Source organism: Helicobacter sp. T3_23-1056, from assembly GCF_053654535.1.
On record NZ_JBSIUU010000011.1, the window covers coordinates 1 to 57,671 of the forward strand.

Below are 57,671 nucleotides of genomic sequence, written 5' to 3' on the forward strand. Positions count from 1 at the left end.
GGACTTTGCACGCGATATTGCTTAAAAGCAAGATTACCACGATATTTATGCTCGCCATTAACCCCATAAAAATATCTGCCAAATCCCACGCCAAAGCCAGATTTAACTGCGCCCCGATAAACACCATCACCACAGCAAAAAACCTAAAGATTTGCAAAGCGATTTTATGCTCTGTGATAAATTTAAAATTTGCCTCCGCATAAAAATAATTCCCAATAAGCGAAGTAAAGGCAAAAAGCACGATTGCCACGCTCACAAAGATAAGCCCAAAATCCCCAAAATGCCCCTTCATCACGGCTTGCATCACTGCCATTCCGCTTAACCCACTTGTATCCACGGTAGAGCAAAGCACCATAAACGCGCTTGCCGAGCAGATAACCAAAGTGTCGATAAAGACTGATAGCGTTTGCACCATTCCTTGCTTAGCGGGGTGGCTAGTGTGCGCGCTTGCAGCGGCATTTGGCGCAGAGCCCATACCCGCTTCGTTTGAGTAAAGCCCGCGCTTAATCCCTATGACTATCGCGCTCCCTGCAAACCCCCCAAATATCGAGCGAAAGTCAAATGCCTCTTGCAAAATATTAGCAAAGATGAGCGGGATTTTATCCACATTTAGCCCGATGACTACAAGCGCGACTGCGAAGTAGCCAAACGCCATTATCGGCACGAGGATTGAGGAAATGAGCGCGGATTTTTTATCATCGCCAAAGAAAAAGAAGCTCACCAAAATCGCTAAAATTAGCCCCACAAAAATCGTAAGCGGGGAGTTTTCAAACACTTCTTTGCCCACAAAAATCTCAAATGACGAAGTCAGCGTGAAAGCCTGCAGGGCATTAAACCCAAGCGCAAAGCAAAAAATCAGCGAAATCGCAAAGATAATGCCAAGTTTTCTAGAATTTAGCGCGGATTCTATGTAGTAGGCAGGACCGCCTTTGTAGCGGTGAGTGCCGACTTTGCGTTTATACACTTGTGCGAGGGTGGATTCTACAAACGCGCTTGCCCCGCCCACAATCGCGCTAACCCACATCCAAAATAGCGCGCCACTCCCACCGCTAGCGATAGCCACGCTCACGCCCACGATATTGCCTATACCCACGCGTGAAGCAGTCGAAATCATCAGCGCACCAAATGGCGAAATATGCTCCCTCTCGCTCTTTTCTTTTAGCACGGCAAACACATCGCGCATAAGTCGCAACTGAATAAAGCGCGTGCGAATGGTGAGATACGCCCCACAAAGCAATAGCGCAAACACTAGCCAATAAGTGTATAAAAACCCGCTAAAACTGCTTACAAAATCCATAAACAAATCACCAATATACTCCATAATAACCTCCTAATAAAATATGCCACCCCAAAAATACCACAAAAACGCGTAAAAACACGCAAAACAGATTTTTCTAAACCCAAAACACTATGATAGCCCATTTTATGCCGTTATTATCCATTACTTTTTGGCAAATCAACTCATTGCAACATTGCATATCATAAATCTAGCCACGCCATATCGCTTGTGTGGATTTTTATGCTATGGGTGCGGTAGGTGGCGTAGATATTGGCGACTTCGGGGGTGAAATTATCCTGCCTTGCGTGATTTGTGCCATTTGAAATATGCGTAAAAAGCGGGGGAAGCACCTTTAGCACCGCTTTAGAATCTAGCCTTGCAAAAATAAGTGCCAAAGTAGCCTCTCTCTCTTTGAGCGGATACACAAGACGCAACACTTCAGGGGTAAAGCCACTACTTTTTAGCACGGCAAACACGCGAGATAGCTCACTAGGGTGGTAGCAAAAAATAAGCCCGCCTCTTTGGGCTAAAATCCGCCTTGCTTGAGGTATCCACTGCTCTAGGGGCATAGAGGTGGCATAGCGGGATTCTACCAAAAGCGGGTTGCTAGAGCGGAGCGCGCCATCGGGGTAAAATGGGGGATTGCTAATGCAAAAATCTGCTTTTTTTGCGACACTTTTTGTGGAATTTATGGCATTTTTTACGCTATTTGTGGCATTTGTGGTGTTTGTGGTGTTTGTGGATTTTGTGGATTTTGCAAGGCTTGAAGCGTTTGATAAATTTTTTGTGTGGGTTTTTGTTTGTGGATTTTGCGGATTTTGCATATTTTGCGGTGTTTGATAGTAGCTTTGAGATAGACTTTTTGTCAAAATATCTGGCAAATTAAAATCTAAAAAATCAATATGATACACACGAGCCAAAGGGGGTTTATCAGCATTTTTTAGACAAAAAGTTGGATTTTGGGATTTTGCGTATGTTTCAAAAGATTTTGCAAAATCCGTTTTAAAATGCTTTTCAAAAGAGGCTTCAAAATCTGTTTTAAATGGGGCTTCAAACCCACTTCCAAAATCCCCCTTAAAATCGCCTGCAAACCCATTTCCAAACTTAGCAACTAGATTTTGCGCAAAAACTTGTGCCAAATCAAACGCAAAATCTTGCGCAAAATCTTGTGTCAAATCCTGCCCTAGATTGTTAAGCGGTTTTTGCGCGAGCGGTTTTTTTGCAAGCGGTTGCCCCAAATATACGCCATTTTCTAGCAAACAATCGCTATTTGTCCTAGCGTTGATATACGCAAGCGTAGCCATATATTTGTTGATTTCTATGAGATGAGAGCGCACGCCAAAATGTTTGGCACAAAGTAGCCCGATGATGCCACAGCCCGCGCCAATATCGACTAGATTTATCGTTTTTGATTTTTGCTTCTTGTGGAGGGGGTGAGTGCTAGGCAGGGTATGAGGGGCTAAAAACGCCCTCGCAAAATCAATCAGCAACAAACTATCGCTATTATACAAATAGCCATCGCGTGGCTGATATAGCCTCAAAAAACTATGTTTGTCCATATTTTGCCTACGAAAAGCCTTAGAAATTTATGGGTTTTAGCCACAAAAGCAAATCTTGCGTCTCTTGCGTCTCTTGATTCTTATGTAGATTTTGGGCTACATTTTCACACAAAAAATCTTTCCTAGAATCCGTTTTTGAAGTTTTTAGATTTTGCTTTACGCTTTTTTGGGCTTTATGGCTAGATTTTGGTATAAAAAGTTCATTTGATAGATTTTGCAAACTATCATCTAGCATATCACTACGCAAAATCCTAAAATGGCACAATATCTTTGAAATATCGCCCTGCATTTGTTTAGGATTTTGGGTATTTTTAGCGTTTTTTGCATTTTTAGTATGTTTAGAATCTACATTTTGCCCCAAACGCGATAAATCGCCTAGCCACACACTAGGAGAAATATGCAAAAGTAGCATATCGATTTTGTCCTTCAACGCCCATAAAAGCGGGAATCCCCCCTCAATCACATTAAACCCGCTAGATAGACTTAGCTCATTTGGCGAAGTCTTGATAGCCACGCTACGATTTGGCAGGCTAAAAAGCGGGATTGTGTTTGAGTGCCTTAGCAAAGATTCTTTATTGCGCGTCAAAATCTCTACATTTGGCAATATGCGCGAATGTGGCATTTGTGGCGCAAATCGCTGTGTAGATTGTGTAGATTGTGGCATTTGTGGCATATCTTGCCTAAGAGAATCTAGCGTTTTAAAATCATTTTGTCTAAAATCCAAATCTAGCGCGTAAAAACTATCCGCATAGCGCGTATCAAGGCTAGGTTTATCATTCAAAGCGGTGCGCCCTGAAATGATTAGTCTTTGTGCGATACACCGCTGATTGTGCGTGAAAATGCGCGAGCCAACGCCTGAAATCTGTCCATCTTTATACTCCCCATCTAGTCGCAATGCTAGCTTAAAAAGATTAAACTTCCCCCGCTCTTTTAAGCACAAAAATGGATAAAGCAAATCTAGCATTTGCCCATAAACACTATCGTGGCTAAAATCCCCCTGTGGCGAAGCATTCTGTGGCAAAATTTCCACTTCCACCCCCGCTTTTTGTAGCGTCTTTGTGCCATTGCTAGATTCCCCCCATTTATCGCAAAATCCTATGATGACTTTGGCAGGTTTTAGCGCAGCGATAAGCTCTGCACAAGGCGGGGTTTTGCCATAGTGATTGCAAGGCTCAAGGGTGCTTAGCAAGATTTTGTCCCTAAAAAGTCCGTTATGATTTTTTTTCAAAAAGTCGTGGATTTCTTGCGAATCACTCCATTTATCTAGCCCGCTTTTTTCCCCGCTTAGCAACTCATAGCCATATAGCAGGGCTAGCACTTCTGCGTGCGCCTTGCTAGCTTTTAGGTGGATTGCTTGGGATATGATTTCATAGTTATGGTTTAGCAACATCGCGCCTACGGGGGGATTTGGAAGCGTGAGTGTCTGCGCACTCCACGCCAAATCTATGCAATGTCGCATAAAAAGAATGTCCCTACTCGTGTGAAAAAACATATTTTGCCTTAATGATTTTTGATTAGTTTGGGCTTAAAAGCCAAAATTATAAACGCGCATTATAGCGTATTTGGGGATTTTAAATATGCTATAATCGTGCGCAAAATTTTTTATCACACTCATCAAACAAGCAAAATCTAAAAACACATTCCAAAGAGAAAATACAAAATGAATAACAAAATACACGCAATACACATTGGCGATATTGATAGCTTATGGCTACTAGAGCGACTAAAAAAGCTAGATTTGCTACGCAGATTTTGCGCGTGGTGGTGGGAGGGCGCGCCTAGCTTTGAGGTGGTTTGCGGGGCATTGCTCGTGCAAAATAGCAGGTGGGAGGGTGTGCAAGCCTCGATAAAAAACCTAAAAAACGCTAGGATTTTAAGCGACAATAATGACGAAGAAAGCCTATACAACCTCGCAAAATGCACAAACATAGAATCCCTCATAACGCCAAGCGGACTTTTTAGACAAAAATCCGCCCGACTTATCGCCATAGCAAATGCCATCATCACAGATTTTGGTGATTTTAGCAATTTTAGAGATGAGGTAAGCCGTGAGTGGCTACTCTCCCAAAAAGGCATAGGCAAAGAGAGTGCCGATAGTATCCTAAACTACGCGTGCGGGCGCGAAATAATGGTGGTGGATAGATATAGCTACAAGCTACTATGTGCGCTAGGCATAGAGATAGAGGACTATGAGGAATTGCAGGGGTGGTTTATGGATTTGGACTTGGGCGGTGTGTTTGAGCTGTATGAGGGATTTTGTGAGGATTTTGGTGGCGTTTGTGGTGCTTTTGCCACAGGTGGTGGCACAGGCGCAAATAGTAGCGTGGGCGGTGGCACAAATAGCGATAAAAAGGGGGCAAATCCTCAAATCAGCCTAGCCCAAATCTACGCTCGCTATCACGGCAAAATCGTAGAATTTTCTAAACGAAAAATGGATATAAACACGCTAATTGCGCAATAGATTTTACAAAAAGTGGCAAAATGAAAAATAGCGAAGCTAAACAAACTTTATCCAACAAAACATTCTCAAACAATCTACAAAATCCTCTGCCAACCCCCACACATTCCCAAAAACCTACCCCAAACACCAAAATCAAATCTAAAATACAATCTAAAAACCAAAAACCTACCAAATCCTGCGCTACGCTTACTCCATTGCAGATTTTTGAAAAACTTTGTGAGATTCCTCATCGCTCATACCACACACAGAAAATGTTTGAATATCTTTGCACTTTTTGTAAAAATCTAGGGCTAGAAGTCCGCACTGATAGGGCTAAAAATATTTATATTTGTCAAAAACCTCAAAAAATACACGCAAAAAATTGCGTTTCCAAAAGCCATTTGCAAAAAAGCCACCTCTCCAAAAACCACCTTTACAAAAACTGCTTGCCCAAAATCTATTCACCAAAAATCTGCTTGCAAGCACATTATGATATGGTAGGCGTTGGCAAAGCACAAAAAGGCGAGGCGATAGAGCCCTATATCGATGGGCAGTTTTTGCGCGCCAGAGAATCCTCACTTGGCGCGGATAATGGCGCGGGGCTAGCTAGCATTTTGTGGCTTTTTATGCAGGAAAAATACGCCCCGCATATCGAAGCGATTTTCACAAATAATGAGGAAGTGGGGCTATGTGGGGCAAATGAGCTAGAACTGCCCATAAAATCGCGCTTTTTGCTAAATGTGGATAGTGAGTTTTTTGGCGAGATTATCACGGGCTGTGCGGGGGGATTTGATATAGAGTTTGATTTTGGTGCTTTTGAGATAAAGCAAACGAGCGAGACAGGGCAAAATCTATTTTTTCACCCCTATGAAATAAAAGCATTTGGCTTTGAAGGCGGGCATAGCGGGGTAGATATTCATAGAAATATTCGCTCTAGCATAGTGGAGTTTGCGCGTCTGCTACAAACGCTATGCGACATACAAAAGAGCGATTCTAGCTTCTTTTGCGAGCTATACAGCCTAAATGCAGGCGAGAAGTCAAACTCCATACCTGTGGGATTAAGCGCGTTTATGGGCTTTAGTAGTGATATAAAGACGCTACAAAACACGCTAAAAAGCGCAGGACTATGCGTAATCAAAGAGAATCTATATAGCTTGCGTGTGGGATTGCCACCAAAAGATATGACAAAATCTACACAAAATCTAAAAACGGGGTTTTTTATAAAGTATCATCGTAATATAGGGGATTATCAGCATATTTTGGAGCAAAAACCTCAAAAATGTTATGATAAGAAGTTGCTATCAACGCTGATTTTGGAGCTAAAGCACGGAGTGTGGGAGAGAAAAGAAAATGGGGAAGTGCTAAGCTCACTAAATATCGCTATGATAGAGGACAATTCATCTTTTTGTGATGATAATTTGTCTTTGGATAGTCATTGCGCGGATTTTGTCGCAAATAATGATAATCCGTCATTACAAGCAAGCGATAGCGAGCGTGGCAATCCAAAATCCCCTTCCCCAAACTATCAAAATTTGGCGGAGGTGGCTACAAATGATAAAAATAATCCCCCCTCCCTTGCGGAGGGGGTTAGGGGGAGGGTAAAATCTAGCGATAATCCGTCATTGCGAACAAGCGATAGCGAGCGTGGCACAAGCCCACAGCTACAAAGTGGCGATTTAACAGAGTCCAAGTGGGTGCAGTTGCGCAAGCAAAATCCACAAATAAAAATTTGTCATACTGAGGGAGCGCAAGCGACCGAAGTATCTCAATCACAGCTTAAAAATAGAGATATTTCGGGCTTAAGCCCTCAATATGACAAGAAAATCATTGACAAAACAATAGATTGCCACGAATTTGCAACTTTTGACAAAGTCGCAAATTCTCGCAATGACGAAATAGATTCCACCTCACAAAACTATCAAAATGTGGCGGAGGGGGCTACAAATGATAAAAAAAATCCCCCCTCCCTTGCGGAGGGGGCTAGGGGGTGGGTAAAATCCACATTAGAATCTGTCCCAAAATCTAGCCTAGATTCTAACGCCAAATCATCATTGCAAGCAGATTTGCAAAATCCGCGTGGCAAAACAAGGCAAAACCGAAGTTTGTTTAGTAATCCACAAAATAGCCCGCAAAATAGCAAAATAGATTGCCACGATTCTAGGCTTTTTCACAAAAGCCTAGAATCTCGCAATGACAATACTACTTCTAAGACTAAAAACTTTACGCCCGAAATATCCAAAAATCCAAAACAAAAAAGAGATACTTCTATCTTTCAAGCAAAAACCCAGCAAACAAAACCTCACTATGACAAAAATAACATAACTTGCCACGCAAATGCAAACGCATTCGCTATCAATGACAACATAAACCCCACCCTGCATTTCACGCTAAAAGCGCGGGCAAATACCAATCCCCTGCTAGCAAAAATCAAAAAGCAAACCACACAAACCATAACAAATGTGCTAGCAAATCCGCCCTACACACCCAGCCTAAATATCAGCAACGAATATAGCGCGTGGGCAGATTCTAACGAACAAAAAACGCTCAAAGCAAAACACATTCACCCCATTTTACAAATGATTATCGATGCGTATAAATGGCGACATTGTGCGGTGGGGAGTATCCACGCAGGGCTAGAATGCGGGATTTTGCAAGAGCGTTTTCATAAAATGGGGCTAAAAAATATCGCTATGGCGTCCATAGGACCTACGATTTTGTCCCCGCATTCTCTGCAAGAGAGGCTTGATATTGATAGTTTTTATGAGTTTGTAGAAGTGCTAGAATCCCTGATAGCAAGCATCTGTGCTAGCGAAATAAACAAATAAAACAAAATCTAAACACCCTACAAATCAACCCTATTTCTCCGCATATACACCACCTCATCATCGCTTAGCACAAGCACGCTATAAGGCAAAACCACTAAAATCTTTTGCCTAAATCCACTAGATTTTTTACCCTGCTTTTGCAACGCTTTGCTATCTAGCATATTTGATATATCCCTATCACTCCCCACAAACACAAAATCCACCGCCACTTTTTGCGGATAATACCCCTTGCCCCTATCATACTCCACGCGCTTATCTCCGCGCTTCATATCTAGCATATCTAACGCCCCCGCATCACTATCCCAAGATTTTGCCACCTTTATCGCCTCTTTTAGCGAGGCTACGCGCCTAGCATTGCCCACCGCTTCATTGCCTAGCTTTAAAATCCACTCACTATCATCAATTTTTACCCTGCTAATTTTTGTAGTCATTTTTGCCCTAATCGCCTCTGCCTTCGCATAATCAGGGCTAGATGCAATGTCATATTGCCCACACGGCAAAAGCGCGGATTTGCTTATGCGCACATTTCTATCGATTATCTCGCCTCTCATATTACGGATATTTACTATAAAATAATCGCCCCTGCCTGCATTATTGAGTGTATTATCTAGCCCCAAAATCTTTTCTATGCTTAAATTCTCACTTTTAAAACGCAACTTATCTAATGTGCCAACAAACTGCCATTTTTCATCATACATCGGCACAAATGCGCGTTTGGCTAGCTCTTCCCCAATGCAAAGCAATTCCTCTTTGTTGGAGTTTTGCAAATCGTTATTTGTCGATTCTGCTAAATCCCCTTGTTTTTGGGCATCGCTTTGTTTTTGGGCATCACTTGCAAATCTAAAATCCACCGCACTATGCGTATCATTTGCCTTATGTAGCGTAGTCATCGGCAAATCCCCTTTTTTCAAATCCACTTCTAATTCAATCTCTAATTCCCGCTCCCCTTTACTTTTTGCCATTTCTAAGGCTTTTTTAGTCATCTTTTTATCCAAATGCAAGCTAAGCGCACCGCTAATGGGTAGCTGATAATAGCTAGCAAATCCGCTAGAATCTCTACTGATTTTCTCACTAGATTTTGCCTTGCTAGATTTCGTATCCGTTTTTGTATCAGTTTTTGTATCGACAAGGGGCTTTCTAGCATACTCCACGCGTTGTGCCTCAAACGCCACTACAGCTTTGACTCGCGCAGGATATTCCACTTTAGCAAAGTCTCGCAATTCCTCTAGCGAAATCTGACGAGGCATTTTCTCGTGTGGGATAAAGCCATAAGCCTTTTTCGCTTCATCTATACTATCCCCACGCGAACTAGCATAAAAACCCAAAATCTCATCTGCCACCGCCTTGCTACCCAAATCAATATAACCCCAAAAATACACGCTATCCCCGCGAATCACAAGCACTTGCGCGATTTTGTCAAACTTTGCAGAGCCAAGCCCTAGCACGAAAACCTTATCAAGCAATGGCGCACTTAAATGCACCCCCTCTTTTGCAAGAGCCTCCCTGCCTAAAGTCGCGCGTTTGGCATTGTGATAAATGCCCTCCAAAATCACTTCGCCACTTTTTATGCGATTTTGCCCCACGCTTTTGTTTGCATTACTTGCGCTAGATTTTGCCCCTTTGTCCTCGTTTGAGTTATTTTTTCCCGCATTGAGCGCGTTAGATTTTGCCCCATTTTTATCCACGCTAGAATCTAGCCTAGATTTTAGCACCGCTTCAGGTGTGGCATAAAGCACGATATTTGAGGCAAATCGCAAGCCAAGATACGCGCTAGGCAGTAGCATAGGATTAAATTTTGGAGTCCCGCTAACCTGCTTTATCGCAGGCTGTGTATTTGCCAGCATAGATTCGCGTGTCAAATACCCGCCATAGCCATTTTTCCCAGCCCTTTTTGGAAAATCACTTTTATGTCCCAAAATCTCATCTTCCCCCTCAAATCCGTGCGTTTCAAACGCGTTTAATGGCAAAGGCACTATTCTTACCTCATAATCGCTCTTTGCTTCTTGCCACCCAGCATAGCCAAAGATTTTATAGATAATGCCTAGCGTGTGCGAAGTCGCGCTTTTATTTGGGCTAGATTTTTCCGTGTTTGGTTTTTTTGGCACGGTCGCGTCTTTGTCAGCATTTGGGCTAGATTTTGCCCCGCTTTTGAAATCCAAATCCCCGCCACTATCTAGCAGCTCTATCGCAGCAAACTCATTTCTATCAGCCAAGTAAAAATGCCCTACAACACGATTCATTATGCAGGGCTTTTCATTGCAATCATAAATTGCAAGTTTTGTATCGATGATATTTAGCACTTGATTTGGCAACATAGCGCGTTTATCCCTATCATTCCACCTATCCGCGATAATGTCATTTGCAAGGAAATACGATTGCTTTATCCAATCACACGCTTCATAGCCCATATACAGCAATGGCGCGTCCTTTGGGATTCCCATTTCGCGCAGTTCTTTTTCACTAATGCGTGGCGTATCCACGCGACAATTCACCGCTTCACTCTCTCCGCCGTAGAAATAAAATCCATCTACAAAAATACCCTCTTTAGAATCAAGTGCCTTTGGGAGCGTTGTGGCATAGAGCGTATTTGACACAAATGCTATGCACAAAAAAAGCACGCCAAACGCGCCAAGCCTAGAGACACCAAACACAGCGGACACAAATCCCAAAATCCATCTACGCATTTTTATTCCTTTTTGTTGTTTATGATAAAAATATCGCCATTGTGAGAAAGCCACCAAATCAGTTGTATTTCTCGCAGGGCAAATCGCCTAAAAAGTCGAACCACGCGAAGCAGTAGTGCAAGCGCGACTTTTTAGGCGAGCATTTGCCCTTTTTGCGAACGAAAAGGCTACGCCTTGAGAGAGCAAAAACTATGCGAGGCACTCCCCCAAGCCAAAAAAGAAACAGCGCGCTAGCGTTTTCTTTTTTGGGCGGGGGAGCGGGGAGGGGGTTGCCTTTTTTCTTTTTGCGATTGAAACAATTACAAACAAAATCAAAAAATCCAACGCAAAGTTTTTCTTTTTCGATTTTTCGGGCATTGCTATAAGTCTGACAACCAAATTGATTGCCACACCGTCATTGCGAGATTTTGCGTAGCAAAATCGTGGCAATCTATGTTTTATGGTAAAGTTTTTTTCGTCATTGCGAGCCGTGCTTGCACGGCGTGGCAACCCACAAGCACAGAATTGCCAAATGACGCTTTTTTTGTCGTTTTTGATTATAGATTGCCACGCGTTAGATTTTACAAAATCTAACGCTCGCAATGACGGCGTGGAGCGATTCGTATGGATTACCACGCACAACAAGTTGTGTATGGCAATGACGATACCCACCCCCTAGCCCCCTCCGCAAAGGGAGGGGGAATCCCGTCATTGCGAGATTTTGCGCTAGCAAAATCGTGGCAATCTATCAAAATAATGTTTCATACAAATCCTGCCATTTGGGATTTTGTGTTTGGATTAAGTGGATTTTGGTTTGTCTTTTGCCTGCTTTTAGTTGTTTTTCACGCATTATGGCGGATTCCATACTTTCGCATACTTCATAATACCCTAGCTTATCGACATTATATTTTTGCGTAAAACCTTTTGTGAGTTTGTTTTTATGCTCAAAAATACGCTTTGTTAAATCGCTTGTAACACCCACATAAAGTGTGCCATTTGGCTTGCTAAACAAAATATAGACAAAGCCTTGTTTTTGCATTGTGTTCCTTTATGTTTGTTAATTATAGATTGCCACACCGTCATTGCGAGATTTTGCGCTAGCAAAATCGTGGCAATCTATGTTTATGACAAAGTTTTTCGTCATTGCGAGCCGTGCTTGCACGGCGTGGCAATCCACAAGCACAGAATCGCCAAATAATGTTTTTTGTCGTTTTTGATAATAGATTGCCACGCGTTAGATTTTGTAAAATCTAACGCTCGCAATGACAAATCCGCGTGAATCTCTGTGCTCGCAATGACGGCGTGGGGGCGATTCGTATGGATTGCCACGCGCAATAAATTGCGCTCGCAATGACGACAAAGCTACCCAAAATCTAACACGACTACTTTTTGCCCCGTGATTCCAACAAATCTAAATTGATTTTATGGATACTCTTTGGTGGCGTGAAAAACACAGGGACATCAGCATATTGCGGGTCTAGGCGCATAAGCGGGTGGCTAGGCAAAATCTTTTTAATCGCGCCCTTTGGCACAAAAGCATTTATAGGCTCTCCATAGCATATACCATCGCCTTCACCGTGCGTTGCTTTCCACCCATCACTGCATTCATCGCGCACACCTTGCAAATAATCATAGCTTTCCTCCATAGCCTTAAACTTTGTCAAATTCATAAAATGAGGAAAAATAATGACTTGATAAAACGCTTTATCACTTGTAAGGGCTAGGGGAAAGACAATGTCTTTTTTGCTATCAATCTCATAAAGAGCTTGAGAATCTACATTTGGAAGCGCGTAGGCTTTGGTGTTTTTGATATGGGGCGTGTAGGGGAACACACAACCAATGGCTCTAGGCGTATAGCAGAGGCTTTTTTGCTCCTTATCTAGTATCAATGTCCCATCGCCATTCCACATTAGATTGATAAAAAATTGGGATTTGTCTATATCCACCAAATCCCAAGCCCAACTAATACTAAATACCCACTGCTCCTCATCCCATTCGCGCACTTTTTTATCCAAAAAGCTCGTATAATACCCCACGCCAATGGCATCTACAAGCGTATCTTGCGCATAATTTGGGCTATTTTTATTGAGTGCTATTGACCTCCCACTGCGTGTTTGCCCGTGTGCCACATAATAAAACCCGACATATAGCCCATCATTGCGCGGATTTTCGCTAATGGGGCGATATGGGGCAAACTCCGCTTCCTCAACGCTCTCAACGCTTTGTGCGTGGCTATGCACAAATGGCAAAAATGCCAAAACCACCGCTAGGCTTAATGCTTTTAGGTTGTTGTAGATTTTGTTTTGCAAATGTAGGGTTGATTGCGTGGGTTGCGTAGATTTTGAGATATATTTCATCATTGCTCCTTATCTAAGATTTTATAGCCAAATTATAAAAGAGGATTTTAACAAAAATCAGGTATGAGAATCCAAAAACTCCATAAAATACCTAACCCCTAGTCGCTCTTTTATGGCATTGCCAATCTCAAAAATAAGGCTTTGAGTGCGCAAAGCATTTTTGAAGTTTTTGTCTTTTTTCTTAGTAGAATCTATCAGTTTTAAGGCTTTTTGTAGGTATTCATCTTTGCAAAAAGCTCTATTTTGGCTAAAGCCTAAAACCATATTTTTGTAGCCTGCAAAATCCATTTTTTTGCTATTTTTGTTATGTTGGTTTTGTGCTACATTGTCATCGCTAGATTTTACCCACCCCCTAACCCCCTCCGCAAGGGAGGGGGGATTTTTTTTGTCATTGCGAGCAAATGCGTCTGCATTTGCGTGGCAATCTACTTTGTCTATATTACATTGTAGATTGCCACGCTCGCTTTGTTCGCTTTCAATGACGAAATCACTAAAATCACATTGCGTCCCCAAAGACAAATCACCCCCGCAAAAAGACAAATCGCATTCGCCCAAAATCTCACTTACGATATTTTTCACCCCCTCCAGCTCCCCTGCCAATCTCCCCACATACTCCCCCTCACTCCCATCAAAATACCTAAGCGCAATCCCCCTGCCCTTTGCCACATACTCGATTCTGCTCTCCCCCTGCTCCATAGGAAAACTATCTAGCCACACATCGATGATATGCCCATACACCGCGCTATCTATCTGCCCAGTGAAGCAAAATCGACTTAGCACGCTAGGATTTATCTGCAAAATCTTATGCCTTATATGCTCCTCATTTCCCACGCCACACGCCAAAAACACGCATTCTTTGCGCCTGTGCAATATCTCACAAACCACTTCCAAATATGGCACAGAATCAATCTTAGTAAGCCTGCCCATAACGCCCAAAATGACTTTATCTTGCAAGATTTCTGCGCCAAAATCTTTATCGCGCTCTTTTTCCTCGTTACCTGCTTTGTCTGTTTTGCTTATTTTGCGCTCATCACACTCACCGCGACCAAAATCTAGCGCAGTTTTTGGCTCAAATTTTTGGCTAGATTTTGCGCTCAAATGCGTGCTAGATTTTGCATTAGATTCTTTTTTCATATTTTGCGCTAGCAAATGCGCGATATTTTGCCTAGCTTGAGTGATTTCCCCCTCCAAGATAGGCGGATTATAAAATCCATTATCCATTTTCACAGGAATCCCGCCAAATGTTACGCCCTCGTGGGCTATCTCGCGCAAATCATTACAAATATGCGTAAGCCTCTCATCAATCCCCTCAATATCATAAACAAAATTGCCGTGCGTCCAAAAAACCTGCGTAGGCGCACACCGCACGCTAAGCAAAAAATCGCTAATCCCATAGCCATTATTTGGGCTTATTAGCACCGCTACTTTGTCGCTTAGCATTAGCTCGCGCAGGGCAAGTGCCTTTTGCAAATGTGAGTTGTAAAAATTTGCCTTATTAAAGCCAAGCCCAATGTCGATGATTTCTACGCCTAATCTAGCAAAAAGCTGCATTATTCGCGGGTCATTCTCGCTTTTTTCGATGAGGCTCATACAATAGATTTTTATGCTGTATTTTTCTCTAAATTCCGCAGAATCCATAAGGTTTTTTATCAAACTATACTCGACTTTAAAAGGGGAATTTTCTACAAATCTATCGCGCAAAAAGCCAATGATTTTTTTGCTAGATTTTGGGGGGGTTTTGGGGCTAGATTTTGTGGTTTTTGTAGAATTTAGACTAGGGTTTAGGCTAGATTTTGGCAAATCCATTTCTCCACTTTTTTCCAAAAATTTCGCTCCAAACTCCCTATAAAGCGCGCTAGATTTTTCTAAAACTTCGGTATTAAATACCCTCCATTGCCCCTGATGGACAAAGCTATTGCCACAAAAATGATAAATAAACAACTGCAAATAAAGCACCTCATCAATCGCCTGATACAATGGCTGTAAATTTGGCTCTTGCAAATATGCTTGCGTCTCGCTCTGTGCTGTGCTTTGCCGTGCTTTGTGTGGTAACTCGCTTTGCAAGACATTTTTAGCATTAGATTCTATAAAATCCATAATCTCCATAGATTTTGCTATCCTCTCATAAAAAATCTTTTTCCACAAAGGATAGAGATTTAGCCACTCTTTTATGTTAAACCATTGCGCAACATTCCAAAAAATATGCAACTGCCAATTACACACATTGCGCCGTTTTAGCGCGGTATTAGCGTTTTTAAACGCCACAAAGATAGCTTCCTCTAGCAAACTAAAATCTAGCCTAAAAAGCCTATACGCCTCATAGATAAATGGCTGGATTTTTTGTGCTGGGGCGCACTGCATATCGCTAAGCGATACAAACGCACTAAAAAACACTAGGCCGTTTTTTAACTCGCATAGATGTTTAGCATTGTGTTTTGACACATTGTTTTGGGGGGCATTTTTTTGCGTTTTTTGCTTGTTTTTTGGACTAAGGGCGGTATGGGTAGCACCTTTTTGTATTTTTGAAGTTTTTATAGCGTTTTTGTGAGATTTTGCCCTATATTGCTCACTAGGAAAAGCCAAAACCCTGCTAATGCTACCAAGCTCAACTAGCATTAGCCATTCTTCTTGACTGATATGTTGGCTAGCATTTGAGGTATTTGCCGTGTTTGTAGCGTTTGTGGCGTTTGATACTAGCATTTTATCAGCTAGTTTTACAAAGCCAAAAAACCTCTCATCATCATAAAAATGCCTAGTAAAAATCACCAAAATATTATCACCAAAGGCGCGATTATCAAAGATATTCTCATCAAAATCCGCGCTTTTTATGCCAAAATCCACAACATTTCTACCAAAAATCTCTACCAAAAAATTTGGCGTGATAAAGCTAAGATACAAAAATGAGCAATCAAGTATATCCCCGCGCTCCAAAATCCCATAGATTTTCTCTCTAAACGCACAAAAAATCTCCCCAAAAAGCCCAAATATCCTCGCTAAATCTGCCACATTTTGTTTTGTCGCAAAATCTGCATTGTGGATTTTGTTAGAAGCATTGTTCGCACTCATAGCGCGGATAAGGCTAAATAGCGCGTTTTTTAGCGATATTTTATCTTGGCTAGATTTCACACATTCTAGCACGCTAGACAAAAATGCCTCATCGACTTGGTTTTGATGAGAAAAAATCATTGTTACTCTTTAGTTTTTTATAAAATATTGCCCACAAAGCCCAAAAAATAGGCTACAAAAAAATAAAAACTTTTAGATTTTATTTTCTTATTAAGCACACGCCAACCCCACTAAGCCAACCAAAATCCCCACTAAAACAAATTAGCCCGCTAACAAACCTTGCACCTAAAGCTAACAAACTTGCACCTAAAATGGATTTGCTTCCTCCACACTTTGTGTCTTAGCACCTGTATCCACTAGCCACACATACCCTAGCGTAGAGCTTTGCGCATAGGGCTTTATCTCCGCGCTGATATACCCAAAATCCGTATTTACCGCACTTACTTCCCCTACCAAAATCCCCTCGATAAATATCCCGTCCATTCCGCTAGTTCGCACTTGGTCGCCCACTTTTACTTTGTGCCATAGCGGGATAAAATCTGCCGTCACGCGATTGCTACTAAGGGCTGAATTATGCACGATGGCGGGGACTTTTTCATCGCCGATATGCACGCTATACGCGCTTTTTTTGTCTCCATTAAAAAACCCCATAACCTTTTGCCCATCGATAAGGGCGATTCCTAGCACCATATTATCCCGCACTATCCCAAAGATTCTATCTTTTGGATAGTCTTTCGCATCAAAATTTATCCACACGCGATTATAATCCCCCATACCCACATACGAATAAACCCGCGCAGGCAAGAAGCTAGCGTCATTATGAAAAGAATGTTGTGTGTCAAACACTGATAGCGCGTCTAGCTCGGATTGTGTATGAAGTAGCTGAAGTTTTAGTTTTTCGTAGTCTTGAAGTTTTGCTTTGTATGCTTCGATACTTGAGGCTTGATTTAGGTATTTTTGGTAGCCAAGTGAGATTCCCTCTTTGGCATTTAGCACAAAGGTTTTTACGCTATCACTCACCGCCATAATGCCATTTTGCAACATTTTGCTAGAATCTATGGCGATAAAAAGCACCGCCATAAGCACGACAATAAAGCTAAGTGATTGATAGCGCATTTGCTGTTTCTTTTGTGTTTTTAGCTGGCATATCGTAGTTTAGATTTTGCGCGATTATTGATAATTTGCCGTATTATACACAGCATCTATCTCTTCTAATGCCTTGCCCGTGCCTTTTGCCACCGCTAGCAAAGGCTCATCGCCAATAAACACAGGCAACTTAATCGTATCGCTTAGATACCTATCTAGCCCGCGTATAAGCGCGCCACCGCCCGTTAGCGTTAGCCCATTTTCTACCAAATCCCCCGCCAAATCCGCAGGCACGGATTCTATCACGCTTTTTACCGCAGAGCTGATTTCTCGTAGCTGGTCTTTCATCGCTTCTCGTATATCCTCGCTTGTAAGCGTTATAGTATCAAGTAGCCCGCTTACTTGGTCGCGCCCTTTGACTTCCATTGATAGCATATTATCTAGCGGGGCTGCCGCACCGATTTCGATTTTTATTTCCTCGCCTAGTCGCTCACCGATGAGCAAATTATGATGCTTGCGGACATAATTCACAATCGCCAAGTCGATTTTATCCCCCGCTACGCGCACGGATTTGGAGATGACTAGTCCGCCTAGAGAGATTACGCCGATTTCAGTAGTCCCACCACCAATATCTACGATAAGGCTTCCTTGAGGCTCTTTGATAGGCAGTCCCGCGCCAATCGCCGCTGCCATAGGCTCTTCGATAAGGAAAACCTCCCTAGCACCCGCACTCATTGCCGATTCTTTCACAGCTTTGCGCTCCACACCTGTAAGCCCATAAGGCACGCACACCATTATGCGCGGACGCACCAAAGCCTTGCGATTATGCGCTTTTTGGATAAAGTGGCGAATCATCTTTTCAGTTACATCAAAATCCGCAATCACCCCATCTTTCATCGGGCGAATCACTTGGATTCCATTAGGCGTTTTTCCCACCATCTCCTTTGCTTCATAGCCCACCGCGACTATCTCACCATCTCTATCAAACCTATCCACGCGCACCGCCACTATGCTTGGCTCATTGACAACGATTCCTTGCCCTTTGACAAGCACGAGGGTATTTGCCGTGCCCAAATCTATCGCCACATCGTGCGAAAACATTCCTACGATTTTATTTAACAACACTGCTACGCTCCTTTTACTTTAGAGATTTTTTTGTGCTTTATGAGCAATGGTTTGGATTTTTGCTCGACACATTCTTTGGTGATTACGACTTCGTGCTCTCTCATCGAAGGCAAGTCAAACATAATATCTGTCATAAACTCTTCGATAATCGCCCTAAGCCCCCTAGCACCCGTCTTTCTAGCGATGGCAAGCTCTGCGATAGATTCTATCGCTTCTTTTTCAAAGCTAAGTTTGACATTATCATCGACTTCAAAAAGTTTTTGATATTGCTTTATAAGCGCGTTTTTGGGCTTAGTAAGAATATCTATCATCGCTTCTTTTGTGATAGGCTGCAAAGTAGCCGTGATATGGAGTCGCCCGATAAGCTCGGGGATAAGCCCATAGCTCACCAAATCATCTGGCTCTACTAGATTTAGCACATCTTTTTGCTCGGATTTTGTCTTTTGTATCTGCCCAAACCCAAGCACATTATCCCCCATTCTACGCTGGATAATCTCACCCAAACCATCAAAAGCCCCCCCGCAAATAAACAAAATATTTGTCGTATCGATTTGGACAAACCGCTCATTTGGGTGCTTTCTGCCACCTTTTTCGGAGATATTTACCACACTTCCTTCGATGATTTTTAGCAATGCTTGCTGCACGCCCTCCCCGCTTACATCACGCGTGATAGAGCGATTTTCACTTAGACGAGAGATTTTGTCAATCTCATCGATAAACACGATTCCCCTTTGTGTCTTTTCTATATCGCCATCAGCGGCTTGATAAAGCCTTGTTAGGATATTTTCGACATCTTCGCCCACATAGCCCGCTTCGGTTAGGCTTGTGGCATCGCTTATAGCAATAGGCACATCTAAAAACCTAGCCAAAGTCTGCGCCATAAGGGTTTTGCCACTGCCTGTGGGACCGATAAGCAAGATATTAGATTTTGCGATTTCGACATTATCGTTTTTGGATTCTGCCAAATCCTGCACGATAGGCGAAGCCACAGAAGAAGCAATAGAAGAAGTCTGCGATTTTTGCTGTGCTTGCTGGGTTTGTTGGGTTTGCAGATTGTGTGCGATTCGCTTATAGTGGTTATATATCGCTACGCAAAAGACTTTCTTTGCCTCTTCTTGTCCTATGACATATTCATCAAGTTTTGCTTTTAGCTCTTTTGGGCTTGGCACTTTGCTATGAGACAAATCAAAATTTAGAGACTGCTTTTGCGTGCTAAAGCTGATTTTCCTAGAGCTAAAAAACGGGTCTAAAAACTCCTTGTAAATCGCGCTAATACAAGGCAAACAAATAAACGCAAAAGAATTGCTTGGGTCGTTTGGATTAGGATATTTCGCGCGCAATCCCTGCCTATGCTCCCCTATGGAATTTCCACAAAAATTACAAACAGCTTGATTCATGCACTGCCTCTCTTTATAAATTCTTTTTTGAAGTTTTTGTTTTTATAGGCACCAGATTTTGGGTATCATAGCCAAAATCTAGTCCAAAAACTACGATATTGCTCACACTATTTGGATTATTTAGTGTTGCAAAGCTAAGTCCATTTCGCCCGATATTTTTAGACAAATTTTGACACACATTTTGCCAATACTGCAAATCTTGCAAATTCTGCTTAAAATCCTGCCAATTCTGTTTAAAACCTTCCGCAAACAACGAAAACAAATTGATTTTATACATTTTCCACCTCTACTTTTCGCAATGGAATCCCCCTCTTAGAGCCAATGACAAATTCACAGATTTTCTTAATAGATTCTCTTTTGGTAGATTTTTCCATACAATCTAGCGTTTTTTGCGCAAATTCTCGCATAGACACCGCAGCAAAAAGCTCCTTATAAAAATGGCTTATCTCATCAATCTCTTTGCTGTCAAAAAGTTTCCGCATTCTATGTTTATTTAGCCCGCGAATCACCGCCCTATTGCCCTCCGCCATACAAAATGGTGGAATATCTTGACTCAACGCACTAGCCCCCGCTATCATCGCTCCATCGCCGATTTGGACAAACTGATGCACGGGCGTCATTCCACCGATATTTACAAAATCCCCTAATGTTATATGCCCGCCAAGCGTAGCATTATTTGCCAAAATGCAGTGATTGCCCACCACGCAGTCGTGTGCGATATGCACAAACGCCATAAACAAATTATTATCTCCAATAATTGTCTTGCTAATCCCCCCTTCTGTCCCGGGGTTAAACATACAATGTTCACGGATAATGTTATTATCCCCGATGATTAGCTCGACTTTTTCGCCCGTGTATTTCAAATCCTGCGGAATCGTGCCTAGCACCGCATAGGGGAAAATCGTGTTGTTTTTGCCTATCGTAGTGTCGCCCAAAATCGTTACGCCATTATAGAGCTTGCACCCCTCGCTTATTTTCACCCCCTCGCCAATCACGCAAAAATCGCCAATATCCACGCCATCAGCGATTTGCGCACCCTTTGCGATAACGGCGGTTTGTGCGATTTGCGCTCTCACTTTTTGCTCTCCCTATCTAAGATTTTTTATAGATTTTGCTTATGTGGCACTTGTCGTGCTAGATTCTGCGTTATCAGCTACCATAGCTTTTAGCTCGGCTTCGCACACTAGCTTGCCATCTACAAACGCCTCCCCTCTAAGCGACCACACAGCACCTTTGTGCTTTAGCACACTTAGACGATACTCCAATCTATCGCCGGGCACCACAGGGGAGCGAAACTTCACGCCATCAATCGTCATAAAATACACAATCTTATTTTCCGCAGCATTTACATCATCGCCCCACATACTCACAAACGCCAGAACCCCACCAGCTTGCGCCATTCCCTCGATAATCATAACTCCCGGATAAATAGGCTTACTAGGAAAATGCCCCAAAAAAACCTGCTCATTTGCCGTGATATTTTTATACCCCTCGATTAGCGTGTCTTTTTCTAGCTTGGTAATCCTATCGACAAGCAAAAGCGGGTATCTATGTGGCAATATCTTTTTAATCGCGTTAATATCCATTATGCTCATAGCTCACACCTTCTATCGCGTGTATCTTATGCGCCATATCTCAAAACACCTTTTTCAACCTCTACGAACAAAAACTACCTAAAATCGCTTGCAAAACGCCCAGCATTTTGGCTTAACATTATCTTGCTTGATAGTGCCAAATGCGGTATTTGCGGGCTTAAAGGCTTAAATAGATTTTGGTAGATTTTGCTGATTGCACCAAAGTTTGAGATTTGCGCTAAAAACGCAAGATTATACACCATTTTTGATAATGTTTTATATGATTTTAATTGGATTTCATAATAATTTTGCATAAAATAGTGGCATTTTTTATATTTTTTGGTTAAATTTAGTGTTTTTTAGCGCATTTTTCCTGTTGGTGATTTTTGCATTTTTGCAAAAACTTTCCAAAAACTTTGTTTTCAAAAAATTTTTGTGATAATTTTTTACGATTTTTTACAATGTCCGCACATTGCCAACACTTTTTACAATGCCCACACAAAGCCACGACACAAAAACCACCACAAAACAACAAAATATCCAAAAATGCGTTAAACCTATTCAATCTCTATAATCTCAAACACTTTTTCATCTTGAAAAAATGATTCTATATGAAGTGAGATAGGATTTTGACTTGCGGGGTTTTTAGGTTTTTGATTTGCAGAAACTTGCTGTGTAGATTTTAAAAAATCTTGTTTTGCAAAATCTAGTGCATTTTCCACATCAGCATTTGCTCCAAACTCTCCAACGCACAAACAATCATCAACCACCACGATAGGATTTATCGACTCATACCCACAAAGTCTATACCGCAAATCCAGCTCTTTTTCGTATTTTATGGGATTTCTAGCTATCTCGCTCGCGCTCTCATATTGCACATTCACAAGGGTATTAAAACTTTTTAGTGGCAAAAATATCGTGTCATCTTTTGGGCTAATGCCAATGGTGATTTTGGTAGCATTTTTAGTGTATTGGTTTTGCGCTAGATTTTGCTTTTTTGTATTTTTTGCAGATACGCCCGCTGATAACTTCGTAGATTTTGCATTCCTGTCTGCGTGGGTTATGTGTTTTTCTTGCCTTTTTGGATACATATCCTCACAAGATTCCAAGACACCAAAATCCACCAAAAAACCATCACTCAAACCCCTACCCAAATCCACCAAAATTTCTACCCAGCTTAGTAGCTCCATTTTCACTTTTTTTGACTCAGAGTGCGCTAGCACATAGTTAGATACAGACTCTCCATTTACAAATAGCGTATGTTTTAGCACACGATAGACGCGCTTTTTTCTCTGCGTCAAAATATATTTTTTGCCCTGTTTTTCTAGCCTATCTCGTTTGGAAAAAACCGCGATTCGCTCTTCAATGCTTGCGGGCAAATCTCGCCTGCCAATATCACTCATCATTTCCAAGCTATATCGCCCCTGCTTTTCTCGCTGTTTTTCTAGCGCATATTTACACCCACAATAATTCTGCCGATAGAGATTGTCTCGCTTAGCAAGCGCGTTTTGCTTATTTACGCCACCTTTTGCACGGACATTGATTTTGACAAAATCCAAATTTTTTGCCCGCGCGATAATATCCCCCTGTGTGTAGAGAATCTCCTGCTCTTTCATAGGGCTTGCAAGTAGCGTGCTAGTAAATCGCGCTTCGCCTATCTCGCTCGCCACTTCTGCGCTCCGCTCTAGCCGAATGTCAAAACACCTCTCACACCGCTTGCCTTTCTCTGGCTCTTCCTCTAGCCCGCGCACCCCCTCTATCCATTCATCGGTATCATATCGCCCCTCGATTAGCCTCACCCCTAGCATCTCACAGCTTCTGCGCACATCTTGCAACCGCAAATCGTGTTCAGATTTTGGGTGAATGTTTGGATTGTAAAAAAAACCGATGAGATTCTCGCTAGGATACGCTTTTTGCAATTCGCTCAAAAAATAATGACTATCTACCGAACAACAAATATGCACCAACATTGTTTTGTCCTTTTGTTTTATTTGATTTTGTATCGATTTTGTGTATTTTGGATTTTGCTAATCTTTTTTATCATCTCGTATGAAGTAAAGATACCCACCGATACCACCCACTAGCACAAGTAGCAAAAACACAAGCAAAAACACTTCTAAACTATCCATTTTGATTCTCCCTTTGTGTAGATTTTGATATGGATTTTGGTTTGCAAATCCCGCTATGATTAGACTTTGGGCGCGGCATTGTAGATTTTGCAAAAGCTTTTATATTTGTATTGTCAATATATTTTTTATCCAAACTAGAATCCAAATCATTCACAAATGTTTCATATGAAACATTTTTATGCAAATCATTTATTTTATGTCCATCATTATTTTGCTTTGCATTATGCAGTTTTTTCTCACGCAGTTGCCCACAAGCAGCCGAAATATCCACGCCTTTAGATTCTCTTATGGTGGCTAGCAAACCTTTTGACACAAGAAAATCAGCAAACTCTTTCACTTTTTTCATTTCTGGGCGTTGATATTTTGACTCTTTGTGAGGATTAAATAGTATCAAATTTACTTTCGATTTTATCCCGTTTAATAGTTTTAGCAACTTTTTCGCGCTTCCCAAATCATCGTTTATATCCTTTATCACAAGGTATTCAAACATCACTCTTTTGCGAGTATCGATGGGAAATCGCTTCACAGCTTCAATCACCGCTTCAATATTATAAGTCTTATTTATGGGCATAAGCCTGCTTCGTAGCTCATCATCTACCGCGTGCAACGAAATCGCCAACTGAACCCCCAAATGTAAATTGCCTAGATTCTCTATCTGCGGGGCGATACCGCTTGTAGAAATCGTCTGTCTTTTGGGCGAAATCGCTAGCCCGTCCAACTCACTAAGGATTTTTATCGCCCTTACCACCTCATCAAAATTATGCAACGGCTCGCCCATACCCATAAACACGATATTCACACGCTTGTGGGATTCTAGGGCATTGTCTCTTTTTAGGAAAACCACTTGCTCGACTATCTCGCCCGCGCTTAGATTTCGCACAAATCCACCCCTAGCCGTAGAGCAAAAAGAGCAGCCAACTTTGCAACCGATTTGACTAGAGAGGCAAAAAGTCCATTTTTCGCTTGCCAAAATCCTGCCTTTTTCATCACGCATTTTATCACGCATCTTGATACACACCGACTCAAAACAATGCCCATCGCTTGCTTCAAAAAGATATTTTTGTGTGCCATCTTTACTTGTTTCTTTGGTGATTAGCTTTAGATTTTGCGTTACAAAACCCCTGCTTAAAATCCCGCGCAAATCTTTTGGCAAATTCATCATTTTAGCAAAATCATTTTCATAGCGAACATAAAGCCAATTATAAATCTGCTTTGCTCGGTATGGTGGAAATTTTTGGGCTAGATTTTGTGCAAGATTTTGCGGTGATTTTTGTGGTGGCGTTTGTGTTGGATTTTGTTTTGTGCTAGGTTGGGCTAGATTTTGCTCATCATTTTTTGCTAGATTTTGCTCAAAATCTAGCGCAGATTTTCGCTCCATATCTCGCCCATATTCTTCGCAGGAAAATCCATTAGCCAAAATCCCCTCTAGCTCTTTCAAAGAAAAACCATAAATATTGATTTTGCTAGATTCGCAAATTTTTATGCTTGTGCTTTGGTTTTCGCTCATCGCTAATCCATTTTTATCTATTTATTTTCACAGCTTCTAGGCAATATATTTTGTATCAAATCCTCCAGCCTAGATTTTGCCTCACTATGATTTTCCAAAAAATCCTTATGCGCATTTTCATCGCAATAGTTCGTTACACAAAAAATCCCCATAGCAGGCACACCAAAAGTTTGTGCTACTTTCATCACGGCAAAAAATTCTATATTTTCTAGCAAGATTCCAGCGTTTGCCATTTGCTTTGCCACACTTTCATCAGTCGTTATATAGTTTGAAGAATTCACCACCGCGCTTTTTATCTGCCCTTTCATTCCACCAACTTTTTTTACATTTTGTTGCGCCAATGTTTTAAATGTTTCATATGAAACATTTGTATCCATATTTTTTCGCTCCGCCACATTGCCCACAGCACTATTTCTATCGCAAAAAATTTTTTTGCCCAAAAACACCCCAAACATATCAAAATCCACCTCCTCCATTTTCACCACATTGTCTATCGGCGTATAGCTCCCTCCTTTTAAAAAGCTAGATTCTATCTGTGTAGCCTCTACCGAAAAAAACATATCGCCTATCAAAATCTCTTTGCTATACGCCCCAGCACTCCCCACAAAAATGATATTTTCTACTTCCCTAGCCCCGCCCAGCAGTAGCCTAGCTAGCCCCAAGCTAGCCTCTACTAGCCCCACACCTATGGGCGTGGCATAGCATAGATTTTCATTTCTCCCAGCACATACTAGCACTTATATCGCTCCCGATATTTTTTAAAATCCATAAAATTTTCCAACCACACAAAATCCAACACGCGCACAAAAACCGCACAAAACATAAAAATCCACCCTCATATCCTAACCGCAATGCCACGACTATGCAGATAGCTTTTTAGCTCACCGATAGAAATCTCATCGTTATGAAATATGCTCGCAGCCAATGCCGCATCAGCCACCCCAAGCTCAAACACCTCCGCTATATCGCTCATCTTGCCAGCCCCACCAGAAGCGATGATAGGTATATCCACCACCTCGCGCAATGCCCTCAACCCCTCCAAATCATACCCCCCCTTTGTCCCATCTGTATCCATACTCGTATGCAGGATTTCCCCCGCGCCATTATCCTCGCAGATTTTTGCCCATTCGCATAGCTCTAGCTCCACCCTCTCTCGCCCGCCTTTGATATACACTTCTTTTTTGCGTGGATTCTCACTTGATGAACGCGTATCGATAGCCGCCACCACACATTGCGAGCCAAATCGTTTTGCCGCTTGCGCCACTAGACTAGGATTTTTTATCGCCGCGCTATTTAGGCTGATTTTGTCTGCGCCAGCATTTAGCAGGGCATACATATCTTCTAGGCTAGAGATTCCCCCGCCAATAGTTAGCGGGATATACACTTCTTTGGCGATTTTTTCACATAGCGATACGATAGTTTTGCGATGTTCAAAAGACGCCGTTATATCTAGCAGGACAAGCTCATCTGCCCCAGCGTCATTATAGATTTTTGCTAGCTCCACAGGGTCGCCCACGCGTTGGAGTCCTACAAAATTCACCCCCTTTACCACCTGCCCATCTTTTATATCCAAACAGGGGATAATCCGTCTTGCTAGCATTTAGATTCCTTTTGTTGTTGCTTTTTTGTTGCTTTGTTTGTCAAAATCTATTTTTTCACACATTTCACACGCACTTTTTGCGCCAAGCCAAACAAAATCAGCGCAAATTTTTGTGCGCAATCATAGCATTTTTTAGTCCTTTTTGCCTATTTTTTGGCGACACTAGGGATATATTTGCACAATTTTGTGCGATTTTGCACCAAACTTTAGCCACAATTAACAAAAACTTCGCTACAATACCTCCCAAAAATGCTTTTATAAATAGATTCCACGCCCCCAATCCAATGGCACAATCACAAAAAAAGACAAAAATCGGCATACATTTATAAAAGGATTTTCCTGCAAAAAACAAAAAACATAATGCAAACAAACCAAAATATTAAACCCAAAAAGCATTATGGGCAGAATTTTTTAAAAGATTCTATAATCATAGATAAAATCCTCCAAGCAAGCTCCGAGCTATTCAAAAGCACAAAAGCTTCGCTAGAATCAAAAGCGCAAAAACCGCTAGAATCCAAAATAGCACAACCCCTACAAAGTGCGCAAAAATCTAGTGAAAAAACCCCACTAGATTTGGATGCGCACTCTAGCAAAGATTCTAGCACAAACGCTTTAGACAAAAAAGCGCAAAATCTAGCTCTTGTAGAAATCGGCGTTGGCTTGGGTGATTTATCCATTCAGCTTTTGAGTCTCGCCCCCCTCATAGCCTATGAGATTGATGAGACTCTGTGTTCTTTTGTATTGCAACGATTTAAAAGTGAGAATCTAGCAAATGATTTTGATTTGAGGCAAGTAGATGTGCTATCCCTGCCTTTTGCCATAGATGCGCAAAAAAGCAAAAAACCCCCAAAAAACAAACAGGGAAACACCAAACAAGATAGCCACTACGCAAACCCTAAGCAAAATCCAAAATCTAGCCTGCCCCCTTTTTGGCTTGCTAGCACGCCATATATGCTTATCTCAAATCTCCCCTACTACATCGCCACGCGCATTATCCTTACCGCGCTAAAAGACCCGCTTTGTTTGGGGTTTGTGGTGATGACGCAAAAAGAGGTCGCGGATAAATTCTGCGCTACAAGCGGGGATAGCAAGTTTTGCGCTCTATCTGTGCTAGCACAAAGTGCGGGCGAGATAAAGTGGCTTTTTGATGTGCCAAAAGAGGCTTTTAATCCTATGCCAAAGGTAACTTCATCGGTATTTAGCCTACGCAAAATCAACAAAAAAAGCCAAATAAGCAACGCGAACAACGCTAGTCAAATAAGCAACGCAAATCAGGCTAGCCAAGCCCAAAATCTTTATGGCACGCTAGATTTTAAGCTAGATTCTAATGAGTTTGAAAATCTACTAAAAATCGCTTTTTCCTCCCCTAGAAAAAAGCTGTTTTCAAACCTAGCAACGCATTATGACAAAAGCGCGTTAGAGAAAATCTTTGCTACGCTTAATTTGCCTATAAAAGCAAGGGCACACGAGCTTTGCACACAGGATTATCACCACATTTTCACAAAACTTCACAAAACCTAAAAGGATAAACAATGGAAAACAACACAAACAACGAACAACAAAAAAGAGGATTTTTTTCACGCTTTAGCAAAAAAGACGGGCAAAATCCCCAAAATCCACAAGATAAGAGCGACAAAAACGACAACTTCAAAAAAGAGCGCGACAACCAACGCCACAAACCCAACCACCCACAAAATAGCCACTCCCACAGGACAAACCCCACTCAAAATATCACTCAAAATGCCACTCAAAACACCCCAAATACTCAAAATCCACCACAAAAAAGGCAATTCCCAAACCCAAGATTTCAAGGAATCCAAGATTCAAATAGAATGACTAGAGGTGGGGCTAGAGAAGTGCAGGGCGCAAAAGAAAAGGGCAATTTAGAATTTCACAAAGACTTAAAAAAAGGCGTAGAGACAAACACGAGAATCCAAAAAAATAGCCTAAATCCACACAACAAACTAGACCTCTCCACCAAAGAAAAAATCAAAATCACCCCACTAGGAGGGCTAGGCGAAATCGGCGGAAATATGATGGTGATGGAGAGCGAACATAGCGCAATTATCATCGATGTGGGTATGAGTTTCCCAGAAGAAAATATGCACGGCGTGGATATTCTTATCCCAGATTTTAGTTACTTGCATTCTATCAAAAGCAAAATCGCAGGCATAATCATAACCCACGCCCACGAAGACCACATAGGCGCAGTCCCATATCTTTTTAAAGAATTGCAATTCCCCCTCTATGGCACGCCTCTAGCGTTAGGAATGATAGGCGCAAAGTTTGATGAGCACGGATTAAAGCAATTTCGCCCGATGCTAAAAGTCGTCCAAAAACGCCAGCCCGTCCAAATCGGCGATTTTGAAATCGAGTGGATTCATATCACGCACTCTATCATAGATTCTAGCGCGTTAGGGATTCGCACCCAAGCAGGAATCATCTTGCACACAGGGGATTTCAAAATCGACCACACACCTATTGACAACCTCCCCACAGATTTGCACCGACTAGCACATTATGGCGAAGAAGGCGTTATGCTACTTCTTAGCGATTCGACAAACTCTCATAAAAGCGGTTGCACGCAGAGCGAAGCCACTGTGGGACCGACATTTGATGCGTTGTTTAAAAGCGCGCAAGGACGCGTGATAATGAGCACTTTTAGCTCCAATATCCACCGCGTCTATCAAGCAATCACTTATGGGCTAAAATACGGGCGCAAAGTCTGCGTCATCGGACGCTCTATGGAAAAAAATATCGAAATCGCACGCGAGCTAGGCTACATAGACTTGCCAAACAACATTTTCATCGAAGCACACGAAGTAGAAAAATACCCCGATAATGACATTTTAATCGTTACCACAGGCTCACAAGGCGAGACAATGAGCGCGCTATATCGTATGGCAACCGATGAGCACCGCCATATCAAAATCAAATCCACCGATTTAATAATCCTCTCTGCAAAAGCGATTCCGGGCAATGAAGGTAGCGTTTCAGCCGTGCTAAATTTCCTTATGAAAGCAGGTGCGAGCGTGGCTTACCAAGATTTTAGCGAAATCCATGTCAGCGGACACGCCGCCCAAGAAGAACAAAAACTAATGCTCCGCCTAATAAAACCTAAATTTTTCTTGCCCGTGCACGGCGAATACAACCATGTCGCCAAGCACAAAGACACCGCCATAAAATGTGGCGTGCCAGAGAAAAACATACTGCTAATGGAAGATGGCGACCAAATCGAAGTAAATCCAAGCTACATAAAAAAAGTCGGCAATGTCAAATCAGGCAAAGTCTTTATCGACAATCAAGCCTGCAAAGAGATAGACGCGCCCACATTGCAAGATAGAAAAGATTTGGCAGATAGCGGGATAGTTAGCATTGTCGCATTTGTCTCAAAATCCGAGCAAAAACTCCGCTCACTTGAAATCCAAATGGTAGGCGTGGCAAACCAAAACGAGCAAAAAGAGCTAGAAAAAGAAGTGCAAGGCACGCTAGAAATGGCGATTCGCACGATAAAAAAAGAAACGATGAACTCCAAAGGGCATTTAGAAGCAGAGCTGCGAAATATCGTCCGCAAGCTACTATTTAAAAAGCTAAAAAAATACCCCGCGATAATGATGCACATCTTTACGGCATAAATCTTGCTTTGATTTTGTGATTTTTTAAGCCACAAATCAAAATCTAGCAAACTAGATTTTAGCAAAATCCAAAACCTAATCAAAGCCCAATCAATCAAAAATCTAGTAAATAAGGAAACCCCCCTTGAAAAACGATTTTAGCAAAATAGATTTTAGCCAAATCGCTTCAAATATCTTGCAAGATGAGGCAAAAGCATTGCTTGATACTGCCTCATCATTGTGGCAAACTCTCCCAAATACCAAGCTACAAAAAATCATTTCTCTAATCCTAGAATCCACCTCACAAAATGGCAAGCTAATCATCACAGGCATAGGCAAAAGCGGGCATATCGCTAGCAAAATCGCAGCCACCCTAGCCTCCACAGGCACGCCTAGCTTTTTTTTGCACCCTAGCGAGGCGTTGCACGGGGATTTGGGAATGGTAGGCAAAGAAGACATTGTGCTAGCGATTAGCTATAGTGGGACTTCTAGCGAAGTGCTAGCCATAATGCCCCATCTAAAATCCCGCGCAAAAACAATCATCACAATGAGCAAAGCAAAAGATTCCGCGCTAAGTGCGTGTTCAGAGCATTTTTTGCCTATATTTGTAGAGAGTGAAGCCTGCCCGATAGGAAGCGCGCCGATGAGTAGCACCACACTCACTCTTGCTATGGGAGATGCCCTAGCTGCCTGCCTAATGCACGCTAGAAGTTTTAGCAAACAAGATTTTGGCTCACTGCACCCCGGAGGCGCGCTAGGACGCAGGCTTTTTGTCAAAATCGCTGACATTATGCAAAAAAACAACCTCCCCATAATCAGCGAAAAAACCACGCTAAAAGAAGCTATCATAGAAATGAGCCAAAAGCGACTAGGCAACGCCATAATCACGGACAAAAACCAAAAACCAATAGCGATTTTAAGCGATGGGGATTTGCGTAGGGCGATGATGAGCGCGGACTTTTCCTTAGAATCTAGCGCGCTAAACTACGCTAGCAAAAATCCAAAAACTTGTGATGATGAAAATCTACTAGCTAGCCAAGCCCTAGCCATCATAGAGCAAAGCAAAATCCAGCTACTTATCATCACCGATAAAAACGGCATTTTAAAAGGCGTGCTACATATCCACGCCCTGCTAGATGCGGGGATAACGCGCGATTAGCTTAATTTTGCTTTTTGCGATAGAAGCGATACGCACAAAATCTAAAACAAAAAGGACAAAAATGTTTGAAAAAATCAACGAAATCATCGCAAATATCGAGGAAATCCGCGATGAAATCACTATCTTGCTAGGAATGGCAAAGATTAGTTTTGTGGATTATATAATGATAAAGCGAGGCTCTATGGATATGCCAGAGGGGATTCAAAACTCCGTATGGGAGCACCTAAACGAAGAAGTCGATAAACTAAAAGCCCAAATAGATTTGCTAAACAAACTCAAACGCGAAATGCTTGTGTTTTAGGGCGTTTATCATCGCAAAACTTGCTAAAACAAGTCATAAAATCACCACAAAATTGTCATTGCGAGCGTAGCAAAAAGCGCAAGCGTAAAAAACCAAAATTTTTATAAAATGCCACAAATCTGCAACTTTTATAAAATCGCAAATTCTTACAATGACACTTTTTTGTCATACTTAACCAAAAAACAAAATGCCAAAAACACCAAAAAGTAAAAATCGATTAAATATTTTTGGTTAAAGTTTCAAATCAACTACTTTTTAACAAACATTCACAACAAAATACAAAAGGCAAACTATGATTACATTAGGCATTAGCGCATATTACCACGATAGCGCAATTGCAATTTTGGACGATGAGAAAATAATCTTTGCCCTGCAAGAAGAGCGACTATCGCGCAAAAAAGCAGATGATAGATTCCCGCATTTATCGATAAAATCTGCATTTGATTATATAAATAACACAAATTTATTGGGCTTTAAAAGCAGAGAGAGAGAGAGAGAGAACAGCCCAACCTTAAATCTAGCTTAATTTCCTCATCAAACGACTTAGATTCTTCCTTTTTAGATTCTGCTTCAAGCAATTTTTCAAACCCCCATTCAAGCAATCCCAAACAAGTTTTCCCACAAAATCCAACGATTCAAAATCAACGCTTCACTCTTGATGATATTGATAATTTCGTCTTTTATGACAAGCCGTTTTTGAGTTTTGAGCGGATTTTAGAGACATATTTTGCCACTGCGCCAAAGGGCTTTTTTAGTTTTATTAAGGCAATCCCTTTGTGGCTATCTACCAAACTATTTTTAAAAGAAACCATTGCGCGTGAGTTAGTCAAAATCTACGCTGAGCTTTATCCGCACAAACACAAGCGCGAGGTTAAAAATTTCAAGCAAAAAGTCCTAAACAATCTCTACTTTGCCGAGCATCATATCTCACATTTGAGCGCAGCATTTTTCCCTAGCCCCTTTGAATCCGCAGGGATTTTAAGCATCGATGGCGTGGGCGAATGGGCGACTACTACGATTGCCAAAGGGAGTGGCAACCACATAGAAATTTTGCGCGAAATCAACTTTCCGCACTCTCTTGGGCTACTCTACTCGGCTTTTACTTATTATTTGGGATTTAAGGTAAATTCGGGCGAATACAAGGTGATGGGACTTGCGCCTTATGGTGAGCCGACATATAAAGATTTGATTTTAGAAAATCTCATCGATTTGCGCGATGATGGGAGTTTCGCGCTAAATATGGATTATTTTGATTTTTTAAGCGGACTAAAAATGACAAATGCGAAATTTGACGCGCTTTTTGGTGGGACAAAACGCGAATCGGAGGGTAAATTAGAGCAAATCCATTTTGACATAGCCGCTAGCATTCAAGCCGTAACCAATGAAATAATGCTTCGTTTGGCACGGACTACGGCAAAAATCACAAATTCGCGCAATCTATGTCTAAGCGGTGGTGTCGCATTAAATTGCGTAGGTAATGGAATCATTTATGACAAACTTGTGCGCGAAGAGAAATTGCTAGATTCGCTATGGATTCAACCAGCAAGTGGCGATGCGGGGAGTGCGCTAGGGTGCGCTTATGCCTTGCATTATATGGAGTTTAAAAATCCACGCATAATTCACACCACTCCATCATTGCGAGGTGAATCACAAGATTCACGCCCCAATTCGTCATTGCGAGATTCGCGTAGCGAATCGAAGCAATCTAAATCAAGCGAATCTAAATCACAAGGCAAATCAATGTCCCAAAAGCAAATCAATGCAGATTCATTGCAGGTAAGAGATTCGCAAAAAGCACAGAGTCTCCATAATGGATTGCCACGATTCGAGGTTGCCAAATCTCGCAATGACGGGTATTTAGACTCAATGCAAGGTGCGTATTTAGGGCTTTCATATAGCAATGATGAAGTTCGATCAATGCTAAAAAATCAAAACGCAGTCTATGAAAAGCACGATTGGAGCGAACTAAAAGAGATTTTGGCACAAGAATTAGCGAGTGGCAAAGTAGTGGGATTTCATCAAGGGCGATGTGAGTTTGGTCCCCGCGCACTTGGAGCACGCTCTATTTTAGGCGATTCGCGAAACCCCACTATGCAAAAAACGATGAATCTAAAAATAAAATACAGAGAGAGTTTTCGCCCCTTTGCGCCTAGTGTGTTAGATTTTGCCATAAGAGAGTATTTCGCGCTAGATTGTGCTTCGCCATATATGCTACTTGTCGCCCCTGTGGCAGAATCTAAATGCTACAAAATGAGCGAAGCACAAGAAAAACTTTTTGGCATTGAGAAGCTAAATGTCCAGCGTAGCGAGATTCCAGCCGTTACGCATATCGACTACTCTGCGCGGGTGCAATCCGTGCATAAAGCCACAAATCCGCGATATTACGAGCTGATAAAATCTTTTTACGCGCTGACAAATTGCCCCGTGCTTGTCAATACGAGTTTTAATGTGCGCGGAGAACCTATTGTGTGCGCTCCGCTTGATAGCTATTCGTGTTTTATGGGGACACAGATGGATATTTTAGCCATCGAGGATTTTTTGCTATACAAATCCGCCCAGCCACAGCAAAATCTCACCAAATTTCAAAATGTAAAGGATAGATATGAACTTGATTAGAAAATTTAGAGAGCGATTTATATCGCAAATTTGGAGCGAATCAAAAGCGTTGCGAATCTTTGTCAAAACCCTAAACGCTGTGGCGATTTTCGCCCTTGTAGCGTGGATAGCGTTAAGCGTTATTGCGCATTATCGCACCGACACCGCACAAGTGGTTTTTGAAAACACCATAACCCAAAAAACAAACACACCAAAAACTTTTACATACCGCGCAAAATTGCGCTTTTCAAACCCACTTTTTCGCTATCAGCGCAATATTACACATATAGAAATCACGCAGATTTTATGGAGCGAATCTATCGACAAAAGCGCGATTAGCGAAGTGAAAAATGCGCACGATAGGATTTTTGATTTTACCACTACGCAGGATTTAGATACGCTAAAATCCGCCGAGCTAGGATTTGCAGAGTATAAAAGCGACTTTATGCCATTGCTAAAAACAATCATTTTTTATTATATTTTGCTTATTTTGATAGCTTTTGTGCTTACGATTTTGTGGCGAAATAATCGCACTTTTGTGAAATCCACGCTTGTTTTGGTAGTGTTTAGCCTTGTGATTTTGACAATCGATGGCGCAAAGATTGAGCGACTAAATCTTGTGCCATTTGGGATTATTGGGATTTGTGTATTTGGGCTATGTGTATTTTTTGCATTTCGCGCTAAAAGCACCAAAGCAAAGCTATTTTTGGCTTATTTTAGCGTTGTGCCTTTGTGTTTAGGTATTGCAGAATTTTGGTTGTTTTTGCAAGATAGAAAAAGTCAAATACCACACAAAATATTAGGCTTTGCAAACACGCTATTGTATGATAGCAAAGCAAAATTTGTAGTCGATGACAAAATCATCTATGATGTGCATTATAAACACGATGAGTTTGGCAATCGCATAACGCCAAATAATAATATGAATTCTAAAAAGTGCATAGCCATCTATGGTGGCTCTTTTGCCTATGGTGCTGCGGTAGATAGCGATAAAACGCTAGAATACTTTTTGACAAAAAATTTACCACAATATAAAATCCTAAATTTTGGCATAAACGGGGCTGGAGCGCATACGGCATTAGCGAGATTAGAATTTCAAATCGATAAGAGGACTTTGGATAAATGCGAGGAATTTATTGCTATTTATGAGGCGATACCACATCATATTTATAGGGCGTATGGGGTGTATTTAGGTCCGCATTATCGTATCGATTCGCAAGGGGTTTTGCGATATTTTGGGACTTACAAAGGTGGTGAATACAATCACGCTAGATTTTATCAAAAAAATCCACCCAAAATCATACCACAGCCACAAGAAGCAGTTTCTATTGCAAACGCGCTTAAAAAGTTTCACAACGCATTCAAAGATATAGTGCGATTGCAGGGTAAATTTGACAAATCATATATCAAACAAAGCTTTACTCTTAAAACAAATTCTTTAAAATCAAAGGATATGATACAATGGACTATCTATGAAGCTGGTTATATGTCAAATCCAAATTATTATAAAATCCCCACAAATGAAATTAACCTTTATTTTGTGATAGTTAAAAAAATGCAAGAGGAATTGCAAATGCAATATGGCGTCCCGCTGTATATTGTGCTTTGGGATTATGATATGCAAGCGCAATTTTTGGATAAATATGATGAAGTGTTGAAAGCAAATTTTAGGCAGATGAAAGTGCCTTTTTACACATTAAGCGAGATGATAGCGGATTATCCGCAGGATTTGGAGCGTGTAAAAAGGGGTGATTTTGATAATTTTAAATACCGCGTTTCGCGCTGGGATACCCACCCAAATGCTCTTGCAAATGAAAAAATCGCAGAGTTTTTAGCCCAAAAAATCAAAAATGGCGAAATCAAAAGCCACAAAGTCAAGGGGATAAAATGAAAAACATAAATTGTCATATTGAGCGCGAAATATCTAAAAAAGATTTGCACGTATTTTTAGGCATTTGGGCGGGGATTTTTGCGGTATTTTTGGGCTTTGGGATTGTGCGCCACGATACCATTCGCATTTGGGCTTTGTGCGGGGTTGTGATAAGCATTGCGCTTTTGGCTACTCCGCGTGTAATTGTGCCATTTTATAATGCGTGGCTAACATTTGGCAATATTATGGGCTTTGTGATTTCGCGCATAATTTTGGCAATCATATTTTTTGGGATTTTTACGCCACTTGGGATAATTTTTCGGCTTTTTAAGCGCGATATTTTGGGGCTAAAATTAGCATTTCATAGCAAAGACAAATCGCAAAGTCTTTTTAAAATCCGCGAAACTCAGCCCACAAGTATGAAAAATCAGTTTTAGGGCGTGAATTTTGAAATTCGTCATTGCGAGCGTAGCGCAAAGCGCAAGCGTGGCAATCCATAAAATTTACTAGATTGCCACGAAACGCCATCGCGTTTCTCGCAATGACAAAAAAAGGGGCAAAGTTGCCTTTTTGCAATAACGAGAAAACAACACAAAGGAGCAAAAAATGAGTATCTTAAAAGAATTATGGGCATTTTTAAAAGTGCGAAAGAAATTTTGGCTATTTCCTGTGATTTTGATAATGCTATTTTTAGGCGCGTTAATCGTGCTAGGGCAAGGTAGCGCAGTCGCACCATTTATCTACACCATATTTTAGCGAATACCAAAATCTTAAAAAAGAGGGGAAAAAGAAGTAATGGTGGCTCGAGGCGGAATCGAACCACCGACACGGAGATTTTCAGTCTCCTGCTCTACCGACTGAGCTATCGAGCCATTTTGCAAATCTATAAAATCTAAAAAGAGCATTTTACGCAAAATCTAAAGCAGATTTTGTAAGCAAAATTTTACAAAAAGTAAAGCGGGTATTTTATCCAAAATTGAGTAAATTTCATCTTAAATCACCATAGATTCTACTATAATCCCGTTTTTTCAAGCTTTTTCACTACACAAAAAGCCTTATAACTATAAAAATTTGCTATAATCCACGAATGGCAAAAATAGATGAGCTCAAAGAGCATTTAAAAATACTTCGTTTTTGGTTAGGCATTGACATAGCTGTTTTGTTGGCTATTGTTGGTTGGTATATTACCAACTATTCAAGCGTTACCAAAATTATGTTGGTGGGTGGCATAGTCCTATCTAGCGTGCTTATTGCGCTTGCTGTTTTTATCAGCAAAACAATGTTTAAAAAATGTAAAAAGATAGGCAAACTCAAATAAAGGATTTTTTATGGAATTATTCACTTTTGGTATGGCTTTTATATCTATTATCTGCATAGCTTTGCTAGGTTTTAAAACAGTGATTGATTTGGACAAATAAAAATGCCAACGCTAAACCTCATCTCGTGGAATGTCAATGGACTGCGAGCCTGCGCTAATAAAGGCTTTATGGAGTTTTTTAGCACGATAAACGCTGATATTTTTTGTATCCAAGAATCCAAAATGCAACCTGAACAAAAAAGCCAATTATTTAAAAGGCAAAAACAAGAAATCGGTTTTGATTTGCAAGAATCTAAATATGAGGAATGTTGGCATAATTACACAGAGATTTGGCACAGCGCGGACAAAAAGGGCTACTCAGGCACGATAATGCTAAGCAAAATAAAACCACTAAGCGTGCGCTATGAAATGAATGACTTTCACAAAGATAGCCTAGCAAAGCACAACAGAGGCAATGAAGGCAGAATCATCACCGCAGAATTTGAAAAATTTTATCTAGTCAATGTCTATGTGCCAAACTCTAAACGCGAGCTAGAGGGGCTAGAATATCGAATGGCGTGGGAAGATGACTTCCGCGCGTTTCTCAAAGATTTGGAGCGCGAAAAGCCCGTGATAATCTGCGGGGATTTAAATGTCGCACATAATGAAATCGATTTGGCAAACCCTAAAACAAACTGCACCAAAAGGGACAAAAACGGCGAGATTTTGCTAGATGAAAACGGCGAGATAAAGTTTAAGGGCAACGCGGGATTTAGCGACTGGGAGAGGGAGAAATTTAGCGCGCTTTTAGATTGCGGATTTGTGGATACTTTTCGACATTTTTACCCCGATTTGAAAGGCGCGTATAGCTGGTGGAGCTATTTTGGCAAAGCAAGGAAAAAAAATATAGGCTGGAGGATTGATTATTTCCTCTGCTCCAAATCCTTAGAATCTGCCTTAAAAAACGCCAAAATCTACAACGACTTCAAAGCCTACCCACAAATACTAGGGAGCGACCACTGCCCTGTGGGACTAGAGATAGAAATCTAAACACACTAGCCTTTTTTATAATATTTTGCATAAACGCCGACTCTGCCTAAGTCTTATTTTTTAAATCTCCACAAAAAAATAAAATCTTTTTGCAAATTTTTACAAAACGGACAACATCTGTCCAAAAAATATGATGAAATAAGTCTTAGATTTTCAAGAATTTAGAATAATTCAAAACAAAGGTATGCAATGCAAAATTTAATATCCAAGCGACATAGCCTCACAGAATTAGAACATTTAGAGTTAAAAGAGCTGATTAGAGAAAAAAAACTCATAAAACTCACTAAAAAAACTGCCAAGTTTTCAAACGATACAAAAATTGTCAATCTTTTAAATGATAAGAACAATACCCGCAAAAAAATATTTAAAAAAAGAAAAAGCGCAATTAAAAACAGAGACATTATTACAACTCTACAAAAAGTTAAAAACACTAGCACAGCAAAATCACTGCTAAAAAACGATAATATCGCGCTTAATGAAGTGCTAAAGCTAAACAATAAGCGCGATTGTGAGATAATAGAGACATTTTTCAAACGCTACAATAAAGATGAATTAAATGCTAAAATCTTTGATAAGGTTTTTAGCCTTGCTAAAAAGCACGAAGTGAAAGTGAGTTTTATCGCGAAAAAAAAAGTAGCGGCAAACTACATACTACACACAAATATAATTAGAATATTTTTTAATAATAAGTCAAAAAAGTTTAAAACACAGCTATTGCTACACGAACTTATCCATAGTGTTAGTATGAGTGCTTTGAATGATTTAAAAGAATTAGATTTCGCGCTAAAACATTACCCAAAATTTTTTATAAATACACAATTTATGCCACTTAAAAACATAGAAAAAATGTATGAATCCCTGCCACAAGATTTAAAAGAGCAAAAAGGCGATGATTATTATGGTTTTACAAATTTTGAAGAATTTCTAGCAGAGCTTGTAAAACCTAAATTTAGAAAAAAACTGCAAAAACTAGGGATTTTAGAAAGTGTACTGGAAAATTTTTTTGCTTTTTTAGACAAATGCGATAAATAAAGAATCTTTTTAAGCCATTTTTAATTTGGGGGGGGGGTAAAATATGCCGTTTTGTTTTTAAATTTTTGCAAAATATTTTTTATCTTGCAATTTTTTAGCAAAACGATATTTTTCTCTAAGGAGCACGAAATGAAATTTCTTTCATTTAAATGTCTTGCATTTGCATTTGCAGCAGGATTAGGAGCGATGATGATGACGGGTTGTGCGGTAAATACACCTATCAACATCACATCAGCTGAAGTCCCACTAGGACAAGCAAAAGTAGGCGTAGCTACTTGCCGAAGTTTCTTTGGAATCTTTCGCTTTGGTAAATGCACTCTAAATGACGCCATCGAAAAAGGACAAATCACCACTGTGCAAAGCGCAGATAGAAAGTTATTTACCCTTTGGATTTATCAAAGCGATAAAATCATAGTGCGCGGTAGATAATCCACTTTGCAAAAACGATTTTGGTAAATCCACAAAAATCGCATAACAAGAACAAAAATCCTAAGTAAGCCTTGATTTTAGAATCTTTTTAGATTCTATTTTTCAAGGCTTTTTTATTTTTTATGATTCTATAAAATCTTAACTTGCAAAATCTATCTTAAAACTCACAAAAACACACCAAAAATCGCTAAAAATCTATTTTTAATATCCTTTTATTGTTTCACAACATTACAAGCAAAATCAAGCGTTAATGAAGTTTTTGCTTTTATTGCTAAGATTTTACAAAAGTAGCAAAGTAGCAAAAAATCTGCATTTGTTTTTGGGGTTTTTTATACTTCGATTTTTGTAAAAATCTCAATTATTTAAAAAAAAACGAAAAATTGCTTAGATTTTTGATAAAAACGCTATTTTTTTTACTCTTTTTTACTAAAAATCGCCCAAATAAACGCCACAAACCACAAAATCCCTGTCCAGCCAAAAAAGAAATTGATGATAAAAATAAGCCATTTATCTTTATGAGCGCGGACAAACGCAACTACGCTTGGCAAAAAATACAACCCCGAACCACAAATAAGAAGCAAAACAATAGCACAAAATCCAACCAAATCAAAGCTAGGCACGCCTACTATCTCCACACCATCGATTATTTGCGTAGAGTTTTTATAAAAATTAAACACGGACATTCCTTAAATAATTTTAAATCAAACACTAAATCAAAAGATTTCCCCCCACACTCATTAGGCTAAATTTATGCTAATAAGGCTAAAATCACATTTTACACATCTAAATGCTTCACATCTTTTGCGTGTAGCTGGATATATTCTCTTCTAGGCTCGACTTCATCGCCCATAAATAGCGTAAAGATTCTATCCGCTTCCTCCTCGCTTGGCAACTGCACGCGTAGCAAAGTCCTATCAGCAGGGGTCATCGTAGTCTCCCATAGTTGCTCTGGATTCATCTCGCCTAGCCCTTTGTATCGCTGTATATCAGCACCTTTTTTCGCAGAATTTTCGATTTCCTCAAGCAAAGTTATGACATCTTTTTTCACACCATTTTCATCTTTTAAAAACGCCAAATCTCGCTCATTTATCTTATGATAAGTATGCCTAGCCTCCACAAAAAGCGGGTCGCTAAATAGATTTTCATCAATAGTTATATCAAGCAACCCCAAACTTGTCTGCACATATAGCGTGATAGAATCCTCCCTCAAATCTTTTGACAAAATATTACATTCTATGCTAGATAAAAATTTCTCTATCTTTTCATACAACTTAGCAAAATCCTTATCCCCACCCTCTTTTAGATTTTCTATCAAATACCGCACGACTTCTATCATCGCATATCGCTTCTCTAGGCTTTTTAGCGTAGCGCGATAATGCGCGATAAATCGCAAAATCTCTAGCAATTCTTTATTTCCAATGCCTTTAAATGTAAAATTTTCTATGCCATTTTCGCTTAGATATTCGCTCAACGCTTTATCATCTTTGAGATAAATCTCTTTTTTGCCTTTTTTAAATCGATATAGCGGAGGCTGTGCAATATAAATATGCCCATTTTCAATCAAAGGCTTCAAATAGCGATAAAAAAATGTCATCAAAAGCGTCTGTATATGACTACCATCGACATCAGCATCAGTCATAATGATGATTTTATGGTATCGCAATCGCTCCAAGCTAAACTCATCGCCAATCCCACACCCAAAAGCAATTATCATATTTTTGATTTCCTCACTTTTTAGGATTTTATCTAGGCGCGATTTTTCTACATTTAGGATTTTCCCACGCAAAGGCAAAATCGCTTGATACCGTCTATCTCTCCCCTGCTTTGCACTACCCCCCGCAGAATCCCCCTCCACTAGATAGATTTCAGATTCTACAGGGTCTTTGCTTTGGCAGTCAGCGAGCTTGCCGGGCAATGTCCCCACAGAAAAGCTCTCTTTTTTGCGCATCGTTTCGCGCGCTTTTTTTGCTGCTTCTCTACCGCGCGCCGCTAATAATGCCTTTTGCATTATATTTTTGGCATCATTTGGATTTTCCTCAAAAAACTTGCTTAGCTTATCAAAAGTGAGTTTTTGCACGATAGGTTTTACAAATGAGCTTCCTAGCTTGCCTTTGACTTGCCCTTCAAACTGCGGGTCTATCACACGCGTAGAGATGATAGCCACAAGCCCTTCGCGCACATCTTCGCCCGTTACTTTGACATCTTTTTCGCGTGCGTTTGCATTTGCCTCTATGTAGTTTGTGATGACGCGAGATAGCGCAGCGCGAAATCCAGCCTCGTGAGTCCCGCCATCTGGCGTGCGGATATTATTTACAAAGCTAAGCACATTTTCATCAAATCCCTCATTATAAGTTAGGGCGATTTCTACTTCTGTCTCTTGCTCCACACCTTTAAAATAAATCGTCTGCCCAAGAATCGCATTTCTTTTATTTATATCATCGATAAATTCTACCAAACCATTTTCAAAATGATAGCTAGCCTCCGTGCCATCGCGCTCATCTTTAAAATCAATCGTTAGATTTTTGTTTAGATAAGCCATTTCTTTAAATCGTTTCAAAAGCACATCTTTATCAAAATCTAACACTTCCATTATTTTCCCATCAGGGAAAAACTCAATCGTAGTCCCTCTCTCTTTTGTCTCACCGATGATTTCTAGCTCGCTTGTAGGCTTGCCCTCTGCAAATTCTTGTCGATAAATGTTTCCATTTTTTTTGATTGTCATTATGAGCTTTGAAGATAGTGCATTTACCACCGATACGCCCACCCCGTGAAGCCCACCAGATGCTTTATACACTTCACTATCAAATTTCCCCCCCGCGTGAAGCACGGTTAGCACCACCGTTGCTGTTGGGATTTTTTCTGTGGGGTGAATATCCACAGGGATTCCCCGTCCATTATCCTCGATAATTGCACTTCCCTCCAAAGTAAGCGTGATTTTGATTCTATCACAATGCCCAGCCATAGACTCATCGACAGAATTATCCACCACTTCATACACCATATGATGAAGTCCGTTTATATTAGTGCTACCGATATACATTCCCGGGCGTTTGCGCACCGCTTCTAGCCCTTTTAAAACCTTGATATTTTCGCCCGTATAAGAAACATTTTGCATTGCAATCCTTTGTGTAGGTTGTAGTGTGAAAAAGTATTTGAAAGTAAAATTTAATAAAGAGAATCTAATTTTTAGATTCTCTTAAAAAAGCCCAAAATAGATTCTATCTAGCCACAAAAAAACGCTAAATAATCACAGGCATTACGATTGTAGAGTAGTTTTCTTCTTTTAATAAAAATGGCATATTTGCATCATTTAGCAAAATCTCAAACTCATTTCCCTGCACGAATGAAAGAAAATCTAGCACATATTTAGAATCCATACCTATGGTAAGCTCTTCTTTCATATCTAGGCTGATTTCTAGCTGTGTGCTAGCGGATTCTGACTCTTCCATACTCATAGATTCAAAAGAGATTCCATTAGAATCTATGGTGATTTTCATCTTTGTAGCAAGTGGATTTATCAGCCGTATCGCTTCTATGATGTCATTTTTTGGTAGTTTTAGCTTGATTTCAAAATCTTTTGGGATAATCTTTTCATAATCTGGATACTTGCCATTTATAAGCTTTGTAGAAAACACATAGTTTTCCGAACGCACAAAAAGCATAGTTTCAGAGAAAAATATCTCAAAATCATCAAAAAATAGCTTTGTGATTTCCAAAATAGCCCTCTTTGGGATAATAAGTGATAAAGAATCGCTCACAGATTGCGTAGAATGACGGATAATAGCAAGCCTGCGCGTATCTGTGGCTACAAAATTGCACTGATAGTCTTTGACATCTAAAAGCGCGCCTGTAAGTTCTACTCTATGATTGTCTTTGTTTGCCCCTTCAGAAGCCACCGCCACTTTTCGCAAAGAATCGATGAAATTCGCAGAATCTAAGTTTATTTGCTTATCTTGTTCGCTTATTTCGGGGAATTTCGTAGCATTGTCGTATTCACTTGCATTAAATGTCGCAAGTTTGTAAGTAGTTTTCCCTTGTTTTACATAGATTTGAGCGTCTTTAGATTCTAGGGTTACTTCCCCATCTTTTAGTTGCTTTATGATTGTTACAATCTTTTTGCCCTCGATAGTAGCAATCCCATCTTCGTGTTTTTGGAGAATGTCTATTTTTGATTGGATTGAAAGCTCATAATCCGTAGCTTTTAGTAGCAATTTATCATCAGTAGTCTCAAGATAAATATGCGAAGTGATTTGGGAAGAATCCCTCTTGTCTAAAAACGATTGGAAGTTGTTTAGGACAATCTCAAAGTTTGACTTGTTTAGCGTGATTTTCATCGACTTGCTCCTTTTTTTAGTTAAATGTTTAGCAGTATTAGTAGGGGGTGTGAATATGTGAAAAACCCTTGCAAATCCCATCTAATCGCCACTATAAAAAAACCTAAATCATAGATTTTCTATAATATTTGCTAGATTTTAGTTAGGCTTTTTGTGTCATTTTTCACACATTTTTGCATACTTCAAACCGCTTTTTTACTATGTTTATAATTCTACCAAAATTTATTATATTCACATTATAGATTTTTTTCATTTTGTATTTTATTTTTCAAATCTAGTATCAAATGCTTCAATTCTTGGCTTTCTTCGATTTGTTTGTTGATTTTGGCGAGTGCTTTGCTGACTGTGGCGTGGTTTTTTAGCCCTAGTCGGCTAGCCACGCTACTCATAGATTCCATATTGTTAGCAGAATTTTTGATTAAGTATAGCACGATATGGCGAGCTTGGACGATTTTTGGCACACGCGAGCCGCTTGTTATTTCGCTGATTTTGACATTTAGCTCTTTTGCAATTACGCGTATGATTTTGTCAATAGTTATTTCCTCTTGGTTTTCTTTTAGGATTTCATCTAGCACGGTTTTTGCCATCTCTACGCTTAGAGGTTGGCTTGTCATTGCGTTGTGAAAGCGCATTTTTGCGATTACGCCTTCGATTTGGCGGACATTTTCGCTGATATTTTCTGCTATGTAATTTATGATTTCTTTATCCATTAAGATTTTGTTATCTAGGCATTTTTGGCTAATGATTTTTATCCTTGTCTCAACGCCCGGGGGCTGAATATCTATCCGCATACCGCTTTCAAACCTAGAGCGCAATCTCTCCTCTAGCCCCTGAATCTGCTTTGGCAATTTATCACTTGTCATAACGATTTGCTTATTTGTCTTATAAAGTGCCTCAAAAGTGTTGAAAAATTCCTCCTGCAAGCTCATTTTCCCTCCCAAAAACTGAATATCATCGATTAGCAAATAATCACAATTTCGATAAATATCCCTAAAAGCGTCCATTCCCACCGTGTTTAGATGCCTAGAAAAATCATTCATAAACTCTTCTGTCGTTAGGTAAATCACACTTTTGCCACTTGCGCGGACAAAATTCCCTATCGCACAAAGTAAATGCGTCTTGCCAAGCCCCGTGTTGCCATAAAAAAGCACGGGATTATACGCCCTTGCCTGCGTGTTTGCCACCATTTGGGCAATCGTATAGGCTGATTTATTAGAATCCCCCACCACGAAATTTTCAAAAGTATATTGCGATTGATATGAGACTTGCAAATTATTAGATTTTGCGTTTGTTTGCGCCTTTTTGGTGCTTGTCTTACCTTTTGATAGGCTAAAGCGGATTTCAGGCTTTGTCTTTGTTAGCATTTCAAAAATATGTGCAATCCTTAGCGCGTAGTTGCTTTTTACCCAATTTTCTATATATGGATTTGGCACGACAAGCACGCATACATTGCTTTTTGAGGCATTTTCGTCATATTTGATAAGCGATATATATGTCTCAAAATCAAAATTTGATATTTCCTCCTTTAGCACATTTAGCACCTTATCCCAAACCATTTTTACTCCTTAGATTCTCTAAACGCCCATATATCGCGCACGCATAATGTTTATACAAAATCTTTTTTGACTTATTCACTTTTTCACAATAGTTTTTCACATCTTTTCACTTTTTCACACCATTTTGATTTTGCTACAAATTTGCTACAAATATGCGCAAACACACCATAAATGCACTTAAAAAGCAAAAATCGTTCTAAAAACACCACGAAAAAGATATAATCAAACAAATTTTTTTCCAAATTTTTCCAACCAACCCCCCATTTTCACGCGATTTACACCATTTCAAAGACATTTAAGGACATAAATGAAAATCTTAGGCATTGACCCCGGGAGCAGAAATTGTGGCTATGCCATCATAGAATCCACCACTTCAAACACCAAATCCATAAAACTAATCGAAGCAGGATTTATAAAAATCACCAAATCAAACCTCCAATCCCAAATCCTAGAGTGCATAAACGCCCTAGATTCTATCTTTCAATTACACAAAGCCACAACCCCCATACAATCCGTAGCATTAGAAGATGTTTTTTTTGCCTACAATCCCCAATCCGTGCTAAAACTAGCCCAAATGCGTGGCGCAATCGCCCTAAAAATCCTCCAAGAAATCGGTAGCTTCACCCAATACACCCCACTGCAAATCAAAAAAACCATCACAGGCAAAGCAAAAGCTGATAAAACCCAAGTGTCTTTTATGGTGCGACAGATTTTGGGGATAAAAAGTGAGATAAAACCGCTTGACATTACCGATGCCATAGCCATAGCCCTAACCCACGCTTTTAAAACAAGGCAGTAAAAAGGGTTTATTTTTTGATTTTTTAGATTTTATTGTGGATTTTATTTTTTGGATTTTGCTGTGGAGGGAAATCCCCTAAAGCGCAAAAAGGCGTAAAATAGCGCAAAATCTAAAATACGAAAAAAGATTATTTAGATTTTACACCTTTTTATTTTTTAGCGCGTTGCCCACAAGCTGTGTGATGTCGTTTTGCAAGTTTGGATTTTTTGAGATTAGTCGCTCGCGCACTTCAGCGGCTTTGTCCGTGTCTATGCTTTCAAGCGACACTAGCTCTTTTACGGTGTCAAGCCATTCTTGTTTTTGGGGCGATTGAGGGGCTAGGATATTAAATTTTTTGATAAACATATCCACCAATTCTAAAGCCCTTTTTTGGTCTTTCGCAGTGGGGATAAGCTCCCTAAAATCTTTTAGGCTAAATTGCTTTGGCTTAGGCGGACGCACGCCAAACATCGAGCGCGCCACCACCCCAAACACAAGCATAATCGTCCCAAACACAAACGCGATAATCAAAAATAGCGCGAAAAATCCGTGATTATACATTTTTGCCCCTTTTATCGTGTTTTAACTAGCGAGCCTTAGCAAAATCGTTTTTTTAAAAAACCTTAAACCAAAATCTATTTATCTTTTTGATGCTCATAAAACGCATTTATCGCTTCGACAAATCCCGCCAAAGAACCACAATCATACCGCTTCCCAGCAAATTTATACGCCAGCACGCGTCCATTTTTTGCCTGCTCCATTAGCGCGTCTGTGATTTGGATTTCACCTTTTTTGCCCGGGGGCGTTACACGCAAAATATCAAAAATATCAGGGGTTAAGATATACCGCCCGATGACTGCTAGATTTGATGGGGCTTCGTTTTGGCTAGGTTTTTCTATCATTTTGCTTACACGATAGACATTTGGAGCGATTTCCTCCCCTGCGATTACGCCGTATTTATCCACTTCGCTTAGCGGGACTTCTTCTATCGCCACTATGGAGCATTTGTGCTTAGAGTATAGTTCCACCATTTGTGCTAGCACGGTTTTTTCATCGTTGTAGCACAAGTCATCAGCCAAAACCACCGCAAAAGCCTCATTGCCGATAAGCGTCTCCCCCGTCAAAATCGCGTGCCCAAGCCCTTTCATCTCATTTTGGCGAGTGTATGAGAAAGTGCATTGATTGATAAGGGAGCGCACCTCTTTTAGCAAAAATTCCTTATCCGTGCCTTTGATTTGGTGCTCTAGCTCATAGCTTATATCAAAATGATCTTCTATGCTTCGTTTTCCCCTCCCCGTTACGATAGCCATCGTCTTACACCCCGCGCTCAAAGCCTCCTCTACGCCGTATTGAATAAGCGGTTTTGCTAGCACGGGTAGCATTTCTTTTGGCATTGCTTTGGTGGCAGGGAGGAAACGCGTGCCATAGCCTGCGGCTGGAAAAAGACATTTTTGTATCATAGATTCTCCTTTTTTAGATTTACGCAACGATTTTGCTTTTTAGATTTTGGCATTTTAGCCGTGCAAATTCTAATCCACAAACACAAAAAAAGCGTTAATAAACAATCCTAAAAACGCCTAAAAACCCCCAAAAACTACATAGATTTTGTAAAAAGTTTGTAAAACCCCTTAAAAAACCCTTACAAAATCTAACACCTCCCTAACAAAACCCCCAAACCCACCAAAATCCTACCACCACAACGCAACTAAGCCAAACAACTCCCCAAAACCTATGCCGACTAAATCTGCGGAATGTCTTTGCTATCATCAGTCCCCGCCCCCTCATTAGAATCCATAGATTCTACCAACGCCCATTTTTCATCATTATCGATGATTTTTGTTTTATCCAGCTTATCCAAATCCTCTTTTTGCTCCCCATCTTGCGCCTCGCTAGACTCTTGGATTTTGGCTAGGGATTTTTTTGTCTTTGCCCCCAGCTCTTTTAATAGCTCAAACTTTGAAGCAATCCCACCCCTGCCACTTAGCTTTGTATCCATATCATCACTTCGTTTTTGGGCTTGAGACAAAAGCGATTTTAGTTTCTCAAAATCCTCACAAACCGCCACAAACTTATCATAAAACCTGCCAATCTCCTCAAACGCCTTTTTCACATTTTCATCGCTTTGTATATGCACCCAGCTAATGCTAATGGTTTTTAACGCCATAAAAAGCGTGTGTGGCGTGGTGAGGTAGATTTCCTTCTGATAGGCGTATTGATAAATGTTTGGGTCGGCATTTAGTGCCAAATCCAAAATATTATTATAAGGCACAAAAAGCAGGATAAAATCAGAGATTTGCGCTTTTGCAAACGCAGGGTTAGTTGATTTAAACTTCTTATAAGGCTTTTTTGCTAGCTCATCTATGCGGGATTTTAGGTTTTTGGCGATTTGGGCTTGCAAGAGGGGATTTATGATTATAGCATTATCGTTTTTGCTAGAATCGCTGTTTTTATGCGGGTTTTGATTTTGGCTATTTTTGTCTAAATAGTCATTGCTAAAATCCGCGTTATTTGGATTTTGCCCTAGATTTTGGCTATTTTGTTTTGCTTGTTTTGTGGGATTTGCACCACCCCCGCTATCATAGCCTAAATCGCTCAAATCACCCAAATCCTCATAGCCCATATTATTTGCCCCCAAATCATTTGCATAGCTATCAAAATCAGGCAAGTTTGGCAACGAAAATTTAGAATCAATGATTATGCCCTTGTCTTTGTCAAAATACACCACCGCATCGGGGATATACCGCTTCCCTTCCTCGCTAAAACCACTTTGAATCTCATAATTTACCCCCTCTTGTAGCCCGCTAGATTCTAGCACCGCTTTTAGTTGCAGTTCGCCAAAATTCCCCCGCACCTTTTTATCGCCTTGTAGCACCTGCGCTAGCCTATTTGCGTCCTCGCCTAGCTTGCGCGAATACTCAAAAATATGTGAAATATTTGCCTTTAGATTTGCTTCATTTTGTAGCAAGGTTTTAGAATAATCCTCTATTTCTTTTTTTATGGGCGTAAAGATTTCCTCTAATATCTCCCTAGAATCCTTATTTAACGCGATTTTGTTTTGGTTTAGTAGCGCGGTTTTTTGGATTTCGATATTTTTTTCAAGGTTTTTTTCTAGCTCGTTTTTTAGGGTTTTTAGGCTCTCTTGCGCTTGTTTTTGGAGATTTTCTAGCTCTAGTTTGTGGGTTTGCCTTAGCTCTTTTATTTGGGCGGTTTTTTCATCTAGGGCTTGTGTGTGAAAATGCTGTGTGGATTGCAATGTGGCTTGAAAATGGGCTTTTTCTTGGGCTAGGTGTTGGGATTCTTTGGTGGAGGCGGCTAGCAAGTCTTGGGTGTTTTGCAAGCTAGATTTTAGCGTCTTTGCCCGCATAAAAGCTATCGTGCAAAAAATCGCTAGTATGGCGTTTATGGCTAGAGATAGACTAAGCATTGGCGTCCTTTTTTGGCGTTGTTTTTTGTTTTTTTGGTGCGGATTTGAGTGCTTTTGAGTGTCTTTGTTTATTTTGTAGCGATTTTGCGTTATTTGCGTAAATCGTTGCTTTTAAAACTTGGGATTATAGCATAGATTCTATGTTGGCACATTATTTGGGCAGAATTTAGGCAGAGTGTTTTTGGTGTATTTTGGGATAGATTGGGATAGATACCACTATTTTAGCAATTTTAATCAGTTCGCAAAATCTTGCTATAAGACTTTGCAACATTTTGTCATTGCGAGCAAAACGAGCGTAAGCGAAGTTTTTGCGTGGCAATCCATTACATTCCCCATCACTTGCGTGGGCGTTTGCAGCAAACAACAAAGAGATATTTCGGCTTTTTCAAACCCTCAATATGACAATACTTAGTCGTCATTGCAAGATTTTGCGACATTCTCAAAAAATCGCAAAATCGTGGCAATCTATTTTTATAACAAAGTTTTTTGTCATTGCGAACGGATTTGAAAAATCCGTGTGGCAATCTATAAACACAAACCACAAAAATGGCGTTGTTTTTGTCAATTTATACTTATGGATTGCCACGCGACTTTTGACAAAATCCGCTTAAAATGACAGGATTTTCTAAAAAACTGCTACCTCGCTTGTTTTTTGCAACGATATGACAAGAGTATTTTTCAAACACCACAAAAATACCCAAAATCCCTCATCTAAAATCCCATAGAAATGTTCATTTTTTAAGCAAAAATTTGTAGATATGTTCTAGCCTTTTTGATGGGCATTTTTGGTTATCAAAAATGCCCAAAAATCGTGCGTAAAATGTGTATATTTTCTACATATTTTTGGTTAAATTTTGTTGTGTTTGCTAGTTTCGTTTGCGTGGGCATTTGTGGGTTTTCACTACACAAAAACGACAAAAATTTTTTAACATTTTTTATGCCTTTAAGAAATCGTTTTTTTTTTTTTTGTATAATTCTAGTAAGAAAATTTCCTCCCTAGTAAGAGGATAAACTGCTAAAGAAAAGTTCTTTAAAATCGTCTTTTGGCAGAGCTATAAAAAAGCATTAAAATCCCGCGCAGGACGATGATTTGCCACCTTTTTGACAAAGCCTGCTTACTTGCATTGCTCGTAGCCAAAAGAGATTTTTCTCACTATGTCTAGCATAATGAGAATCAAAAAATGTCTCTAAGGAGAGAGCCGTGAATGTTTCAATTTTAAACGCCTTTTGCAATAGTAAAAAAATAGGAAAATTCCCCCTTATTTTATTGATAAATCTAATATTTCTAGCAGGCGTTGCTAGCGCACTAGATTTGCTAGAAGTCTCACAAAACCTAAATGTAAAAAAAGAGCGAAGCAAAAAGCCAGATTTTTGCTCATTTGCCGTAGGCAAAAAAGGCAACCCGCCAAAACTAAGTAGCGCAAACAGAATCGCCTGCTACAAAAACAAACTCTACACCTACAACACAAGAAAAAGCCAAGAGCTAACCCCCATAATCCCAGAGATAGGGAGTATCGCCTGCGCTTGCAATAGTGGAAATATGCTAGCAAAAGTCAAAGCAATAAGCCTTTTTGGCAAGACAAATAGCAAACCAAAATCAAAAAAGCAAAAAATATCAAAAAAACAAAACAAAGACGCAAAACAAAACGCGCCACAAACAACACTAGCCCAAAATCCACAATAATCCCCCCTCCTAAGTAAGAGGCTAAACTGCTTAAACGCCACAAGGTGATTGCGCTTTGGGTAGTCATATAGATTAGCTAAAGCGGTGATTTTATCGCCCCTCGCAGACTCTGTTTTAAGCCGCGTTCATTGAGGAGCTTTGTCTTGTGTGAGTCCTAAATGAAAGATTTTGATGCAAACTTGCACACAAAAGATTCTAGCGGAAAACACAAGAGATGGACTGAATGTCTCTAAGGAGAGAGCTATGAGGCTAGGGAAGTTGAGTATAACAGCAGTAGCTGTATGGTTGGTAGGTGTAAGTTTCGCAGGCATTAGTTTTGTAAATGCGTTTTCTGTGTTTGAAATCGCAGGCGAAATCTCCTCTGACAAAATGTTTTGTCAAACAAGCGCATCGTTTAAGGATTCTAACACTTCGGGCGAAACGCTTGTATGCTACAAAAACAAGTTGTATCTTTACAACCTACGCAAAGGCGAGTCATTGCACGCAGCATTTGATGACAAAGGTCATCAAGCTAGTTGCGCTTGTCCCTTTACCACAAGTGCTTTTTATGACGGGGCAACAAAAAGCAGGCTAGCAAAAAAATAGCCCACCCAAGACTAACCCCCCAAACAAAAAGCAAGTAAAAATGGAGGCTCTTTTGGGATTCTAATCAAGGATTTCAAACGCAAATCCTAGCGCAAAATCCAAGAATCCAAAAGCAAATGGAGTCGGTTTTTTGGGGGATTAGTTTAGGTGGCTTTTGCAGGCTAGGCTTGCAAGCCTCAAGCTAGAATCACTTGAAGTCCTAAGCAAGACTAAAAACTGCTTAACCATAAAGGGACAACACTCAAAAAATGATGACAAAACATTAAGAGTTGTTGCCTAAGCCAAAAGTTTTACAAAAACTAAACGATATGGTAACAACTATACGCACCTTTTAGAATCTAGCTAGAATCTAGCCTAGATTTTGGGAGGTGTCATAGCCAAGAATGGCGGATTTGAATAAGGAGGTTTGAATGAAAACAAAGACTGCATTTGTCGGTATTATAGTGGGTGTCGCGCTTTTTGTAGGCATCGTGATAAGCGGTGTGTATGTCCTAGATAGATACACAGGCTCAAATAGCGAAGAACAAGCCCTAACGCAAAATACCCAAACAAACAACGAAAATAACGGGGAATCCCCCAAAGGCGAGCTATCCGAGCTACAAAGAGAAATCATCGATGAGGTCTATGAGCTAGTCGAAGACCAGCTATATGACACCATAGTCAAGCTAGACAACTCACGAGCTTTTGTGAGTATGGAAGATGAGATTATGGAGGATTTTAATAGGGAGCTAAATCCCAAGAAAAAACGCGAGCTAGCCAAAAAACTCGGCGAAAAATATATCGAAGAGATGTATGCTAAAGCGTTATTTAAAATCCGCAAAAAAGTCGATAGACACTTTGATGATGAGTATGTCGATGAAATCGTGCAAGCCGTGATGGAGCAGCTAAAGTCATATAGGACGGAGGTTGTGAGAAGATTTGTGCTAGATAATATCTACTCAAGGGTTTCAGATGAGATACTCCAAGAAGTGGCTATGGACTTGGTAAGCGAGGCTAGAGAAGACTACGCCAAAAAGCTAAAAGAAGAGGCTGTAAAGCAAGTCGATGAGTTTGTAAATAGAAAAGACTAGCTTTGTAGCGTGCTTTTGTGCCTTTTGGTAGGCTTTAGCATTTTTAGGCATTTTAGGCGAGGGTGTGGCTAGCAAGTGGCTATCCCCTCGCCTTTTTTATTGCCATTTTTCTTATTTTTTACTTCTTTTTGTGTTTTCTTACTTTTTTGCTTGTGTTTATGCTTTTTTACCGCAGGTTTATATCTTTTTGCCACACGCTTACACTTCTTTTTGCGTGATTTAGGCATTATCGCTTCATTTTGTCCATAAGTTTTTTTGAGTGTTTGTTTTATCGGGTTGTTTTGTTTTTTGCTGTTTTATTTTGCTGTGTGGTTTGTGTTGCTTTTATGTGGATCTTGGCTATTTTGGTGGTTTTTTGGAGGTTTTTGGAGATTGATTTTGATAGATTTGCAAGAGGTTTTAAAAATCGTAAAAAATCGCTAAGCGATGTCTAGTTTGCGTGCTAGGAGAGAGCTAGCACCAAACTAGAATCACAAATCCTAAAAGCAAAAACCACACCATTTTTGGTTTATGTAAAAGATTGCAAAATCCTAATAGTATCGTGCCAAGTGATGAGGATATGTCATTGCAAACAAACAAAACGCGGTTTTTTTTAGGAAAACCTTGTCATTGCGAGCAAATGCGTTAGCATTTGCGTGGCAATCTATCCGCTCCCAATGACAGCATTATTTCCCCCTCCCTTGCGGAGGGGGTTAGGGGGTGGGTATTTTTAGATTTTACCGCTATCATTGTAGAGTTTTTTGTCATTTCCACGCAAATACGCTAGCATTTGCGTGGCAATCTATCCGCTTGTCATACTGCAAATATTCAGTCATTGCAAGCCTTGCCTTTGGCAAATCGTGGCAATCCACACATACTACAAAATCTTGTCATATTGAGGGCGTATAGCACGAAGTATCCAATAAAGTAGATTTTGCACTTAATGCGATTTGTGTTTTTATGTGAATTTACAAAAATATTTTGGATACTTAGGCTTTAAAAAAGCCTAAGTATGACAAAAAAACCAACCCCCCTTAACCCCTTCCGCAAGGGAGGGGGAATCCGTCATTGCGAGCGGTTAGATTCTGCATTTTCGCAGAATCTAACGCGTGGCAATCTAATACGATTCTACTTTTTTGTCATTTTGTCATTTTGCTGTCATTGCGAGAATCTACAATTTTGTAAAAAATTGTAGATTCGTGGCAATCTATGACTAAAAAACCACAAAAAGCATTATTTGGCAATTTGTGATTATAGATTGCCACGCTCATTTCACTCGCTCGCAATGACGAAAATGCAGATTCTCACAATGACACAAAAAACTAAACAAAACACAACTAAATAAAGCTAGACTACGCTACGCAAAACAAAAGCAAAATCACACTATGCAATTAAAACAAGCCCAAACAACACTACAATGATAAAAAGTAGTAGATTGCCGATTTTGCATTTTTTCAAGTTGCAGATTCTAGTAATGGCAAAGTGATTTTCCCCCTCCCGTGCGGAGGGGGACTAAGGGGGTGGGTTCTTATATTACACTGCCGACATTGCACGCATTGCTTTTTAATACAATGCGTGGCAATATATGACTAAAAAAACCACAAAAAAGCGTTGTTTGGCTATTTGTGATTATAGATTGCCACGCTCGTTTCACTCGCTCGCAATGACGAAAACCTATTGTGATTATAAGGTGGCGCAAAAAAAACAAAAGTTGAGAAAAAAGATTTTGTAGTAGAAAGACAAACACATAAAGCATTTATATAGCTTATGAAATTATCTTGTGAGAATGCGATGAGCCGTTTTAACCCCTTATCAAATCAGGTCATACTCAAACCCATGCGCCGACTACAAAATCAAATATCTGTGTTTTAGTCCCTTGTAAAATCAGGTCATACTCAAACTATAAGGGCGTAAAATATCATAGCGATGATGTTTTAGTCCCTTGTAAAATCAGGTCATACTCAAACCATATTTTTATGTGAGTATTATATAGTATTGTTTTAGTCCCTTGTAAAATCAGGTCATACTCAAACTTTGATGAGGGGGGATTTTTTTTATCTTTTGGTTTTAGTCCCTTGTAAAATCAGGTCATACTCAAACCATACAATATTATGGTAGCAAAGAGATGATGTTTTAGTCCCTTGTAAAATCAGGTCATACTCAAACTAAAAGATGAGGCTATAAAGGCACAATCCCGTTTTAGTCCCTTGTAAAATCAGGTCATACTCAAACAATGATGGATTGGAACACACAAGCATTGCAGTTTTAGTCCCTTGTAAAATCAGGTCATACTCAAACTGGGAATGTCAGTGCAACCTATTGATAAATGTTTTAGTCCCTTGTAAAATCAGGTCATACTCAAACGTGAGGAAGAATAAGTTGGCCGGTACATTAGTTTTAGTCCCTTGTAAAATCAGGTCATACTCAAACGCTACCAGAAGCTGAATATTACATTGTCAGGTTTTAGTCCCTTGTAAAATCAGGTCATACTCAAACTGATGTGAACACCATCATCGATGCTTTCTTGTTTTAGTCCCTTGTAAAATCAGGTCATACTCAAACCGGATTGATGAAGCTTATGTTCGTAATATGGTTTTAGTCCCTTGTAAAATCAGGTCATACTCAAACTAAGTGTGAGTAATGGTGGTAGCAGCGTTTCGTTTTAGTCCCTTGTAAAATCAGGTCATACTCAAACTTAAGTGGATATAATCCCCAACAAAACATTGTTTTAGTCCCTTGTAAAATCAGGTCATACTCAAACTTAGTGCTACGATTTCTTTGACTTCACCTTGTTTTAGTCCCTTGTAAAATCAGGTCATACTCAAACAGGCTCTTCGCAAATCTCGTTTGGCAGGGAGTATTATAGCTTTGTGTAGCTTAAAATATACTGAAATAGCTAGTTTGTAAGGGGTCTAGGCTTTGTAGTGGCGTAGTGTGCGGGGTTGTGGGGATTTAAAATTTTGCATTTTTGGGTGGATTTTGGATTTTTGTGGGGGGATTTTGTGAGTTTTTTTGGGATTTTTTATGTGGATTTTGATGGGGTTTTGGTATTTTTTGGCGTTTTTTTGCTTTTTTTGATTTAGGATTTTAGAGGTTTTTTGGGGGTGTTTTTATGATTTTTGTGGATTATGGTTTGGGTAGGTTTGATTGAAAAGAAGTTAGTTTTATTAGAGGTTTTTAGATATTTTGCTTGGGCTTTAAGTAATGACAATGTTTTTTTGACTTATAGATTGCCACGCGTTGCGTTTTGGTAAAACGCAACGCTCGCAATGACGGAATGTTTGTCGTATGACAAGCGGATAGATTACCACGCAAAAATTCGCTCACGCTCATTTTTGCTCGCAATGACGGCGTGGCAATCTATTATTTTTTATTGCGATGATTTTCAATGTCATTGCGAGCGCAACTTGTTGCGCGTGGCAATCTATTTATTATTTTTGTCAAAAGAGTGTTTTTTGGTATTTTTTAACGATAGATTGCCACGATTCTAATTTTTTTAACAAAAGCCTAGAATCTCGCAATGACAAAAAACCCACCCCCTAGCCCCCTCCGCAAGGGAGGGGGATTTTAGATTGCCACGCGGATTTTGATTTGTCAAAATCCGCGTGGCAATGACGCCAGCGGGATTCTTTTCTTACGATAAAAACACAATGTGTCATACTTTGGTTTCTTACGAAACCGAAGTATCCAAAAAGTAGTTTTTGCAAATAGTGCGATTTTGTAACCCAATAAAATAAATTGCCACGATTTTGCGACTTTGACAAAAAAGCAAAATCTAGCCAAAATCTAGCAACAACGACTAAACATAACAAACACGCTAAAATCCACATATAAAAGCCGCCAAAAAACTCCCTCCCAAAAAAAACCCCCAAAAAAAACTCCAAAAAAACCACCTAAAACCAACAAAACCCAAAAATCACCAAATCACCAAAAAAACCCCTAAAACTTCAAAATATTTTCCTTTTTTTGCTTCACCCCTCGTTGCTTTTTATTTGGCAAATCCTCCCTATCTTTGCGCAAAACAATCGATAGCTCATACTTTGGCTTATCCCCACATTTTCCCTTCAAAGCCGCGCTTAGTTCATTTGCCGCATTGACCGTCTTGTTTTTATAGAGCGTGCCACAGGGTTTATCTCGCAGGCTATTTTTGGTGCAGACAAACCCCACATATTTTGCAAACGCCTCTATGGCTTCGCCTGTCTGCTTTGCGTAGATGGTTTCTAGCACTTTTGTCCTAGTGGGCGTGTGCTTTATGATATGAAACACTCGTATATTTTTCATTTTCTCTCCTTATTTTTCATTTTGAG

General features: G+C 40.2%; 55 protein-coding genes, 1 tRNA gene, 1 pseudogene and 1 CRISPR repeat array. Of the genes and pseudogenes, 23 read left to right on the forward strand and 34 right to left on the reverse strand.

All coding sequences use genetic code 11. The features are described 5' to 3' along the window. The 3 genes from ACWIUO_RS06985 to ACWIUO_RS06995 form a co-directional block, all read right to left on the reverse strand. Positions 1-1,321, reverse strand: a 1,321-nt coding sequence (locus ACWIUO_RS06985) for an alanine/glycine:cation symporter family protein (protein ID WP_454177194.1), incomplete at its 3' end; no start/stop codon positions are given. A gap of 158 nt (positions 1,322-1,479) precedes the next feature. Beyond that, positions 1,480-2,838, reverse strand: coding sequence for a hypothetical protein (locus tag ACWIUO_RS06990; protein ID WP_454177195.1), 1,359 nt, complete (start codon positions 2,836-2,838; stop codon positions 1,480-1,482). A gap of 19 nt (positions 2,839-2,857) precedes the next feature. Continuing rightward, positions 2,858-4,330 carry a bifunctional diaminohydroxyphosphoribosylaminopyrimidine deaminase/5-amino-6-(5-phosphoribosylamino)uracil reductase RibD gene (locus ACWIUO_RS06995; protein ID WP_454177196.1) on the reverse strand — a complete coding sequence of 491 codons (1,473 nt, stop codon included), beginning with the start codon at positions 4,328-4,330 and terminating at the stop codon, positions 2,858-2,860. Between the two features lie 168 nt (positions 4,331-4,498). Here ACWIUO_RS06995 and ACWIUO_RS07000 point away from each other — a divergent pair, with 168 nt between their 5' ends. After that, positions 4,499-5,299: a 3-methyladenine DNA glycosylase gene (locus tag ACWIUO_RS07000; RefSeq protein ID WP_454177197.1), complete on the forward strand. Its 801-nt coding sequence runs from the start codon at positions 4,499-4,501 to the stop codon at positions 5,297-5,299. 20 nt (positions 5,300-5,319) lie between these two features. Next, positions 5,320-8,103: a hypothetical protein gene (locus ACWIUO_RS07005; protein ID WP_454177198.1), complete on the forward strand. Its 2,784-nt coding sequence runs from the start codon at positions 5,320-5,322 to the stop codon at positions 8,101-8,103. A 17-nt stretch (positions 8,104-8,120) separates the two neighbouring features. Here ACWIUO_RS07005 and ACWIUO_RS07010 read toward each other — a convergent pair whose 3' ends face one another. The 18 genes and pseudogenes from ACWIUO_RS07010 to hisF all read right to left on the reverse strand — a co-directional run bounded on the left by ACWIUO_RS07010 (position 8,121) and on the right by hisF (position 26,607). Continuing rightward, on the reverse strand, positions 8,121-10,787 hold the full coding sequence (locus tag ACWIUO_RS07010) for a hypothetical protein (protein WP_454177199.1): 2,667 nt from the start codon (positions 10,785-10,787) through the stop codon (positions 8,121-8,123). A gap of 189 nt (positions 10,788-10,976) precedes the next feature. Continuing rightward, on the reverse strand, positions 10,977-11,438 hold the full coding sequence (locus ACWIUO_RS07015) for a hypothetical protein (protein ID WP_454177200.1): 462 nt from the start codon (positions 11,436-11,438) through the stop codon (positions 10,977-10,979). Beyond that, positions 11,396-11,518 (reverse strand): hypothetical protein, encoded by a 123-nt coding sequence (locus ACWIUO_RS07020; RefSeq protein ID WP_454177201.1) that lies wholly within the window; start codon positions 11,516-11,518, stop codon positions 11,396-11,398. Before ACWIUO_RS07020 ends, ACWIUO_RS07015 begins: the two co-directional genes overlap by 43 nt. After that, positions 11,515-11,805, reverse strand: a complete 291-nt coding sequence (locus tag ACWIUO_RS07025; protein ID WP_454177202.1) for a GIY-YIG nuclease family protein — start codon at positions 11,803-11,805, stop codon at positions 11,515-11,517. Before ACWIUO_RS07025 ends, ACWIUO_RS07020 begins: the two co-directional genes overlap by 4 nt. 18 nt (positions 11,806-11,823) lie before the next feature. Then, positions 11,824-11,997, reverse strand: a complete 174-nt coding sequence (locus tag ACWIUO_RS07030) for a hypothetical protein (protein WP_454177203.1) — start codon at positions 11,995-11,997, stop codon at positions 11,824-11,826. 151 nt (positions 11,998-12,148) lie between these two features. Beyond that, a complete protein-coding gene (locus ACWIUO_RS07035) occupies positions 12,149-13,123 on the reverse strand; it encodes a hypothetical protein (protein WP_454177204.1) in 975 nt (324 codons plus the stop codon). Between the two features lie 57 nt (positions 13,124-13,180). Next, a complete protein-coding gene (locus ACWIUO_RS07040; protein WP_454177205.1) occupies positions 13,181-16,309 on the reverse strand; it encodes a hypothetical protein in 3,129 nt (1,042 codons plus the stop codon). A gap of 186 nt (positions 16,310-16,495) precedes the next feature. Continuing rightward, positions 16,496-17,305 carry a rod shape-determining protein MreC gene (gene mreC, locus ACWIUO_RS07045; protein WP_454177206.1) on the reverse strand — a complete coding sequence of 270 codons (810 nt, stop codon included), beginning with the start codon at positions 17,303-17,305 and terminating at the stop codon, positions 16,496-16,498. A 54-nt stretch (positions 17,306-17,359) separates the two neighbouring features. Further along, entirely contained in the window at positions 17,360-18,400 is a 1,041-nt protein-coding gene (locus ACWIUO_RS07050) for a rod shape-determining protein (protein WP_454177207.1), read from the reverse strand. A 2-nt stretch (positions 18,401-18,402) separates the two neighbouring features. Beyond that, on the reverse strand, positions 18,403-19,797 hold the full coding sequence (gene clpX / locus ACWIUO_RS07055) for an ATP-dependent protease ATP-binding subunit ClpX (RefSeq protein ID WP_454177208.1): 1,395 nt from the start codon (positions 19,795-19,797) through the stop codon (positions 18,403-18,405). A 13-nt stretch (positions 19,798-19,810) separates the two neighbouring features. Further along, complete coding sequence (locus ACWIUO_RS07060; RefSeq protein WP_454177209.1) at positions 19,811-20,074, reverse strand: hypothetical protein; 264 nt, start codon at positions 20,072-20,074, stop codon at positions 19,811-19,813. Beyond that, entirely contained in the window at positions 20,067-20,873 is an 807-nt protein-coding gene (gene lpxA / locus ACWIUO_RS07065) for an acyl-ACP--UDP-N-acetylglucosamine O-acyltransferase (RefSeq protein WP_454177210.1), read from the reverse strand. The genes ACWIUO_RS07060 and lpxA overlap by 8 nt, the downstream gene beginning before the upstream one ends. 39 nt (positions 20,874-20,912) lie before the next feature. After that, a complete protein-coding gene (gene fabZ / locus ACWIUO_RS07070; RefSeq protein WP_454177211.1) occupies positions 20,913-21,392 on the reverse strand; it encodes a 3-hydroxyacyl-ACP dehydratase FabZ in 480 nt (159 codons plus the stop codon). Between the two features lie 74 nt (positions 21,393-21,466). Next, positions 21,467-21,685: a hypothetical protein gene (locus ACWIUO_RS07075; RefSeq protein WP_454177212.1), complete on the reverse strand. Its 219-nt coding sequence runs from the start codon at positions 21,683-21,685 to the stop codon at positions 21,467-21,469. A gap of 243 nt (positions 21,686-21,928) precedes the next feature. Beyond that, on the reverse strand, positions 21,929-23,341 hold the full coding sequence (locus ACWIUO_RS07080; protein ID WP_454177213.1) for an epoxyqueuosine reductase QueH: 1,413 nt from the start codon (positions 23,339-23,341) through the stop codon (positions 21,929-21,931). Positions 23,342-23,666: 325 nt separating this feature from the next. Continuing rightward, positions 23,667-24,878: pseudogene (gene rlmN, locus ACWIUO_RS07085) on the reverse strand (23S rRNA (adenine(2503)-C(2))-methyltransferase RlmN); the annotation flags it as partial. 146 nt (positions 24,879-25,024) lie between these two features. After that, positions 25,025-25,744, reverse strand: a complete 720-nt coding sequence (locus ACWIUO_RS07090; protein WP_454177214.1) for a phosphorylase family protein — start codon at positions 25,742-25,744, stop codon at positions 25,025-25,027. Between the two features lie 98 nt (positions 25,745-25,842). Beyond that, entirely contained in the window at positions 25,843-26,607 is a 765-nt protein-coding gene (gene hisF / locus ACWIUO_RS07095; RefSeq protein WP_454177215.1) for an imidazole glycerol phosphate synthase subunit HisF, read from the reverse strand. Between the two features lie 360 nt (positions 26,608-26,967). Between hisF and ACWIUO_RS07100 the strand changes: the two genes are divergently transcribed. The 9 genes from ACWIUO_RS07100 to ACWIUO_RS07140 all read left to right on the forward strand — a co-directional run bounded on the left by ACWIUO_RS07100 (position 26,968) and on the right by ACWIUO_RS07140 (position 36,902). After that, positions 26,968-28,128 (forward strand): ribosomal RNA small subunit methyltransferase A, encoded by a 1,161-nt coding sequence (locus ACWIUO_RS07100; protein ID WP_454177216.1) that lies wholly within the window; start codon positions 26,968-26,970, stop codon positions 28,126-28,128. Between the two features lie 11 nt (positions 28,129-28,139). Next, the gene (locus ACWIUO_RS07105; RefSeq protein ID WP_454177217.1) at positions 28,140-30,242 is read left to right on the forward strand and encodes a ribonuclease J; all 2,103 of its coding nucleotides are present in this window, start codon (positions 28,140-28,142) and stop codon (positions 30,240-30,242) included. Positions 30,243-30,387: 145 nt separating this feature from the next. Beyond that, positions 30,388-31,380 carry a KpsF/GutQ family sugar-phosphate isomerase gene (locus ACWIUO_RS07110; protein WP_454177273.1) on the forward strand — a complete coding sequence of 331 codons (993 nt, stop codon included), beginning with the start codon at positions 30,388-30,390 and terminating at the stop codon, positions 31,378-31,380. Positions 31,381-31,441: 61 nt separating this feature from the next. Continuing rightward, positions 31,442-31,681 (forward strand): DUF2443 family protein, encoded by a 240-nt coding sequence (locus tag ACWIUO_RS07115; RefSeq protein WP_454171189.1) that lies wholly within the window; start codon positions 31,442-31,444, stop codon positions 31,679-31,681. 292 nt (positions 31,682-31,973) lie between these two features. Next, positions 31,974-32,207: a carbamoyltransferase N-terminal domain-containing protein gene (locus ACWIUO_RS07120; RefSeq protein ID WP_454177218.1), complete on the forward strand. Its 234-nt coding sequence runs from the start codon at positions 31,974-31,976 to the stop codon at positions 32,205-32,207. Next, positions 32,207-34,297 (forward strand): carbamoyltransferase family protein, encoded by a 2,091-nt coding sequence (locus tag ACWIUO_RS07125; RefSeq protein WP_454177274.1) that lies wholly within the window; start codon positions 32,207-32,209, stop codon positions 34,295-34,297. The genes ACWIUO_RS07120 and ACWIUO_RS07125 overlap by 1 nt, the downstream gene beginning before the upstream one ends. Beyond that, positions 34,284-36,167 (forward strand): hypothetical protein, encoded by a 1,884-nt coding sequence (locus ACWIUO_RS07130; protein WP_454177219.1) that lies wholly within the window; start codon positions 34,284-34,286, stop codon positions 36,165-36,167. Before ACWIUO_RS07125 ends, ACWIUO_RS07130 begins: the two co-directional genes overlap by 14 nt. Further along, positions 36,164-36,583: an SxtJ family membrane protein gene (locus ACWIUO_RS07135; RefSeq protein ID WP_454177220.1), complete on the forward strand. Its 420-nt coding sequence runs from the start codon at positions 36,164-36,166 to the stop codon at positions 36,581-36,583. Before ACWIUO_RS07130 ends, ACWIUO_RS07135 begins: the two co-directional genes overlap by 4 nt. A 169-nt stretch (positions 36,584-36,752) precedes the next feature. Beyond that, complete coding sequence (locus tag ACWIUO_RS07140; protein WP_454177221.1) at positions 36,753-36,902, forward strand: DUF5989 family protein; 150 nt, start codon at positions 36,753-36,755, stop codon at positions 36,900-36,902. A 40-nt stretch (positions 36,903-36,942) separates the two neighbouring features. On the opposite strand, the gene ACWIUO_RS07145 is transcribed toward ACWIUO_RS07140, so the two are convergent. After that, a tRNA-Phe gene (locus tag ACWIUO_RS07145) sits at positions 36,943-37,018 on the reverse strand. A 548-nt stretch (positions 37,019-37,566) separates the two neighbouring features. Between ACWIUO_RS07145 and ACWIUO_RS07150 the strand changes: the two genes are divergently transcribed. The 3 genes from ACWIUO_RS07150 (at position 37,567) to ACWIUO_RS07160 (ending at position 39,954) form a co-directional block, all read left to right on the forward strand. Further along, complete coding sequence (locus ACWIUO_RS07150) at positions 37,567-38,493, forward strand: exodeoxyribonuclease III (RefSeq protein ID WP_454177222.1); 927 nt, start codon at positions 37,567-37,569, stop codon at positions 38,491-38,493. Between the two features lie 189 nt (positions 38,494-38,682). Beyond that, entirely contained in the window at positions 38,683-39,525 is an 843-nt protein-coding gene (locus ACWIUO_RS07155; protein ID WP_454177223.1) for a hypothetical protein, read from the forward strand. 129 nt (positions 39,526-39,654) lie between these two features. Further along, positions 39,655-39,954, forward strand: coding sequence for a TRL domain-containing protein (locus ACWIUO_RS07160; protein WP_454177224.1), 300 nt, complete (start codon positions 39,655-39,657; stop codon positions 39,952-39,954). 413 nt (positions 39,955-40,367) lie between these two features. Here ACWIUO_RS07160 and ACWIUO_RS07165 read toward each other — a convergent pair whose 3' ends face one another. The 4 genes from ACWIUO_RS07165 to dnaA all read right to left on the reverse strand — a co-directional run bounded on the left by ACWIUO_RS07165 (position 40,368) and on the right by dnaA (position 45,844). Continuing rightward, the gene (locus tag ACWIUO_RS07165) at positions 40,368-40,631 is read right to left on the reverse strand and encodes a superinfection immunity protein (protein ID WP_454177225.1); all 264 of its coding nucleotides are present in this window, start codon (positions 40,629-40,631) and stop codon (positions 40,368-40,370) included. Positions 40,632-40,729: 98 nt separating this feature from the next. Further along, positions 40,730-43,069, reverse strand: coding sequence for a DNA topoisomerase (ATP-hydrolyzing) subunit B (gyrB, locus tag ACWIUO_RS07170; RefSeq protein WP_454177226.1), 2,340 nt, complete (start codon positions 43,067-43,069; stop codon positions 40,730-40,732). 124 nt (positions 43,070-43,193) lie between these two features. Next, positions 43,194-44,288: a DNA polymerase III subunit beta gene (dnaN, locus tag ACWIUO_RS07175; RefSeq protein ID WP_454177227.1), complete on the reverse strand. Its 1,095-nt coding sequence runs from the start codon at positions 44,286-44,288 to the stop codon at positions 43,194-43,196. A gap of 236 nt (positions 44,289-44,524) precedes the next feature. Further along, the gene (dnaA, locus tag ACWIUO_RS07180; RefSeq protein ID WP_454177228.1) at positions 44,525-45,844 is read right to left on the reverse strand and encodes a chromosomal replication initiator protein DnaA; all 1,320 of its coding nucleotides are present in this window, start codon (positions 45,842-45,844) and stop codon (positions 44,525-44,527) included. Between the two features lie 307 nt (positions 45,845-46,151). Between dnaA and ruvC the strand changes: the two genes are divergently transcribed. Beyond that, complete coding sequence (gene ruvC / locus ACWIUO_RS07185; protein ID WP_454177229.1) at positions 46,152-46,643, forward strand: crossover junction endodeoxyribonuclease RuvC; 492 nt, start codon at positions 46,152-46,154, stop codon at positions 46,641-46,643. A 138-nt stretch (positions 46,644-46,781) separates the two neighbouring features. Here ruvC and ACWIUO_RS07190 read toward each other — a convergent pair whose 3' ends face one another. From ACWIUO_RS07190 to rmuC, 3 genes are all read right to left on the reverse strand, one after another. Beyond that, a complete protein-coding gene (locus ACWIUO_RS07190) occupies positions 46,782-47,183 on the reverse strand; it encodes a hypothetical protein (protein ID WP_454177230.1) in 402 nt (133 codons plus the stop codon). A gap of 74 nt (positions 47,184-47,257) precedes the next feature. After that, positions 47,258-48,082, reverse strand: a complete 825-nt coding sequence (gene galU / locus ACWIUO_RS07195) for a UTP--glucose-1-phosphate uridylyltransferase GalU (protein ID WP_454177231.1) — start codon at positions 48,080-48,082, stop codon at positions 47,258-47,260. A gap of 278 nt (positions 48,083-48,360) precedes the next feature. Next, the gene (rmuC, locus tag ACWIUO_RS07200; RefSeq protein ID WP_454177232.1) at positions 48,361-50,046 is read right to left on the reverse strand and encodes a DNA recombination protein RmuC; all 1,686 of its coding nucleotides are present in this window, start codon (positions 50,044-50,046) and stop codon (positions 48,361-48,363) included. Between the two features lie 181 nt (positions 50,047-50,227). On the opposite strand from rmuC, the gene ACWIUO_RS07205 reads away from it, so the two are divergent. The 6 genes from ACWIUO_RS07205 to ACWIUO_RS07230 all read left to right on the forward strand — a co-directional run bounded on the left by ACWIUO_RS07205 (position 50,228) and on the right by ACWIUO_RS07230 (position 53,385). Then, positions 50,228-50,458 (forward strand): hypothetical protein, encoded by a 231-nt coding sequence (locus ACWIUO_RS07205; protein WP_454177233.1) that lies wholly within the window; start codon positions 50,228-50,230, stop codon positions 50,456-50,458. Next, positions 50,445-50,657, forward strand: coding sequence for a hypothetical protein (locus ACWIUO_RS07210; protein ID WP_454177234.1), 213 nt, complete (start codon positions 50,445-50,447; stop codon positions 50,655-50,657). The genes ACWIUO_RS07205 and ACWIUO_RS07210 overlap by 14 nt, the downstream gene beginning before the upstream one ends. Positions 50,658-51,247: 590 nt before the next feature. Next, on the forward strand, positions 51,248-51,730 hold the full coding sequence (locus tag ACWIUO_RS07215) for a hypothetical protein (protein ID WP_454177235.1): 483 nt from the start codon (positions 51,248-51,250) through the stop codon (positions 51,728-51,730). 171 nt (positions 51,731-51,901) lie between these two features. After that, positions 51,902-52,315, forward strand: a complete 414-nt coding sequence (locus ACWIUO_RS07220) for a hypothetical protein (protein ID WP_454177236.1) — start codon at positions 51,902-51,904, stop codon at positions 52,313-52,315. 154 nt (positions 52,316-52,469) lie between these two features. Continuing rightward, the gene (locus ACWIUO_RS07225; protein WP_454177237.1) at positions 52,470-52,595 is read left to right on the forward strand and encodes a hypothetical protein; all 126 of its coding nucleotides are present in this window, start codon (positions 52,470-52,472) and stop codon (positions 52,593-52,595) included. A 130-nt stretch (positions 52,596-52,725) separates the two neighbouring features. Then, positions 52,726-53,385 carry a hypothetical protein gene (locus ACWIUO_RS07230; RefSeq protein ID WP_454177238.1) on the forward strand — a complete coding sequence of 220 codons (660 nt, stop codon included), beginning with the start codon at positions 52,726-52,728 and terminating at the stop codon, positions 53,383-53,385. A 68-nt stretch (positions 53,386-53,453) separates the two neighbouring features. On the opposite strand, the gene ACWIUO_RS07235 is transcribed toward ACWIUO_RS07230, so the two are convergent. Both ACWIUO_RS07235 and ACWIUO_RS07240 read right to left on the reverse strand, forming a co-directional pair. Further along, positions 53,454-53,612: a hypothetical protein gene (locus tag ACWIUO_RS07235; RefSeq protein WP_454177239.1), complete on the reverse strand. Its 159-nt coding sequence runs from the start codon at positions 53,610-53,612 to the stop codon at positions 53,454-53,456. Positions 53,613-54,009: 397 nt separating this feature from the next. After that, the gene (locus ACWIUO_RS07240) at positions 54,010-54,132 is read right to left on the reverse strand and encodes a hypothetical protein (protein ID WP_454177240.1); all 123 of its coding nucleotides are present in this window, start codon (positions 54,130-54,132) and stop codon (positions 54,010-54,012) included. A gap of 22 nt (positions 54,133-54,154) precedes the next feature. On the opposite strand from ACWIUO_RS07240, the gene ACWIUO_RS07245 reads away from it, so the two are divergent. Together ACWIUO_RS07245 and ACWIUO_RS07250 are read left to right on the forward strand one after the other, a co-directional pair. After that, positions 54,155-54,295 carry a hypothetical protein gene (locus ACWIUO_RS07245; protein ID WP_454177241.1) on the forward strand — a complete coding sequence of 47 codons (141 nt, stop codon included), beginning with the start codon at positions 54,155-54,157 and terminating at the stop codon, positions 54,293-54,295. An 81-nt stretch (positions 54,296-54,376) separates the two neighbouring features. Further along, positions 54,377-54,559: a hypothetical protein gene (locus ACWIUO_RS07250; RefSeq protein ID WP_454177242.1), complete on the forward strand. Its 183-nt coding sequence runs from the start codon at positions 54,377-54,379 to the stop codon at positions 54,557-54,559. 603 nt (positions 54,560-55,162) lie between these two features. Next, a CRISPR array of direct repeats spans positions 55,163-56,191; the repeat unit is 36 nt; unit sequence GTTTTAGTCCCTTGTAAAATCAGGTCATACTCAAAC. Between the two features lie 350 nt (positions 56,192-56,541). Here ACWIUO_RS07250 and ACWIUO_RS07255 read toward each other — a convergent pair. The 3 genes from ACWIUO_RS07255 to ACWIUO_RS07265 all read right to left on the reverse strand — a co-directional run bounded on the left by ACWIUO_RS07255 (position 56,542) and on the right by ACWIUO_RS07265 (position 57,645). Then, complete coding sequence (locus ACWIUO_RS07255; protein ID WP_454177243.1) at positions 56,542-56,697, reverse strand: hypothetical protein; 156 nt, start codon at positions 56,695-56,697, stop codon at positions 56,542-56,544. A 206-nt stretch (positions 56,698-56,903) separates the two neighbouring features. Beyond that, positions 56,904-57,248 (reverse strand): hypothetical protein, encoded by a 345-nt coding sequence (locus tag ACWIUO_RS07260; protein ID WP_454177244.1) that lies wholly within the window; start codon positions 57,246-57,248, stop codon positions 56,904-56,906. A gap of 55 nt (positions 57,249-57,303) precedes the next feature. Next, positions 57,304-57,645, reverse strand: a complete 342-nt coding sequence (locus ACWIUO_RS07265; protein WP_454177245.1) for a hypothetical protein — start codon at positions 57,643-57,645, stop codon at positions 57,304-57,306. Between the last annotated feature and the right edge of the window lie 26 nt (positions 57,646-57,671).

What these genes read in the sequence shown, in the direction of transcription:
- ACWIUO_RS06990 (WP_454177195.1), bottom strand. Translation starts at nt 2,838, where the DNA reads ATGGACAAACATAGTTTTTTGAGGCTATATCAGCCACGCGATGGCTAT.
- ACWIUO_RS06995 (WP_454177196.1), bottom strand. Translation starts at nt 4,330, where the DNA reads ATGTTTTTTCACACGAGTAGGGACATTCTTTTTATGCGACATTGCATA.
- ACWIUO_RS07000 (WP_454177197.1), top strand. Translation starts at nt 4,499, where the DNA reads ATGAATAACAAAATACACGCAATACACATTGGCGATATTGATAGCTTA.
- ACWIUO_RS07005 (WP_454177198.1), top strand. Translation starts at nt 5,320, where the DNA reads ATGAAAAATAGCGAAGCTAAACAAACTTTATCCAACAAAACATTCTCA.
- ACWIUO_RS07010 (WP_454177199.1), bottom strand. Translation starts at nt 10,787, where the DNA reads ATGCGTAGATGGATTTTGGGATTTGTGTCCGCTGTGTTTGGTGTCTCT.
- ACWIUO_RS07025 (WP_454177202.1), bottom strand. Translation starts at nt 11,805, where the DNA reads ATGCAAAAACAAGGCTTTGTCTATATTTTGTTTAGCAAGCCAAATGGC.
- ACWIUO_RS07035 (WP_454177204.1), bottom strand. Translation starts at nt 13,123, where the DNA reads ATGAAATATATCTCAAAATCTACGCAACCCACGCAATCAACCCTACAT.
- ACWIUO_RS07040 (WP_454177205.1), bottom strand. Translation starts at nt 16,309, where the DNA reads ATGATTTTTTCTCATCAAAACCAAGTCGATGAGGCATTTTTGTCTAGC.
- mreC (WP_454177206.1), bottom strand. Translation starts at nt 17,305, where the DNA reads ATGCGCTATCAATCACTTAGCTTTATTGTCGTGCTTATGGCGGTGCTT.
- clpX (WP_454177208.1), bottom strand. Translation starts at nt 19,797, where the DNA reads ATGAATCAAGCTGTTTGTAATTTTTGTGGAAATTCCATAGGGGAGCAT.
- ACWIUO_RS07060 (WP_454177209.1), bottom strand. Translation starts at nt 20,074, where the DNA reads ATGTATAAAATCAATTTGTTTTCGTTGTTTGCGGAAGGTTTTAAACAG.
- fabZ (WP_454177211.1), bottom strand. Translation starts at nt 21,392, where the DNA reads ATGAGCATAATGGATATTAACGCGATTAAAAAGATATTGCCACATAGA.
- ACWIUO_RS07075 (WP_454177212.1), bottom strand. Translation starts at nt 21,685, where the DNA reads ATGCAAAATTATTATGAAATCCAATTAAAATCATATAAAACATTATCA.
- ACWIUO_RS07080 (WP_454177213.1), bottom strand. Translation starts at nt 23,341, where the DNA reads ATGTTGGTGCATATTTGTTGTTCGGTAGATAGTCATTATTTTTTGAGC.
- hisF (WP_454177215.1), bottom strand. Translation starts at nt 26,607, where the DNA reads ATGCTAGCAAGACGGATTATCCCCTGTTTGGATATAAAAGATGGGCAG.
- ACWIUO_RS07100 (WP_454177216.1), top strand. Translation starts at nt 26,968, where the DNA reads ATGCAAACAAACCAAAATATTAAACCCAAAAAGCATTATGGGCAGAAT.
- ACWIUO_RS07105 (WP_454177217.1), top strand. Translation starts at nt 28,140, where the DNA reads ATGGAAAACAACACAAACAACGAACAACAAAAAAGAGGATTTTTTTCA.
- ACWIUO_RS07115 (WP_454171189.1), top strand. Translation starts at nt 31,442, where the DNA reads ATGTTTGAAAAAATCAACGAAATCATCGCAAATATCGAGGAAATCCGC.
- ACWIUO_RS07120 (WP_454177218.1), top strand. Translation starts at nt 31,974, where the DNA reads ATGATTACATTAGGCATTAGCGCATATTACCACGATAGCGCAATTGCA.
- ACWIUO_RS07130 (WP_454177219.1), top strand. Translation starts at nt 34,284, where the DNA reads ATGAACTTGATTAGAAAATTTAGAGAGCGATTTATATCGCAAATTTGG.
- ACWIUO_RS07135 (WP_454177220.1), top strand. Translation starts at nt 36,164, where the DNA reads ATGAAAAACATAAATTGTCATATTGAGCGCGAAATATCTAAAAAAGAT.
- ACWIUO_RS07140 (WP_454177221.1), top strand. Translation starts at nt 36,753, where the DNA reads ATGAGTATCTTAAAAGAATTATGGGCATTTTTAAAAGTGCGAAAGAAA.
- ACWIUO_RS07150 (WP_454177222.1), top strand. Translation starts at nt 37,567, where the DNA reads ATGCCAACGCTAAACCTCATCTCGTGGAATGTCAATGGACTGCGAGCC.
- ACWIUO_RS07155 (WP_454177223.1), top strand. Translation starts at nt 38,683, where the DNA reads ATGCAAAATTTAATATCCAAGCGACATAGCCTCACAGAATTAGAACAT.
- ACWIUO_RS07160 (WP_454177224.1), top strand. Translation starts at nt 39,655, where the DNA reads ATGAAATTTCTTTCATTTAAATGTCTTGCATTTGCATTTGCAGCAGGA.
- gyrB (WP_454177226.1), bottom strand. Translation starts at nt 43,069, where the DNA reads ATGCAAAATGTTTCTTATACGGGCGAAAATATCAAGGTTTTAAAAGGG.
- dnaN (WP_454177227.1), bottom strand. Translation starts at nt 44,288, where the DNA reads ATGAAAATCACGCTAAACAAGTCAAACTTTGAGATTGTCCTAAACAAC.
- dnaA (WP_454177228.1), bottom strand. Translation starts at nt 45,844, where the DNA reads ATGGTTTGGGATAAGGTGCTAAATGTGCTAAAGGAGGAAATATCAAAT.
- ruvC (WP_454177229.1), top strand. Translation starts at nt 46,152, where the DNA reads ATGAAAATCTTAGGCATTGACCCCGGGAGCAGAAATTGTGGCTATGCC.
- ACWIUO_RS07190 (WP_454177230.1), bottom strand. Translation starts at nt 47,183, where the DNA reads ATGTATAATCACGGATTTTTCGCGCTATTTTTGATTATCGCGTTTGTG.
- galU (WP_454177231.1), bottom strand. Translation starts at nt 48,082, where the DNA reads ATGATACAAAAATGTCTTTTTCCAGCCGCAGGCTATGGCACGCGTTTC.
- rmuC (WP_454177232.1), bottom strand. Translation starts at nt 50,046, where the DNA reads ATGCTTAGTCTATCTCTAGCCATAAACGCCATACTAGCGATTTTTTGC.
- ACWIUO_RS07210 (WP_454177234.1), top strand. Translation starts at nt 50,445, where the DNA reads ATGACAATACTTAGTCGTCATTGCAAGATTTTGCGACATTCTCAAAAA.
- ACWIUO_RS07220 (WP_454177236.1), top strand. Translation starts at nt 51,902, where the DNA reads ATGCAAACTTGCACACAAAAGATTCTAGCGGAAAACACAAGAGATGGA.
- ACWIUO_RS07230 (WP_454177238.1), top strand. Translation starts at nt 52,726, where the DNA reads ATGAAAACAAAGACTGCATTTGTCGGTATTATAGTGGGTGTCGCGCTT.
- ACWIUO_RS07235 (WP_454177239.1), bottom strand. Translation starts at nt 53,612, where the DNA reads ATGCCTAAATCACGCAAAAAGAAGTGTAAGCGTGTGGCAAAAAGATAT.
- ACWIUO_RS07240 (WP_454177240.1), bottom strand. Translation starts at nt 54,132, where the DNA reads ATGACAAAAAACTCTACAATGATAGCGGTAAAATCTAAAAATACCCAC.
- ACWIUO_RS07250 (WP_454177242.1), top strand. Translation starts at nt 54,377, where the DNA reads ATGACAAAAAAACCAACCCCCCTTAACCCCTTCCGCAAGGGAGGGGGA.
- ACWIUO_RS07255 (WP_454177243.1), bottom strand. Translation starts at nt 56,697, where the DNA reads ATGAGCGTGAGCGAATTTTTGCGTGGTAATCTATCCGCTTGTCATACG.
- ACWIUO_RS07265 (WP_454177245.1), bottom strand. Translation starts at nt 57,645, where the DNA reads ATGAAAAATATACGAGTGTTTCATATCATAAAGCACACGCCCACTAGG.